The 55852-nt window shown below is 62.0% G+C and carries 54 protein-coding genes and 2 pseudogenes (2 of these 56 only partly in view); 30 read left to right on the forward strand and 26 right to left on the reverse strand.

What is annotated here, in order from left to right:
- The 5 genes and pseudogenes from AB4O16_RS05815 to AB4O16_RS05835 all read left to right on the forward strand — a co-directional run.
- On the forward strand, positions 1-981 hold the 3' portion of the coding sequence (locus AB4O16_RS05815; protein WP_160390090.1) for a methyl-accepting chemotaxis protein. It extends 516 nt beyond the left edge of the window; only the last 981 of its 1497 coding nucleotides appear in the window; its start codon lies beyond the left edge, outside the window; the stop codon is at positions 979-981.
- A gap of 243 nt (positions 982-1224) precedes the next feature.
- Complete coding sequence (locus tag AB4O16_RS05820; protein WP_460157266.1) at positions 1225-2418, forward strand: Fic family protein; 1194 nt, start codon at positions 1225-1227, stop codon at positions 2416-2418.
- Positions 2419-2547: 129 nt separating this feature from the next.
- The gene (locus AB4O16_RS05825) at positions 2548-2952 is read left to right on the forward strand and encodes an antitoxin Xre-like helix-turn-helix domain-containing protein (protein ID WP_160390088.1); all 405 of its coding nucleotides are present in this window, start codon (positions 2548-2550) and stop codon (positions 2950-2952) included.
- Complete coding sequence (locus tag AB4O16_RS05830; RefSeq protein ID WP_460157267.1) at positions 2946-3638, forward strand: RES family NAD+ phosphorylase; 693 nt, start codon at positions 2946-2948, stop codon at positions 3636-3638. Before AB4O16_RS05825 ends, AB4O16_RS05830 begins: the two co-directional genes overlap by 7 nt.
- Positions 3639-3874: 236 nt before the next feature.
- Positions 3875-4072: pseudogene (locus tag AB4O16_RS05835) on the forward strand (phage infection protein); the annotation flags it as partial.
- Positions 4073-4145: 73 nt separating this feature from the next.
- Here the strand turns inward: AB4O16_RS05835 and AB4O16_RS05840 are convergent.
- Positions 4146-4559, reverse strand: coding sequence for a cupin domain-containing protein (locus AB4O16_RS05840; RefSeq protein WP_460157268.1), 414 nt, complete (start codon positions 4557-4559; stop codon positions 4146-4148).
- Positions 4560-4603: 44 nt separating this feature from the next.
- Entirely contained in the window at positions 4604-5356 is a 753-nt protein-coding gene (locus AB4O16_RS05845; RefSeq protein ID WP_460157269.1) for an SDR family oxidoreductase, read from the reverse strand.
- 258 nt (positions 5357-5614) lie between these two features.
- Here AB4O16_RS05845 and AB4O16_RS05850 point away from each other — a divergent pair.
- The 11 genes and pseudogenes from AB4O16_RS05850 (at position 5615) to AB4O16_RS05900 (ending at position 16197) form a co-directional block, all read left to right on the forward strand.
- Positions 5615-7203, forward strand: a pseudogene (locus AB4O16_RS05850) (winged helix-turn-helix domain-containing tetratricopeptide repeat protein).
- Positions 7204-7497: 294 nt separating this feature from the next.
- A complete protein-coding gene (locus AB4O16_RS05855) occupies positions 7498-8871 on the forward strand; it encodes a glutamine synthetase family protein (RefSeq protein WP_460157270.1) in 1374 nt (457 codons plus the stop codon).
- Between the two features lie 7 nt (positions 8872-8878).
- Positions 8879-10270 (forward strand): aldehyde dehydrogenase family protein, encoded by a 1392-nt coding sequence (locus AB4O16_RS05860; protein WP_460157271.1) that lies wholly within the window; start codon positions 8879-8881, stop codon positions 10268-10270.
- A gap of 3 nt (positions 10271-10273) precedes the next feature.
- The gene (locus AB4O16_RS05865; RefSeq protein WP_460157272.1) at positions 10274-11434 is read left to right on the forward strand and encodes an iron-containing alcohol dehydrogenase; all 1161 of its coding nucleotides are present in this window, start codon (positions 10274-10276) and stop codon (positions 11432-11434) included.
- Positions 11435-11594: 160 nt separating this feature from the next.
- Positions 11595-13148 carry an amino acid permease gene (locus AB4O16_RS05870; protein WP_460158037.1) on the forward strand — a complete coding sequence of 518 codons (1554 nt, stop codon included), beginning with the start codon at positions 11595-11597 and terminating at the stop codon, positions 13146-13148.
- Positions 13149-13348: 200 nt separating this feature from the next.
- Complete coding sequence (locus tag AB4O16_RS05875) at positions 13349-13639, forward strand: DUF7693 family protein (protein WP_460157273.1); 291 nt, start codon at positions 13349-13351, stop codon at positions 13637-13639.
- A gap of 81 nt (positions 13640-13720) precedes the next feature.
- On the forward strand, positions 13721-14293 hold the full coding sequence (locus tag AB4O16_RS05880) for a chorismate mutase (protein ID WP_460157274.1): 573 nt from the start codon (positions 13721-13723) through the stop codon (positions 14291-14293).
- Positions 14294-14431: 138 nt separating this feature from the next.
- On the forward strand, positions 14432-14806 hold the full coding sequence (locus AB4O16_RS05885) for a hypothetical protein (RefSeq protein ID WP_160390077.1): 375 nt from the start codon (positions 14432-14434) through the stop codon (positions 14804-14806).
- Entirely contained in the window at positions 14803-15003 is a 201-nt protein-coding gene (locus AB4O16_RS05890) for a helix-turn-helix transcriptional regulator (RefSeq protein WP_007988375.1), read from the forward strand. The genes AB4O16_RS05885 and AB4O16_RS05890 overlap by 4 nt, the downstream gene beginning before the upstream one ends.
- Before the next feature lie 28 nt (positions 15004-15031).
- Positions 15032-15766, forward strand: coding sequence for an SGNH/GDSL hydrolase family protein (locus tag AB4O16_RS05895; RefSeq protein ID WP_460157275.1), 735 nt, complete (start codon positions 15032-15034; stop codon positions 15764-15766).
- 2 nt (positions 15767-15768) lie between these two features.
- Positions 15769-16197, forward strand: a complete 429-nt coding sequence (locus tag AB4O16_RS05900) for a nuclear transport factor 2 family protein (RefSeq protein ID WP_460157276.1) — start codon at positions 15769-15771, stop codon at positions 16195-16197.
- 160 nt (positions 16198-16357) lie between these two features.
- Here AB4O16_RS05900 and AB4O16_RS05905 read toward each other — a convergent pair whose 3' ends face one another.
- From AB4O16_RS05905 to AB4O16_RS05920, 4 genes are read right to left on the reverse strand one after another with little or no spacing between them, the layout of a single operon-like run.
- Positions 16358-17482: an agmatine deiminase family protein gene (locus tag AB4O16_RS05905; protein WP_460157277.1), complete on the reverse strand. Its 1125-nt coding sequence runs from the start codon at positions 17480-17482 to the stop codon at positions 16358-16360.
- A gap of 49 nt (positions 17483-17531) precedes the next feature.
- Entirely contained in the window at positions 17532-18632 is a 1101-nt protein-coding gene (locus tag AB4O16_RS05910; protein ID WP_160390073.1) for an extracellular solute-binding protein, read from the reverse strand.
- A 1-nt stretch (position 18633) separates the two neighbouring features.
- Positions 18634-19542 (reverse strand): N-carbamoylputrescine amidase, encoded by a 909-nt coding sequence (gene aguB / locus AB4O16_RS05915; RefSeq protein ID WP_460157278.1) that lies wholly within the window; start codon positions 19540-19542, stop codon positions 18634-18636.
- Between the two features lie 4 nt (positions 19543-19546).
- Positions 19547-20599: an agmatine deiminase family protein gene (locus tag AB4O16_RS05920; RefSeq protein WP_460157279.1), complete on the reverse strand. Its 1053-nt coding sequence runs from the start codon at positions 20597-20599 to the stop codon at positions 19547-19549.
- A gap of 134 nt (positions 20600-20733) precedes the next feature.
- Between AB4O16_RS05920 and AB4O16_RS05925 the strand changes: the two genes are divergently transcribed.
- The gene (locus AB4O16_RS05925) at positions 20734-21594 is read left to right on the forward strand and encodes a LysR family transcriptional regulator (protein WP_460157280.1); all 861 of its coding nucleotides are present in this window, start codon (positions 20734-20736) and stop codon (positions 21592-21594) included.
- On the opposite strand, the gene AB4O16_RS05930 is transcribed toward AB4O16_RS05925, so the two are convergent.
- On the reverse strand, positions 21595-21984 hold the full coding sequence (locus AB4O16_RS05930) for a c-type cytochrome (protein WP_460157281.1): 390 nt from the start codon (positions 21982-21984) through the stop codon (positions 21595-21597). It abuts the gene before it with no gap.
- Between the two features lie 197 nt (positions 21985-22181).
- The gene (locus tag AB4O16_RS05935) at positions 22182-23111 is read right to left on the reverse strand and encodes a Ppx/GppA phosphatase family protein (RefSeq protein WP_460157282.1); all 930 of its coding nucleotides are present in this window, start codon (positions 23109-23111) and stop codon (positions 22182-22184) included.
- A gap of 176 nt (positions 23112-23287) precedes the next feature.
- Between AB4O16_RS05935 and ppk2 the strand changes: the two genes are divergently transcribed.
- A complete protein-coding gene (gene ppk2, locus AB4O16_RS05940; protein ID WP_460157283.1) occupies positions 23288-24205 on the forward strand; it encodes a polyphosphate kinase 2 in 918 nt (305 codons plus the stop codon).
- A 164-nt stretch (positions 24206-24369) separates the two neighbouring features.
- Here ppk2 and AB4O16_RS05945 read toward each other — a convergent pair whose 3' ends face one another.
- Together AB4O16_RS05945 and AB4O16_RS05950 are read right to left on the reverse strand one after the other, a co-directional pair.
- Positions 24370-24708, reverse strand: a complete 339-nt coding sequence (locus tag AB4O16_RS05945) for a hypothetical protein (RefSeq protein WP_460157284.1) — start codon at positions 24706-24708, stop codon at positions 24370-24372.
- A 58-nt stretch (positions 24709-24766) separates the two neighbouring features.
- Entirely contained in the window at positions 24767-25429 is a 663-nt protein-coding gene (locus tag AB4O16_RS05950; RefSeq protein WP_460157285.1) for an ATPase, read from the reverse strand.
- A gap of 212 nt (positions 25430-25641) precedes the next feature.
- Between AB4O16_RS05950 and AB4O16_RS05955 the strand changes: the two genes are divergently transcribed.
- Positions 25642-25947, forward strand: a complete 306-nt coding sequence (locus AB4O16_RS05955) for an NIPSNAP family protein (protein WP_460157286.1) — start codon at positions 25642-25644, stop codon at positions 25945-25947.
- Positions 25948-25960: 13 nt separating this feature from the next.
- On the opposite strand, the gene AB4O16_RS05960 is transcribed toward AB4O16_RS05955, so the two are convergent.
- The 5 genes from AB4O16_RS05960 to speB all read right to left on the reverse strand — a co-directional run bounded on the left by AB4O16_RS05960 (position 25961) and on the right by speB (position 32741).
- Positions 25961-26419 carry a GNAT family N-acetyltransferase gene (locus AB4O16_RS05960; protein ID WP_460157287.1) on the reverse strand — a complete coding sequence of 153 codons (459 nt, stop codon included), beginning with the start codon at positions 26417-26419 and terminating at the stop codon, positions 25961-25963.
- 180 nt (positions 26420-26599) lie between these two features.
- Complete coding sequence (betA, locus tag AB4O16_RS05965) at positions 26600-28288, reverse strand: choline dehydrogenase (RefSeq protein WP_460157288.1); 1689 nt, start codon at positions 28286-28288, stop codon at positions 26600-26602.
- 2 nt (positions 28289-28290) lie between these two features.
- Positions 28291-29865 (reverse strand): purine-cytosine permease family protein, encoded by a 1575-nt coding sequence (locus AB4O16_RS05970; RefSeq protein WP_460157289.1) that lies wholly within the window; start codon positions 29863-29865, stop codon positions 28291-28293.
- Between the two features lie 312 nt (positions 29866-30177).
- The gene (locus AB4O16_RS05975; RefSeq protein WP_460157290.1) at positions 30178-31686 is read right to left on the reverse strand and encodes an aldehyde dehydrogenase family protein; all 1509 of its coding nucleotides are present in this window, start codon (positions 31684-31686) and stop codon (positions 30178-30180) included.
- A gap of 53 nt (positions 31687-31739) precedes the next feature.
- The gene (gene speB / locus AB4O16_RS05980; RefSeq protein WP_095943760.1) at positions 31740-32741 is read right to left on the reverse strand and encodes an agmatinase; all 1002 of its coding nucleotides are present in this window, start codon (positions 32739-32741) and stop codon (positions 31740-31742) included.
- A gap of 151 nt (positions 32742-32892) precedes the next feature.
- Here speB and AB4O16_RS05985 point away from each other — a divergent pair, with 151 nt between their 5' ends.
- From AB4O16_RS05985 to AB4O16_RS06015, 7 genes are all read left to right on the forward strand, one after another.
- Positions 32893-33807, forward strand: coding sequence for a LysR family transcriptional regulator (locus tag AB4O16_RS05985; protein ID WP_460157291.1), 915 nt, complete (start codon positions 32893-32895; stop codon positions 33805-33807).
- A 69-nt stretch (positions 33808-33876) separates the two neighbouring features.
- Entirely contained in the window at positions 33877-35385 is a 1509-nt protein-coding gene (locus AB4O16_RS05990; protein WP_460157292.1) for a sigma-54-dependent transcriptional regulator, read from the forward strand.
- A gap of 417 nt (positions 35386-35802) precedes the next feature.
- Positions 35803-36186 (forward strand): glycine cleavage system protein GcvH, encoded by a 384-nt coding sequence (gene gcvH, locus AB4O16_RS05995; protein WP_160390055.1) that lies wholly within the window; start codon positions 35803-35805, stop codon positions 36184-36186.
- Between the two features lie 29 nt (positions 36187-36215).
- Positions 36216-37472, forward strand: a complete 1257-nt coding sequence (glyA, locus tag AB4O16_RS06000; protein WP_460157293.1) for a serine hydroxymethyltransferase — start codon at positions 36216-36218, stop codon at positions 37470-37472.
- Between the two features lie 166 nt (positions 37473-37638).
- Positions 37639-38628 (forward strand): lipoyl synthase, encoded by a 990-nt coding sequence (lipA, locus tag AB4O16_RS06005; protein WP_460157294.1) that lies wholly within the window; start codon positions 37639-37641, stop codon positions 38626-38628.
- Between the two features lie 33 nt (positions 38629-38661).
- Positions 38662-39420: a M15 family metallopeptidase gene (locus AB4O16_RS06010; protein ID WP_460157295.1), complete on the forward strand. Its 759-nt coding sequence runs from the start codon at positions 38662-38664 to the stop codon at positions 39418-39420.
- Complete coding sequence (locus AB4O16_RS06015) at positions 39417-40133, forward strand: L,D-transpeptidase family protein (RefSeq protein ID WP_460157296.1); 717 nt, start codon at positions 39417-39419, stop codon at positions 40131-40133. Before AB4O16_RS06010 ends, AB4O16_RS06015 begins: the two co-directional genes overlap by 4 nt.
- 74 nt (positions 40134-40207) lie before the next feature.
- Here AB4O16_RS06015 and AB4O16_RS06020 read toward each other — a convergent pair whose 3' ends face one another.
- The 7 genes from AB4O16_RS06020 to AB4O16_RS06050 form a co-directional block, all read right to left on the reverse strand.
- Positions 40208-41596 carry a purine-cytosine permease family protein gene (locus AB4O16_RS06020; protein WP_460157297.1) on the reverse strand — a complete coding sequence of 463 codons (1389 nt, stop codon included), beginning with the start codon at positions 41594-41596 and terminating at the stop codon, positions 40208-40210.
- Positions 41597-41641: 45 nt separating this feature from the next.
- On the reverse strand, positions 41642-42382 hold the full coding sequence (locus AB4O16_RS06025) for a TorF family putative porin (RefSeq protein WP_460157298.1): 741 nt from the start codon (positions 42380-42382) through the stop codon (positions 41642-41644).
- A 110-nt stretch (positions 42383-42492) separates the two neighbouring features.
- On the reverse strand, positions 42493-44232 hold the full coding sequence (locus AB4O16_RS06030; RefSeq protein WP_160390048.1) for an amidohydrolase: 1740 nt from the start codon (positions 44230-44232) through the stop codon (positions 42493-42495).
- Positions 44233-44250: 18 nt separating this feature from the next.
- A complete protein-coding gene (locus tag AB4O16_RS06035) occupies positions 44251-46047 on the reverse strand; it encodes an amidohydrolase (RefSeq protein WP_160390099.1) in 1797 nt (598 codons plus the stop codon).
- Between the two features lie 201 nt (positions 46048-46248).
- Complete coding sequence (locus tag AB4O16_RS06040) at positions 46249-47271, reverse strand: helix-turn-helix transcriptional regulator (protein ID WP_460158038.1); 1023 nt, start codon at positions 47269-47271, stop codon at positions 46249-46251.
- Between the two features lie 101 nt (positions 47272-47372).
- A complete protein-coding gene (locus AB4O16_RS06045; RefSeq protein ID WP_460157299.1) occupies positions 47373-48200 on the reverse strand; it encodes a nitrilase family protein in 828 nt (275 codons plus the stop codon).
- On the reverse strand, positions 48197-49696 hold the full coding sequence (locus tag AB4O16_RS06050) for a purine-cytosine permease family protein (RefSeq protein WP_460157300.1): 1500 nt from the start codon (positions 49694-49696) through the stop codon (positions 48197-48199). Before AB4O16_RS06050 ends, AB4O16_RS06045 begins: the two co-directional genes overlap by 4 nt.
- A 199-nt stretch (positions 49697-49895) precedes the next feature.
- On the opposite strand from AB4O16_RS06050, the gene AB4O16_RS06055 reads away from it, so the two are divergent.
- Both AB4O16_RS06055 and AB4O16_RS06060 read left to right on the forward strand, forming a co-directional pair.
- Entirely contained in the window at positions 49896-50798 is a 903-nt protein-coding gene (locus AB4O16_RS06055) for a LysR family transcriptional regulator (protein WP_160390045.1), read from the forward strand.
- Between the two features lie 89 nt (positions 50799-50887).
- The gene (locus tag AB4O16_RS06060; RefSeq protein ID WP_460157301.1) at positions 50888-51559 is read left to right on the forward strand and encodes a TetR family transcriptional regulator C-terminal domain-containing protein; all 672 of its coding nucleotides are present in this window, start codon (positions 50888-50890) and stop codon (positions 51557-51559) included.
- Between the two features lie 123 nt (positions 51560-51682).
- Here AB4O16_RS06060 and AB4O16_RS06065 read toward each other — a convergent pair whose 3' ends face one another.
- Both AB4O16_RS06065 and ggt read right to left on the reverse strand, forming a co-directional pair.
- The gene (locus AB4O16_RS06065) at positions 51683-52216 is read right to left on the reverse strand and encodes a cysteine hydrolase family protein (RefSeq protein WP_460157302.1); all 534 of its coding nucleotides are present in this window, start codon (positions 52214-52216) and stop codon (positions 51683-51685) included.
- Between the two features lie 69 nt (positions 52217-52285).
- Positions 52286-54013 carry a gamma-glutamyltransferase gene (gene ggt / locus AB4O16_RS06070; protein WP_460157303.1) on the reverse strand — a complete coding sequence of 576 codons (1728 nt, stop codon included), beginning with the start codon at positions 54011-54013 and terminating at the stop codon, positions 52286-52288.
- Between the two features lie 136 nt (positions 54014-54149).
- Between ggt and AB4O16_RS06075 the strand changes: the two genes are divergently transcribed.
- Positions 54150-54662 carry a methylated-DNA--[protein]-cysteine S-methyltransferase gene (locus tag AB4O16_RS06075; RefSeq protein ID WP_160390041.1) on the forward strand — a complete coding sequence of 171 codons (513 nt, stop codon included), beginning with the start codon at positions 54150-54152 and terminating at the stop codon, positions 54660-54662.
- A gap of 23 nt (positions 54663-54685) precedes the next feature.
- Here the strand turns inward: AB4O16_RS06075 and AB4O16_RS06080 are convergent, their stop codons facing one another.
- The gene (locus AB4O16_RS06080; protein WP_460157304.1) at positions 54686-55123 is read right to left on the reverse strand and encodes a hemerythrin domain-containing protein; all 438 of its coding nucleotides are present in this window, start codon (positions 55121-55123) and stop codon (positions 54686-54688) included.
- 146 nt (positions 55124-55269) lie between these two features.
- Between AB4O16_RS06080 and AB4O16_RS06085 the strand changes: the two genes are divergently transcribed.
- On the forward strand, positions 55270-55695 hold the full coding sequence (locus AB4O16_RS06085) for a GNAT family N-acetyltransferase (protein ID WP_460157305.1): 426 nt from the start codon (positions 55270-55272) through the stop codon (positions 55693-55695).
- A gap of 130 nt (positions 55696-55825) precedes the next feature.
- Here AB4O16_RS06085 and AB4O16_RS06090 read toward each other — a convergent pair whose 3' ends face one another.
- Positions 55826-55852 carry the end of a hypothetical protein gene (locus AB4O16_RS06090; protein ID WP_460157306.1) on the reverse strand. The gene runs 324 nt beyond the window's last position, so the window shows 27 of its 351 coding nt (coding positions 325-351); the start codon falls outside the window, past its right edge — the gene reads right to left on this strand; it ends in the stop codon at positions 55826-55828.

The raw sequence follows: 55852 nt of genomic DNA on the forward strand, positions 1-55852 counted from the left end.
GTGGAGAGCCAGGACATGCTGGACAAGATGCTCGCCACTGCGTCGCAGTTCACCGTCGGTGCCGGCCAGGGTGACAAGGCGCGGGTGCATGTGTCGCTGGCGCAGCGTTTCGATCAGTTCCTCGGGCAGATCACTGCGTTGGTGGACGGCGTGGTGCGTGACTCTCAGGGTCTGGGTCAGTTGGGCCAGGAGTTGGCCAAGGCGAGCAATACGCTGGAGAAAGGCGCCAAACATCAGTTGACGGAAATCGCGCAGATGACCGGGTCGATGCAGCGCATGGGCGATGCGATGGAGCACATCGTGGTGCACGTCGAGCATGCCGTTGAACATGCCGGCCAGGCCAGCGTGCAGATCACCCGCGGGCAGGAAAGCGTGAACCGTGCGCAACAGGAAATCACTCAACTGGCCTCGCGCCTGCAAGGCACCAATGAAACCGTGCAGGCGCTGGCCGCGCAGGCGCAGCAGATCGGTACGGTGCTTGAAGTGATCAGCAGCATCGCCGAGCAGACCAACTTGCTGGCGCTCAACGCGGCGATCGAAGCGGCGCGCGCGGGCGAGCAAGGCCGGGGTTTTGCCGTGGTGGCCGATGAAGTGCGCAGCCTGGCGCAGCGCACGGCGGTGTCGACCAAGGAAATCAGGACCATCATCGAGGCCTTGCAGCAAGGCAGCCGCAAAGCCGTGGAGGCCATGCAGGACAGTCGCGAAGGTGTCGAGCGCTGCGTCGAGGACAGTCAGTTGGCGGCGGCGATGCTGCAGGCCATCGGCAGTGACATCTCGCACATCGATGAACTCAATGGGCGGATTGTCACCACGACCCGCGAACAGTCCTCGGCGAGTTTCGAGATTGTCGGGCGCCTGCAGTCGGTGCAGAGCATTGCGCAGAACACGGCGGATGATGTGGAGACGCTGGCGTCGAGCAGTCGTCAACTTCCGCCGATTGCCACGCGGCTGGATGCGTTGGGGCGGACGTTTCATCAATAATGCAGCCATAAGCACCGCAGCGGAGTAATTGACCACGAGCGTCTCTTGGACTCCCGATTCGTATTCGCTGGCGATTGGGATGCTGCACCCAGGTTTTATGCAAATAAAATTGTGAAATAAAATGTGAAGACGGATCAGCTAAAAACCTTCACAAATCCACATAAAACCCAACAAAATAAGGCTTGTTAAACGATTATCCATGTGAAATAAAATGTGAAGATAATTCTGAGCATACGAACTGCCATGTCCTTAGTCACATCGAAATCCTGGCTCGACCCGGTTCTCCCGGATTCATTGCCCCCATCGATCATTGATCTTGCGGATGCGTTGCCCAGAAAGACCCAGTTTCTAGCCGGGCGACTACCACCTGAAACCGCCGCACGACTCGGCCGCCTCCTGCAAATCACCAATACGTACTACTCGAACCTGATCGAAGGGCAATACACCGAGCCTGCCGACATGCAGAAAGCACAAACGGCGCCGGTCAAAGATCGTAAACGACTCAAAAGCCTGGCGGTTGAACAAATGGCGGTGCAAGCCTTGTTTGAGCGGACGTTACGCCAGCGAGGCCCCTTTGCGTGGGGCGACATGTTCGCACCCGAGTTCGTGAGCGCAGCGCATAACCGGCTTTTTCGGGGAGCCAGTGACGCAGAACGTACATTGTCAGATGGCTCAATAATGCAACCCGGAATACTTCGCTCGGTCACGGGTCAAAACGTGATCGTCGGCAATCATGATGCGCCGGACGCTTCAGCCGTCGAGGTGATGCTGCGTCACCTTCAGTCAGGGTTTGGTCGGCAGACAGACCCTCGCCGCCAGTTGATTTCTTCACTGGCCTACCACCATAGACTCGCCTGGGTTCACCCCTTTACCGACGGGAATGGTCGAGTCGCCCGACTGATCACACATTTGCAGTTGGTGCGCCTGGGACTGGAGCCAACCCTTTGGTCACTGTCACGCGGTCTTGCGAGACGGCACCAGGATTACTACAGCGCCCTGACCATGGCCGACCGTGCACGAGAAGGTGATTTGGACGGACGTGGTCAATTGTCCCAGCGACGTTATTTCGAATTCATCGAGTTCATGCTGCAAGTTTGTCACGACCAGGTCGACTACATGATTGCCGCAGTGGATCCATCTCGACTGCGAGAGCGCGTAATACGCGCGTTTCGCTACAACGAGAGACTACTGCAGCAAGGTATCCGTGCGGAAAGTGCGCCAGCGATCATCGCGCTAATCACCCAGGGCAGCTTGCCACGCAATGAAATCAAGACGTTCACCGGCCTGACGCCGCGCCCGGCAATCGACGAGTTATCCAGGCTTGTAAAGCTCGGTCTGGTAGAAAGCCGAACGCCAAAATCCAGAATCGTGACCCCCGGCCTGCCCGCCTGGTTTGCCCAGGATGTCTTTCCAGACCTGCATCGTCGGTTTCAGTGACCCATCAACTCAGCAAAAATCACAACTCTATTGCATTGGCAGGGGCAGGCCCACCCGTCGCACCAATATTGCTCTACAGACTCAAACTATCTACATTTGAATCTATAGATGCAATACAAGGACACGATCATGGCCGTCCCCCTGCAACCCCAATCCTTCACAAAAAACCAATGCGTCACCGGCCTGCGCGCCGCCGTGAGCATTCTGGAAAAGTGGAAGGCCACCAGCGACCAGGCCTGTCGCATCCTGCGTATTTCCCGCAGTACCTACACCCGCGCCCGGCAGCGTGACCCGGATTGGGCGGTGGCGCTGGATGCGGATCAGATGCAGCGCATCAGCTTTGTGTTGAACATTCACGCGACGTTGCGGCTGGTGTTCGACAACCCGGACAACGTGTACGGCTTTGCCTCGATGGCCAATGACAACGAGTTTTTCAACGGGCGTTCGCCGCTGGAAATCATGGCCCAGGGCGACATGATTTCGCTGTATGAAACCTTCCGCCGCATCGACATGCTGCGGGGTGCGTTATGGTGATGGCGAGTGAGCTGTCGGTGTTTGCAGGTGGGTCGTTGCAGGCTTATCGCCTAGTCAATTCGAAGTTTCCGCCCATTGCGTTGTTCGATGACGTGGCGGACGCGGATGAGTTCGAACTGTTGTTCGAGATTCAGGCCCTGACCAATCCGCGGTTGAAGAATGAAGTGGGTCAGCTGGAGTTGATTGCGCGCAGCGAAATTCCGTTCGGGATTGCCGGTTGTTCTTACGCCATCGCGCCGTTTACCCATGTCAATCCGGCGGGTTCGCGGTTCAGTGACGGCAGTTTCGGGGTGTTGTACCTGGCGGATTCGATGGAAGCGGCGCTGGCTGAGGTAAGGCATCACCAGGGTCTGTATTGGTCGAGGGTACCGAGCCTGAACTATGAGCGGTTTGTGTTTCGTGGGTTGGCTTGTGCGTTTGGCGATGCAGGGATGAAGGACGCCACCGCCCTGCCGCCGACCGATCCGGTGTATGCGCCGGACGATTACAGCCATTCCCGTGTGCTGGGGCGCGCGGTGCGGGACGCCGGTTGTCCGGGTTTGCGCTATCACTCGGTGCGGATGCCGGGCAGTTATTGTTGGGCTTTGATGACGCCGAGGCCTGTGTCTTCGATCATTCAAGCGGCCCATTACGAGATGGTCTGGAATGGGCAGATCACCAGTGTGAGTCAGATCAGTAAGGCTTGAGCCCCGTTGTCAGGCACATGAAAACCTGTGGGAGCGAGCTTGCTCGCGATAGCTGTGTGTCAATCGACACATATGTTGAATGTGAAACTGCCATCGCGAGCAAGCTCGCTCCCACAGGGATATGCGATCCATTGACCGCATCGATAGTCACCATCATTTCAATGAAGTTCTCTTAAAAAATCCCCGGCGTAACATCAGCTCCATACCAACCCATAAGCACCCCGGAGCACACCATCATGAAACGCCAAACCCTCCTCAGCATCGCTTTCTCGGTTTTCGCAGTTAACGCTTTCGCCGCTACCTCTGCCCAACCTGTGGTCGCTGAAGGCGGCTCGGATCGTCTGATTGAAAGCCGTGTGGCCGAAGGCGGTTCCGACAAACTCCTGCAGAACCGCGTAGCCGAAGGTGGTTCCGACCGTCTGATCGAAAGCCGCGCTGTCTGAATGCAGTGCTGTACCGCAGGACTCAACAAAAAGCCCGGCCTCAACAGCCGGGCTTTTTCGTGGCTCAGTGTTTGATCGGTGTCACCAGCACCTTTTCCTCGGTGTCGAGGACGAACACCGCCAACAGGCGTGCCGGTTGGGTGTCGCTGGCGTTGGCGCTGACCAGGTGCACGGAACCCGGCTCCTCTACGAAGTTTTCCCCGACGGTGTAGATCTTTTCCGGCTCGCCTTTGACTTTGATGCGAAACGAACCCTCCAACACCGTTGCATAGATGAAGGCCGTTTTCGGATGGGTATGGGCCGGTGATGCGGCACCCGGCCCATACTCGACGACCACGCCCCTCATGCTCTTGCCGGGGATGTTGGGAATCGGGCGGTCGAACACCACCGTCACCTTGCCGGGGGGCGGTTCGGCGGCCGATGCTGCGCTGATCGAGAGTGCTGCGAAGACTGCAGCCATTAGCAATCGGGTAATCATGGGACTTCTCCTGGATGCGTAGGGAAATGTGCGGGTGCGATCGGTTACTGCGCCGTCGACCGGGCCAGCCAGTCGTCGAAGCGGATCGCGCCCAGGCGTGCGTTCTTGCCGGTGACCAGCGATTGATCGTCGAGCACCGAGCCGAAGTAACGGGCATGCACATCCGGCACGACCTTGCGGCTGTCCCGGGTCGCTCGCAGATAGCGCCTGACCAGTTCGTCGATCGGCAGGGTTTCCGGGCCTCCGACTTCAACCGTGCCATTGACCGGCGCTGCCAGCACGACATCGGCCAGCGCCGCTACGACGTCGTCGGACGCTATCGGCTGGATCAGGGCCGGCGAAGCATGAATTTCCTCGCCGACGGCGAACGACTGGACAACGCCGCCGGCGAACTCGGAGAACTGCGTGGCACGCACAATGGTGTAGGGAACGCTGGATGCCTTGATAAGGGCTTCCTGCGCGACCTTGGCGCGGAAATAGCCGTTTTCGGGAAGCCGTTCGCTGCCGACAATCGACAGGGCAACGTGATGCCGGACTCCGGCGGCGGCTTCGGCGGCCAGCAGGTTACGGCTCGAGGTTTCAAAGAAATCGAGGACGGCCTGGTCCTCCCACGATGGCGCGTTCGCCACGTCGACCACCACGTCAGCGCCATCCATCGCTTCGGCCAGGCCTTCGCGGGTGATGCTGTTCACGCCGCTGCTGGGGCTGGCGGCGAGTGCGTCATGGCCGCGCTCGCGCAGGGTGTTCACAAGTTTCGATCCGATGAGGCCGGAGCCCCCGATGACGACGATCTTCATGACTGTTCTCCACTTTTCGACTGCACCATTGCGTCGGTGTAGAGAGATTGCCTGCGCACACCCGGCAAGTCCTTGCGCCGGGCTTGGGTTTGCCTTGGCGAACGCTTGGATTTTTGTCCAAGGCGACTGAGGTTCCTCCAACCGCCCTTGCCGCAGACTGTGCAGCGGATGTCGAGCTGCCTTATCATCTTCCCCTGCTACCAACCGCCAGCCGCCTGGAACACGGAGTTGAAGGCGCTTCGCCAGGGGATGCCCAACTTGCCATTCGCGTTTGAAGACTACGTGCTCGATCGGGAGCGCCGGGAGCTGACCCTGCGCGGGCAGGTCGTGGCCGTCGGACCGCAGGTCTTCGACCTGTTGCTGCTGTTCGTCAACAACCCCGATCGCGTCGTCGGCAAAGACGAATTGCTCAAGGCGGTATGGGGTGGCCGGATCGTTTCGGAATCGACGATCACCAGCCACATCAATGCAGTGCGCAAGGCCATCGGTGATAGCGGTGAGGAGCAGCGCCTGGTGCGCACTGTCGCCCGCAAGGGCTACCGCTTCGTCGGCCGGATCAACAACGACTCGAGCGGCGAAACGCGACAGCCTGACATCGACGAACGCGCAACCGCTGCCCCGAAGCCACCCCCTCCTCCCCGCTGGCGCTGCCGGACAAACCCTCGATCACAGTCCTGCCGTTCCAGAACCTGAGCGGCGACCCGGAGCAGGAATACTTCGCTGATGGCGTCGTGGAGGACATCATCGCCGCCCTGTCGCGTATCCGCTGGCTGTTCGTCATCGCGCGCAATTCGAGCTTCACCTACAAGGGCCAGGCGGTGGACGCGCAAGGCGTTGGCCTGGAGCTGGGCGTTCGCTACGTACTCGAAGGCAGCGTGCGCAAATGCGGGAACAAGGTGCGCATTACCGGGCAACTGATCGACGCGACGAGCGGGACGCACCTCTGGGCGGAGCGCTTCGAAGGCTTGCTCGACGATATCTTCGAACTGCAAGACCAAGTCACCGAAAGCGTCGTCGGCGCCATTGCGCCGCAACTGGAACGGGCAGAAATCGAACGCGCCAAGCGCAAGCCGACGGAAAGCCTGGACGCCTACGACTATTACCTGCGCGCCATGGCCAAATTGCACCGCGGCACCCGGGAAGCCATCGAGCAGGCGCTGCCGATGTTCTACCAGGCCATCGAACTCGATCCGGAGTTTGCCTCGGCCTACGGCATGGCCGCCTGGTGCCACTTCTGGCGCAAGCTCAATGGCTGGATGACCGATCGGCCTGCGGAAATCACCGAGGGCATACGGCTGGCGCGCCTGGCGGTGACCCTTGGTCGCGATGATGCGGTCGCCCTGACCCGCGGCGGGCATGCGCTGGCTCATCTCGCTGGCGAAGTCGACGCCGGCATCGCGCTGCTGGACCGCGCGCGCCTGCTCAACCCCAACCTGGCCCCTGCCTGGTTTCTCGGCGGTATCCTGCGGGCCTTGCACGGTGAAACGGACGCCGCCATCGAGAATTTGAACCATGCCGTGCGCCTGAGTCCGCTGGATCCGGAAATGTTCAGGATGCAGGTCGGGATGGCGCTCGCGCACTTCTTCGCCGGGCACTTCGATGCCGCTGCGGACTGGGCGGAAAAGGCCTTGGGCAACCTGCCGAGCCTGCTGGTCGCGGCGGCGCTGGTGGCGGCCAGTCATGCGCTCGGCGGTCGAATGGATAAAGCGGATGTGGCGATGCAGCGTCTGCAAAAAATCGATCCCTCTTTGCGCCTGGGCACCCTCAAGGACTGGCTGCCGATTCAACGGCCCGAGGATTTCGCCCGCTTCGTCGATGGACTGCGGTTGGCTGGCTTGCCGGAGTAAAGGCGACCCACCTTACCCTGTGGGAGCGAGCCTGCTCGCGATGGTCGCTAACGATTACGCGTGATGACTGGCTTAACGCGGTGCTCTTGCGTTCATCGCGAGCAAGCTCGCTCCTACAGGAACCAGGTCGTGCGTTGGCATTCACCTGGCAAAAATCACACATTGCAACAGTAGGCTAAGCTTTGAGCAACTCGTTGCTCATGATGCTCGGTTCTTTAGGTTTTGGGTGTTTCTGGAGAGCGTCTGCAACAGCGATCTCAGACTGGCCCAAACCTTTCACGCAGGATTGACGTGATGACCGAGCCCCTCCTCAGTTTTGATGCACTCAAACGCGCCGCGGCTGCCGGCGAAATCGATACCGTACTGGTCTGCATGGTCGACATGCAGGGACGCCTGGTCGGCAAGCGCTTCCAGGTCGAGTTTTTCATCGACAGCGGCCATGAAGAAACCCACTGCTGCAACTACCTGCTGGCCGACGACATCGACATGGAGCCGGTGCCAGGTTACGCGGCGGCCAGTTGGAGCAAGGGCTACGGCGATTTCGTGCTCAAGCCCGACATGTCCACCCTGCGGCGCGTGCCCTGGCTTGAATGCACGGCGTTGGTGCTGTGCGACGTGCTCGATCATCACCATCGCCAGGACCTGCCCCACAGCCCTCGGGCGATCCTGAAAAAGCAGGTCGAGCGTCTACGTGAACGCGGCTATACCGGCATGTTCGCCTCGGAGCTGGAGTTCTATCTGTTCGATGAGAGCTACGAGGCGATCCACAAGCGCAACTATCACAAACCGAAAACCGCCGGCCATTACATCGAGGACTACAACATCCTCCAGACCACCCGCGAAGAGCCGGTGCTGCGGGCGATCCGCAAGCACTTGCAGGCCTCGGGCATCCCCGTGGAAAACTCCAAGGGCGAATGGGGCCCCGGCCAGGAAGAGATCAACATCCGCTACGCCGACGCCATGACCATGGCCGACCACCACGTCATCATCAAGCACGCCTGCAAGGAGATCGCGCAGTTGCAGGGCAAGGCGATCACCTTCATGGCCAAGTGGCGCTACGACGCCGCCGGTTCCAGCAGTCACATCCATAATTCGCTGTGGGACAAGAACGCCAGGAAGCCGCTGTTCTTCGACGCGAAAGCCGAGTTCGGCATGTCGAAACTGATGCGTGCCTGGGTGGCCGGGCAGCTCAAGTACGCCAACGACATCACCTGTTTTCTCGCGCCCTATATCAACTCCTACAAGCGCTTCCAGGCCGGCACATTTGCCCCGACCCGGGCGGTCTGGAGCCGCGACAATCGCACCGCCGGCTTTCGCCTGTGTGCCGAAGGCAGCAAGGCGATCCGCATCGAATGCCGCATCGGCGGTGCCGACCTCAATCCCTATCTGGCCTTCGCTGCGCTGATCGCGGCGGGCCTGGCCGGTGTCGACGAAAAACTCGACCTCGTGCCGCCGTTCGAGGGTGACGCCTACCAGGATGAGCATCTGCCGGAAGTGTCCAAGACCCTGCGCGACGCGAGCGCCGCACTCAAGGCCTCCGCCATGTTGCGCGAGGCGTTCGGCGATGAGGTGGTCGACCATTACGTGCACACCGCCGAGTGGGAGCAGAAGGAGTACGACCGGCGAATCACCGACTGGGAATTGCAGCGTGGTTTCGAGCGCTATTGAGACGACCATGACAGAGAAGATTCAGCTCATCTCCCCGGTCGACGGCCGGGTGTACGCCGAACGCGAGGTGGCCGACGCCGCACAGGTCGAGCAGGCACTGGCGGCCGCTGCTACTGCACAGGCGTCATGGCAACGCCGCCCGCTGAGCGAACGCGCGGCGTTTTGCACTGCCGCGGTGGACGCGATGCTGTCGATGCAGGCCGACATCGTGCCGGAGCTGGCCTGGCAGATGGGCCGCCCGGTGCGTTATGGCGCCGGTGAACTGCGCGGTTTTGCCGAACGCGCCCGGCACATGATCGCCATCGCACCGCAGGCCCTGGCCGCTATAGAGCCGGAGCCCAAGGCGGGCTTTCGGCGCTATATCAAACGCGAACCGCTGGGCACGGTGCTGGTGGTCGCTCCGTGGAACTACCCCTATCTGACGGCGGTGAACACCATCATCCCGGCGCTGATGGCCGGCAACAGCGTGATCCTCAAGCACGCGTCGCAAACCCTGCTGGTGGGCGAGCGTTTCGCCGAGGCCATGCGCCGCGCAAAACTGCCCGAGGGGCTGTTCCAGAATCTGCTGCTCAACCATGTGTCGACCGGGTCGATCATTGCTGGCGGGCGCGTGCAGCAAGTAAATTTCACCGGTTCCGTGGAGGCTGGCAAAGTCCTGGAAAGCGCCGCCAGCGGACAATTTCTCGGCATGGGCCTGGAACTCGGCGGCAAAGACCCGGCCTATGTCCGCGCAGACGCCAACCTTGAACATGCGGTGGAAAATCTGGTCGACGGCAGTTTCTTCAATTCCGGACAGAGTTGCTGCGCCGTGGAACGCCTCTACGTCGACCGGAAAATCTTCCCGGCGTTTGTCGAGCGCTTCGCCGAACTGACCCGCCAGTACGTGCTGGGCAACCCGCTGGACGAAGCCACCACCCTCGGTCCGCTGGTGACACCGGGCGCCGCCTTCTTCGTGCGTGGCCAGATCGCCGAAGCGCTGGCCCAGGGCGCGACGGCGCTGATCGATGCGCAGGCATTTGCCGCCGACGTACCGGGTAGCGCCTACCTCGCGCCGCAGGTCCTGGTCGATGTCACCCATCAAATGTCGGTCATGCGCGACGAAAGCTTTGGCCCGGTGGTCGGCATCATGCCGGTGGCCAGCGATGAAGAAGCCATCGCCTTGATGAACGACAGTGAATTCGGGCTCAGCGCGTCCATCTGGACCCAAGACCTCGCCGCGGCCGAACGCCTGGGCAACGAGATCGCCACCGGCACGCTGTTCATGAACCGCTGCGATTACCTCGACCCGGCGCTGGCCTGGACCGGCGTGAAAAACAGCGGGCGCGGCGTCACCCTGTCGCCGTTGGGCTACGAGCACCTGACCCGGGCCAAATCCTTTCATCTGCGTCACGAGGTGTAGACCATGAACCTGACAGGAAACTGGAACTACCCCACGAGCGTTCGTTTCGGTGTCGGGCGCATCGCCGAGCTGGCCGACGCCTGTCGCAGCCAAGGTATCGAGCGGCCGCTGCTGGTGACCGACAGCGGCCTGGCGCGCGCGCCGATCACCACGGCGGCACTCGACGCACTGCGCGCCGCCGGTCTTGGCGTCGAATTGTTCTGTGACCTCAAGCCCAATCCGGTGGAAGCCAACCTGGCCGGCGGGCTCGACGCCTGGCGCGCCGGCAAGCACGATGGCGTGATCGCGTTCGGCGGCGGCAGTGGCCTGGACATGGGCAAGTTGATTGCCTTCATGAGCGGCCAGACCCGCCCGGTCTGGGACTTCGAGGACACCGGCGACTACTGGACCCGCGCCGACGACAGCCGCATCGCCCCGGTCATCGCCGTGCCGACCACCGCCGGGACGGGCTCGGAAGTCGGTCGTGCGGCAGTGATCATCGACGAGCGCACCCACACCAAGCGCATCATCTTCCACCCGAAAATGATGCCGCGCGTGGTGATCAGCGACCCGGCCCTCACCGTCGGCATGCCGGCGAAAATCACCGCCGGCACCGGCATGGATGCGTTATCCCATTGCCTGGAGGCGTACTGCGCCCCCGGCTTTCACCCCCTGGCCGATGGCATTGCCGTGGAAGGCATGCGCCTGGTCGCCAATGCTCTGGTGAAGGCGGTACACACGCCGTCGGACCTCGAGGCGCGCGCGCAAATGCTCGCGGCGGCGGCGATGGGCGCCACGGCCTTCCAGAAGGGCCTGGGCGGGATGCATGCGCTCGCCCATCCGATTGGCGCGCTGTACGACACCCATCACGGCATGACCAACGCCACCCTGATGCCCTACGTCCTGCAGTTCAACCGCTCGGCCATCGAGGAGCGCATCACTCGCCTGGCAGCATACTTGCGCTTGCCCTCACCCGGCTTCGACAGTTTCCTGGCCTTCGTCCTCAAGCTGCGCAAGGACATCGCCGTGCCGCACACCCTGTTCGAGTTGGGAGTGGACGATAAACAGGCCGACCTGGTGACAGACATGGCGGTCGTCGACCCCTCCGCCGGCGGCAACCCGCTACCCCTGACCCGGGACGGCGTGGCAAAGATTTTCGATGCGGCGTTTCACGGCCGTCTGTAGGAGCGAGCCTGCTCGCGATGAACGTCAGCGATGACACGGGCAACCTGACACCCCGCGCCATCCTCAAGTCCATCGCAAGCAGGCTCGCCCCCACAGAAACCCAAGGTCGAGCCTACGGCGGCTCAGTTCGACCTGTCCAAAAACCGAAGGGGTACACATGATGAACCCAGCAAGCCAGCCGGGCACCGAAACGCACGACGATGACGTCAAGGTGCTGCATAGCATGGGCTATGCCCAGCAACTCTCGCGACGCATGGGAGTTTTCTCCAACTTTGCCATTTCCTTTTCAATCATCTGCATCCTCTCCGGTGGCATCAACTCGCTGGCCCAGGGCACCTCGGGCGCGGGGGGTGCATCCATCGGGATCGGCTGGCCGATCGGCTGCCTGATCTCCGGGGTATTCGCCATGGCCATGGCGCAGATCTCCTCGGCCTACCCCACCGCCGGCGGCCTGTACCACTGGGGCTCGATCCTGGGCAACCGCTTCACTGGGTGGCTGACCGCTTGGTTCAACCTGCTGGGGCTGGTCACGGTGCTGGGCGCGATCAACGTCGGCACCTATTACTTCTTTTTCGGCGCCTTCGGACCGGCGCTGGGCATGGAGGACACGACCACGGTGCGAGTGATTTTCCTGGCGATCCTCACCGGCGTGCAGGCTTTGTGTAACCACTTGGGCATCGGTCTGACGGCCAGGCTCACCGACTTCTCCGGTTACCTGATCTTCGCCACGGCGCTGGCGCTGACCATCGTCTGCCTGATGTCGGCACCGAGTTATGAGTTCGCACGGTTGTGGACCTTCGGCAACTACTCCGGCGAGGCGGGCGGCAGCGTCTGGCCGCAGGTCTCCAACGGCTGGATCTTCATGCTCGGCCTGCTGTTGCCGATCTACACCATCACCGGCTATGACGCCTCGGCGCATACCTCCGAAGAAACCCGCAATGCGGCCATGTCGGTGCCGCGCGGCATGGTCATGTCGGTGGTCTGGTCGCTGCTGTTCGGCTGGCTGATGCTCAGCGCATTCGTGCTGATGTTGCCGAGCATGGACGAGGCGGCCAAGCAAGGCTGGAACGTGTTTTTCTGGGCCATGAACACCCAGGTCAACCCGACCTTGAAACTGGTGCTCTACGTGGCGATTTTCATCTCGCAGATACTCTGCGGCCTGGCCACGGTCACCTCGGTTTCGCGGATGATCTTCGCCTTCTCCCGGGACGGTGGCCTGCCCTGCTCCAAAGCCCTGGCTTCGGTCTCGCCAACCTTTCGCAGCCCGGTGGCGGCCATCTGGACCGGTGCCACCCTGGCCGTCCTGTTCGACTGGGGCTCGTCGGTGATCTCGGTCGGGGCAACGCCGGTCTACACGATCGTGGTGTCCTGCACGGTGATCTTCCTGTTCTTCTCCTTCGCCATCCCCATCGTGCTCGGCCTGTTCACCTATGGGACGTCGAAGTGGCCGACCATGGGGCCGTGGAACCTGGGACGCTTCTGGTACTCGGTGTTCGCCGTGCTCTCGATCCTGTCGATGATCATCATCTTCGTCATCGGCATCCAGCCACCGAACGATTGGGCGTTGTACATCACCATCGGCTTCCTGGTCCTGACGGCCATCGTCTGGTTCGGCTTTGAAGCCCGGCGCTTCCAGGGGCCGCCGGTGGGCGACATGATCGTCAGGCGCCAGGCTGAAATCGCCGCGGCGGAAGAGGCGTTGAACCGAAAATAGAGCAAGCAATGGGTAACCTGTAGGAGCGAGCTTGCTCGCGATGGACTTAAGAGCGCCGCGTTTAGCCATTAAACACGCGTTATCGTTAACGTCCATCGCGAGCAGGCTCGCTCCTACAGTGTCCCGGCGCTGATCAGTCGGGTTTTTTTGCACGCTGATGAATTATCCTGTGCCTCCCCGATTTCACCCCGGAGACACCTGTGCCCGCCCTCACCGCCCGCGAGGTTTACCAGCAGTTGCGCGACATCGCCCAGGGCATTCGCACCTTCAAGCGAGTCGACGGCGCCAGCGAGTCCGGTCATGTCCAGGTCGACATCGACGGCTGGCGCCTGACGCTCGAGGTCGACGCCGGCCACTTGCGCCACTGTCTGCGCGGCCAATGCCCCGATGGCCGCGAGTATGCGTTCGACAGCGGGCAACGCTTCGGCACCGATCCGGTGAGTTTGCTCAGCACCTGGGAACTGGCGCAGATTGAACGGCTGCTGGGCTGAATCCTTCGCAACCTATCGTTCCCTGGCCGCACTTGTGATACACAAGCCGGAGTGATTTCTGCGTCCAAGGAGATTTCGTCCATGCCCCGTTCCCCACGCCTGCCGCACTGGCTGGCCTGTACCCTGCTCGGCTTGTTCGCTGGCGGCGCCCAGGCCGGCACCACGCCCCCGGCGCCCGATGCCTTGCAACCGCTGCTGGCGACGATGAATGAGCGTTTGTACATCAGTGAGCTGGTGGCGCTGACCAAGTGGGACAGCGGCAAGCCGATCCAGGACAACGCCCGGGAGGCGCAAGTCATCGCCAACGCGCGCAAGCAGGCGACCCAGCGCCAGCTCGACCCCGATGATGTTGCCAACCTGATCGCCGCCCAGATCGAAGCCAGCAAACTGGTGCAGTACGGCCGGCTCGCGCAATGGCAAGCAGCGCACAAGGCACCGGATACGCCACGGCCGGACCTCAACAACCAGATCAGGCCGAAACTCGACACCCTGCAAAACCTGCTGCTCAAGCAGTACGCCGCGTTCCTGCCCTACCGCAAAGACCCGAACTGCCCGCAATGGCTGGCCGCCGAACGCTCCGCGCTGATCAAGGATTACCTGCATGGCCAGGCGATGATTCGGGCGACGGGGGAGCTGTGTGTTGTGGGTCGATGACAGCGAAATGATCCTGATGCAGAGCCCGGCCCGGTCAGCCGGGCTTTTTCATGGGCGGGTCCAGCAATGTAAAACACCCTTTACATCGGTGAAATGCCGGGCGATTATGTAAAGGGTCTTTTACATCAGGAGAATGCGATGAAACGCTATTACATGGAAATGGGCGCAGCGACGGCGCTGTACTCGGTATTGCTGGTTTTGTCGGTCATCCTGCTCAAGGATCAGCAAGAGATGGCCATGGCGCTGAAGGTCATCATCACGCTGCTGCCGGTGATTCCTGCGGGGCTGATGTGTTGGGCGGTGGTGCGCAATATGCGCACGCTGGACGAAATGCATTTGCGTATTCAGTACGAGGCGCTCGGTTTTGCCTTTGCCGCTTCGGCATTGCTGACCTTCACTTATGGTTTTCTGGAGAATGTCGGTTTTCCACACGTGTCCTGGGTCTGTGTGTGGCCAGTGATGGGCCTGATGTGGATGGTCGGGCTCAGACTTGCCAAGCGACGCTACCAATGAAAAACCGGCTCAAGGAACTGCGCGCCGAACGCAAGTGGTCGCAGGTCGATCTGGCGGCGTTGTTGAATGTTTCGCGGCAGACCATCAATGCCATCGAAAATGGCCGCTATGATCCCAGCCTGCCCTTGGCGTTTCAGATTGCCCGGGCGTTTGCGCTGCCTATCGAGAGCATTTTCGATGACGAGTTCGCCGGCTGATCACCCTCTTTCAATCAGGCAACTGCCCATGAGCCATACGGAAACCCTCGCCAAAATCCTCCTCGGCCCGGTCTTGCTTGCGCAAGGCCTGTACACCCGGCGGATGACGCCAAAATTGCCGGAGGCCGAAGGTGAACGCCAGGGCAATGCCGGCAGCGGCGAGGTTCTGCGCTTGTTGATTGTCGGCGACAGCGCCGCGGCGGGTGTGGGTGCGGCGACTCAAGGTGAAGCCCTGAGCGGTCGGCTGGTCGAGCGCCTGGCCGATGATTATCAGGTGTCGTGGAAACTCTGGGCGCGCTCCGGTCTGGATTCCCAAGGGTTGCTGGAGCTGCTCGAACAGCATCCCCCGGAGCCGTTCGATGTGGCGCTGTTGTCGATCGGCGTCAACGATGTCACCAGCTCACTCACCCTGGATCAGTGGCTCGCCCGGCAACGGCGCTTGATGGCGCTGTTGTGCGACAGGTTTGCGGTGAGGCAGATTGTCGTGTCGCCGCTGCCGCCCATGCATCTGTTCCCCGCATTGCCGCAGCCGCTGCGCTGGTTTCTGGGGTTCAGGGCGCGTGCGTTCAACGCACATCTTGCAGACCTGGCCACAGGCGTGGATGAATGCACGATGCTGTCCACCCCGCTGGCGCCCCAGCCGGGCCTGATGGCCAGCGATGGTTTTCATCCGGGGCCGCTGCTTTACCGGCAATGGGCCGACGATGCCGCCAGGGTGATCGACCAGGGTTTTCGCACCACAACAATAAAAAACAGGAGTTGAACATGTCCGACCTGAACCTGAATCACAACGTCGCCGCGTCGCTGGAGCAGTGGCACACGATGATCGGCAACCGCGACTTGAGCGGCCTGCCCGCCCTGCTCGATCCGCAGGCGGTGTTCCGTTCGCCGATGGCGCACACGCCGTATCCGGGGGCGCCGGTGGTATCGATGATCCTCAACACGGTCATGAACGTGTTCGAGGACTTTGCCTATCACCGCGAGCTGGCGACGGCGGATGGTTTGAACGTGATTCTCGAATTCAGCGCCAAAGTCGGCGAGAAAGAGCTCAAGGGCATCGACATGATCCGCTTCAACGAACAGGGCAGGATTGTCGAGTTTGAAGTGATGGTGCGGCCGCTCAGTGGCTTGCAGGCGTTGGGTGAGGAGATGGGGCGGCGGCTCGGAGCTTACCTGAAGGCCAGCAAGGCCTGATTTATCTGACTCACCAAAAATCCCCTGTAGGAGCGAGCCTGCTCGCGATGGTCGTTAACGAATACGCGGGGTATCTGGATAACCGCGGCGCTCTTGAGTCCATCGCGAGCGAGCTCGCTCCTACAGGTACAGGTACAGGTTCTGCGTACACCTGAAGCCATCACACCAGCGGCTGATGACTGGTCACGCAGTGAATCCCGCCGCCGCCCGCGGAGATCGCGTCGATGTTGAGCTGCACCACTTCGCGGTCCGGGTAGAGTTCGGACAGCAGGTCGAAGGCCTTGGCATCCGCTTCCTTGTCGCCGAACTCAGGGGCGATGATCGCGCCATTGATCACGAAGTAGTTGATGTAGCCAGCGGCGAAGTCCGGGTTGTCCTTGCTGAACCGGCTGTTGCGCGGGTTGAGCGGCGGCGACACGGTATGCACCTGCAATTTGCGGCCATCGGCATCCGTGGCGTTTTCGAGGATCTGCAAATGAGCGCGAGTGACCTTGTAGTCGTAGGACTCGGGGTCATTGTCGAGGTTGGCGATGACCACGCCGGGCTTGACGAAGCGCGCATAGAAGTCGACATGGGCGTCGGTGATGTCCTTGCCCTTGATCCCCGGCAGCCAGATGATTTTGCGCAGCCCCAGCCGTTCTTTCAGTTCGGCCTCGACATCGGCCTTGCTCCAGTCCGGATTGCGGTTGCGGTTGATCCAGCTGCTTTCGGTCATGATCCCGGTGCCGTGGCCGTCCACTTCGATGGCACCGCCCTCGCCCACCAGCTCACTGCGCTGGTGGTGCGCCTTGGCATTTTCGGCGACGAACTCCGCCAACTGTGCATCCTCTTCGTGCTGCTGTTTGTTGCCCCAGCCGTTGAAGTTGAAGTCCACGGCGCCGAGACCGCCGTTGCCATCGACGACAAAATTGGCGCCGGTGTCGCGCATCCAGATGTCATCCAGCTCGGTGATCACGAAGGTGGTGTTGTCGCTGCCGCATTTGGCTTCGGCCAGGCGCCGCTCGCTCTGGCGACAGAACACGGTGACCGGCTCGTATTGGGCGATGCTGCGGGCGATCCGCCCAAGGGCCTCTTGCACGTGGGGCGTGAAGTCCTCCCAGATCGCGGCCTGTGCGCCGAAGGCGATGAAGGCCCGCTGGTGTTTGTCACCCTCATCGGGCATGTACCAGTTTTCTTTGCCGGCCGCGCGCACCGGCAGGGAAGCAAAGCCCAATCCCATGGACGCCACTGCGCCCAGTCCGGCGATGACCGATGCCTGCTTGATGAATGTTCGACGTGTCGGCATATGTTTTCCTGAAATCCGGGGGTTGGCCGGCCCGCGGGCCGACCGGTGATCAATTGACCGTAGCGGTCTTGAACTTGGTCCAGGTGCGCATGCGTGCCCGCATGTCGGCCTGGGGAATGTCCTTGCCGGGAATCAGCCGCGCGTAGGTGGCTTCATCGAGGTAGATGTCCGGGTTGTTGCGCATCGCCGCATCGACGTCCGGCCGCGCCTTGGCGTTGGAGGTCGGGTAGCCGGTGAAGTTGCTGATCGCCGCCATGTTTTCCGGGCGCATGACGAAGTTGATGAAAGCGTAGGCGTATTCCGGGTGACGGGCGTCGACGGGAATGGCCATGGTGTCCATCCACACCGTGGTGCCTTCGCGGGGGATGCGGTAGTGGAAGGTGGTTTTCTTGCCGGCGCTGTCGGCCGTGCGCTGCGCCTGGGTCATGTCGCCGCTGTAGCCCAGGGACATGCACAGGTTGCCGTTGACCAGGTCGGTCACCGGTTGCGACTGGAACTTGCGAACGTACGGCCGCATCTTCATCAGCAACTCACTGGCTGCCGCCAGGTCTTGCGGTTTGGCGCTGCGTGGATCGCGGCCCAGGTAATTGAGCACCACCGCCAACACTTCGTCCGGCGAGTCGATCATCGAGATGCCGCAGTCGGCGAACTTCGCCGCCAGCTCCGGCTTGAACAGCATGTCCAGGCTGTTGACCGGTGCGTCCGGCGCACGCTGGGCGATCTGCTCGGCATTGTAGGTCAGGCCGATGGTGCCCCAGGTATACGGCACCGTGGCTTTGCTCGAATGCTCATAGTGCGAGCGCAGCTTCTGCAAACCGGGCTCGACGTCGTTCAGGGCGGTGATTTTCGACTGGTCAAGCGGTTGCAGGCTGCCGGCGCGCATCAGGCGTTCGGCCACGGTGTCACCGGGGAAGATCAGGTCGTATCCGCTGCCACCAGCGAGCATTTTTGCCTCAAGGGTTTCGCTGCCGTCCATGACGTCATAGATCACCTTGATCCCGGTTTCGGCCGTGAACTTGCTCAGGGTGTCCTCGGCAAAATAATCGGCCCAGTTGTACAGCCGCAGGGTTTTCTCCTCGGCGTGCAGCACAGGCACTGCACAGCTCAACGCCAGGCCCATGGCCAGGCACAGCTTGTTGATCGTGTTCATGTCACACCCCTTGGGTTGCCCAGCGTGAATGGATCTGACGACCGTCCTGGGTCAGCAAGGCGCCGTACATGTCCGGACGGCGATCGCGGTAGATGCCCCAGGTCAGGCGGTCTTCGCGCATGGCCGCCAGGTCCAGGCTGTGCACCAGCACGCCGGTGCTGTCGCGGTCGGCTTCGGCGAGCAACTTGCCTTTGTGATTACAGATGAACGACGAACCGTAGAAGCTCATTTGCAGGGTCGGATCGGTGGTCGCCGCTTCCCGGCCGACACGGTTGGCCGCCACCACCGGCAGCAGGTTGGCGGCCGCGTGGCCGCGCATGGTCATCTGCCAGTGATCCCGCGAGTCGAGGGAGGCACAGCCGGGCTCGGAGCCGATGGCGGTCGGGAACAGCAGCACATCGGCGCCCATCAAGGCCAGGCAGCGCGCGGTTTCCGGGAACCACTGGTCCCAGCAGATGCCCAGGCCGATGCGCCCGAACGCGGTGTCCCAGACTCGGAAACCGCTGTCGCCGGGGCTGAAGTATTCCTTTTCCTGGTAGCCGATGGCGTTGGGGATGTGGGTCTTGCGATACACGCCCAACAGGCGCCCGTCGGCGTCGGCCACGCTCAACGAATTGAAGTAGGCATTGCCGGCCTTCTCGTACCAGCTCAGCGGCAACACCACGCCGAGTTCCTTGGCCAGCGCGGCGAAGCGCTTGAGCACGTGGCTGTCGCGATACTCCTCGGCCAGCGCCAGGTGTTTGTGGTGTTGCTCGATGCAGAAATACGGCGTGGCGAACAGTTCCTGCAACAGGATCACCTGCGCGCCCTTGGCTGCGGCCTCGCGGACCAGTTGCTCGGCCTGGTCGAGGTTGTGTTTGAGGTCCCAGGTGCACGGCATCTGGGTGGTGGCGATAGTCAGCAGCGTCATGGCATCAACCCCGCACCGGCCAGGCCGGCTGCTGCTGGGTGATGCAATGCACACCGCCGCCGCCATGGGCCAGATGGTTGATCCGCACCGGCACCACTTCGCGCCCGGGGAATACCTGCGCCAGCACTTCGGCCGCGACCTTGTCGGCATCGATGCCATAGGCCGGCATGATGATCGCGCCGTTGGCAATGTAGAAATTGGTGTAGGAGGCGCAGAACACTTCGGCCTCGGTGTCCACCGCATCGCTGGCCTCATAAAGCTCGATCAGCTCGAACTTGCGGCCCTGTGCATCGGTGGCCAGTTCCAGGGCGCGACGGTTCTCGCGGGCCACTTCGGCGTACACCGATTGCTTGTCGTGGGTGGCGTCCACCAGCAACACGCCGGGGCGGGCAAAGGCGCACACGCCGTCGACGTGGCCGTCGGTCATGTCGCCGGTCACGTAGTCCGGATCGCCCGGCAGCCAAATGGTTTTCTTCACGCCCAGCAGACGGGTGAAGATCTCTTCGATCTCGGCCTTGGTCACGCCCGGGTTACGGTTGGGGTTGAGCAATACCGATTCGGTGGTGATCAACGTGCCCTCGCCGTCCACATGAATGGCGCCGCCCTCGTTGCTCAGCGCCGTGCCGAAGCACTCCAGGCCCAGGTGGTTGAGCGCACGGCGGGCCAGGCTTTCGTCCAGATCGTGGGCCGACTTGCCGCCCCACGCATTGAAGCGCCAGCTCACACCGGCCAGGCCCTGCTGCGGATGGCAGACGAAGCTCGGGCCGGAGTCGCGGCACCAGCTGTCGTTGACCGCCAGTTCGATCAACTCGACGTTCGGCCCGCACCAGGCTTTGGCGCTGGCGACGGCTGATGGATCGACCACCAGTTTCACCGGTTCGAAGCGGGCGATGGCGTTGACCACGCGGGCAAAGTCCTCTTGAACCTGCGCCAGCGTCACCCGCCAGCCGGATTCCCAAAGGGTCTTGTTATGCGGCCAGACCATCCAGGTGGCGGCATGGGTGACCCACTCGGCCGGCATCATCCAACCACTGTCTTGAATAACGTTCTGCTGCATGACAAATACCTCTGAGTTAAGTCATTGTGTTCAATGAAAACGCCCTTGGCGGTCTTGGCATGCATGCTACGGCTGGTAAAACGGGCAAACAAACGATGGATTTTGCAGGCAACTGATTAGAGGAGCTTATCAATATGCTCAAACACTGGCCGCCCCTGAGCACCCTGCGCGGCTTCGAAGCCGCCGCCCGGCTGGGCAGTTTTCACAAGGCCGCCGAAGAGTTGCACCTCACCCAGTCGGCGATCAGCCAGCAGATTCGCAGCCTTGAGGCGTACCTGGAACAACCGCTGTTCCATCGCAGCGGGCGCAGCGTCAGCCTGACCGATGCCGGGCACGATCTGCTGAGCACCACCCAGGCGCTGTTGCAGCAACTGGCGGTAGGGATTCGCCGGTTGGGGCAATACCAGAAGCCCAATCAACTGGTGCTCAACACTACCCCGGCCTTTGCCCGGCACTGGCTGTTGCCGCGCCTGGGGGATTTCCGGCGCCAGCATCCGCAGGTCGACCTGTGGATTTTCAGCACCGATGAAGTGCCGGACATGGCCAGCCAGACCATCGACCTGGCGGTGCGCGACGACATCAGTTCCCAGGCCGAATGCAGCTTCAAGGTGCTGCACGCCGACCGCCTCTACCCGGCGTGCCACCCGAGCCTGATGGCCGTACCGGCAGAACAACGCACCACCCTGCATGGCGAGCGGGAAATGGACTGGAGCCACTTGGCGGTGGAGTCGGGGATTGATGTGGGGCAGATGGATCAGGGGCTGAATTTTTCCGATCCGGGTTTACTGCTGGACGCGGCCTGCATGGGGCTCGGCATTGCGCTGGTCAGCCAGTTGCTGAGTCGACAGGCGCGGGCCAACGGGCTGTTGCAGCCGATGGTGGAGCAAACCATCCGCGGTCCGAACTGGGCGCTGCTGACCCATCGTGACAGCGAGAACATCCCGATGGCGCGGGCCTTCACCGGGTGGCTGGCCGACAATCTGGCGGCTGCTTGATTACTGCGCCGGGAAGGTTTGCAGATAGGCCAACAGGTCTTCGATCTTCTCCGGATCGCTGAGGCCCCAGAAAATCATGCGGGTGCCGGGGACGACTTTCTTTGGCGCTTCGAGATAGGCGATCAGGGTGTCGCGGTCCCAGACCAGATTGGCGGATTTCATCGCATCGGAATACACGTAGTCCGTGGTGACGGCGGAGTGGCGACCGATCACGCCATTGAGTTGCGGACCAAAGAAGGCCCGGGCCGATTCGCCGATCTGGTGGCAACCGCTGCACAGGCGCTTGAAGACTTTCTCCCCTGCCTGGGCATCGCCTGCAGCCAGGGTGGGCATGCTGAACAGGCCAGCGCTGAGCGCCAGGACGAGGGGCAGTGCGGCGATTTTCTTCATGTTGCGTTTCCAGTCTGCGAATGCTCGCTATTGGAACATGACAGCTGAAGATCTCCCAAGAGCTCAGGTGAGCACGGTTCACTGTGGGAGCGGGCTTGCCCGCGAAAGCGCTAGTCCATTCACCTACGATGTTGAATGTGCTGGCCTCTTCGCGGGCAAGCCCGCTCCCACAGGATTCTGTGTACTGAGTTACGGTTTCAGTGTTTGCTCATCAACCCATGCAGCACACCGAACCGCAGACCCGGTTCCGACGCAATCATGTGCGTGATGCCGAACACCTTGAACGCCGCGAGCATCAACACCAGGCCGCCGGGCAAAATGCTTAGGCGATGGGTGGGCAGGCCCGCCAACTTGAAATGCTTCACATGTTTGACTTCCAGCAGGCGCAACGACAGGCGCAACAGGCCGCCGTAGGTGATGCCGCTCTGGTCATCATCATTCAAGCCGTTGGCCTTGAGCACCTTGGCCAGCATCCGCGCCGTCCCGGAAGAGCCGATCGCCTGCTGCCAGCCCATGGCGCGATAGCGGCGGGCAATGCGTTCGAACTGCACCGTGGCCGCGCGCTCGGCCTCCAGCAACGCTTGGGCCACGATCCGCCCACCATGGAAGTAATGCGCGCCGAAGGTGCCGCTGCCGATGGCAATGCTTTCGGTGACCAGCAACTGGTCGCCACGACCGATGATCATCTCCGTGGAGCCACCGCCGATATCCACCACCAGCCGCGTGTTTTGCGCCGGCAAGGTGTGGGCCACGCCGGCGTAGACCAGTTGCGCCTCTTCGTGACCGGAAATGACGTCGATGCGAAAACCCAGATGCCGCTCGGCACTGGCCAGGAACAGCGGCGCGTTGTCTGCTTCACGCACCGCACTGGTGGCCACCGCCCGTACGCGCCTGGCCTCGAAACCGCGCAATTTCTTGCCGAACCGCGCCAGCGCCTGCCAGCCCCGGTCCAGCGCCAACTCATCAAGCGCCCCGCCCTGCAGGCCTTCGGCCAGACGCACGGGCTCACGCAGGGTTTTCACTTCCTGGATGACCATCTGCTGGTTGCGTCTCACCGACTGACCAATCATCAGGCGAAACGCATTGGAACCCAGGTCGATGGCGGCAAACAGCGGGGCGTCTTTCATTGGGGGTTCCTTGCACCTTCATCTGCCGGCGGACTGGCGGCCGTCGGGCACTCAAGACGGATTGCGAGGATCTTGCCATGGCTTCGATGACACCCAGATGACACCAGTGGCCATCACCAATTCGTAACAAACTGTGACCAGGATCGGCTGTGCCACCCACGACCCGAGTGCTCACCATGCTTTCCCATCAGGACACCTTGATCCAGCGCATCCACCGCGAGCTGCTCGATATCAGTGACGAAGAGCTGGAACTGGAATTATCGGAAGACGGACACAACCTGGACGCCCTGTTCGATGAACACATCGAGGATGGCAGCGAGAAAGAGGCCCGGCGCCGCTACTTCGCCGAACTGTTTCGCCTGCAAGGCGAACTGGTGAAATTGCAGAGTTGGGTGGTCAAGACCGGGCACAAGGTGGTGATCCTGTTCGAAGGCCGCGATGCCGCCGGCAAGGGCGGCGTGATCAAGCGCATCACCCAGCGCCTCAACCCCCGGGTTTGCCGGGTGGCCGCCCTGCCCGCGCCCAATGACCGCGAACGCACGCAGTGGTATTTCCAGCGCTATGTTTCGCACTTGCCCGCCGCCGGGGAAATCGTCCTGTTCGACCGCAGCTGGTACAACCGTGCCGGCGTGGAAAAGGTCATGGGGTTCTGCAATGACGACCAGTACGAAGAGTTCTTCCGCACCGTGCCGGAATTCGAGCGCATGCTCGCCCGTTCCGGCATACAGCTGATCAAGTACTGGTTCTCGATTTCCGACCAGGAACAGAACCTGCGCTTTCTCAGCCGCATTCACGACCCGCTCAAGCAGTGGAAACTCAGCCCCATGGACCTGGAGTCGCGCCGCCGCTGGGAGGCGTACACCAAGGCCAAGGAAATCATGCTCGAGCGCACCCACATCGCCGAAGCGCCATGGTGGGTGGTGCAGGCCGACGACAAGAAGAAGGCCCGCCTCAACTGCATCCATCACCTGCTCAGCCAGATGCCTTATGAAGAAGTCGAACTGCCGATGATCGAACTGCCCCAGCGCGAGCGCCAGAAAGACTACTCACGGGGACCTGTACCGCAGGAAATCATCGTGCCGGAGGTTTACTGACTCAACACAATTAGTCGGCAGTCAGCGAATTAACGGCATCCTGATGAATGGCCATCAAGCCGTCATCGAATCGTCATGAAGCGGGCGCCATACTCCAGTCATCCAATGCGTGCTTGAACTTTCTGCTGCCTCTCCCGGCGGCTTTTTTTTGCCTGAAATCCGGCTTACAGACACTCCTGCGCCGCACGCTCGAACGTCGACGGCACGAACGCCGAGGCCAGCAGCTTGCGCTCGTACAGGAACACCTTGCCGCCGTTCGAGGCCTTGTAGGTTTCCAGTACGTTGTCCGCCGCCACTTTGCTGGGTACGACAATCCGGTAGCTGCGCTGGGTCTGCGACACCGTGGGCGCCAGCGCATCGTGCTGCAATTTCGGCACCACGCAATGGGTGTATTCCTCGGGCGACTTGCTGGTCTGCAAGGTCATCGTCGGGTCGTTCGGCGTGGCACAACCGGCCAGCAGCAGCGAAGCGATTGCCAGAGTCGGGGTGAAAAAAGTGCGCATCAATCAGGTCCTGGAATAAATCGTTGGATTGCCCGCCGCTCAGTGGACGTCGGGCCAGTTAATTCGTTGTTGCAGTCAATCCGGCCGTTACCAACACCTTCAGCGACGCATCGAACTGTTTCAGCGCGGTCAGTTGCAGGTCGCGTTGCTGTTCGATTTGCGCGGCAATCTCGGGGGCGGCCTTGTCATGCACCCACACCGACGGCAGTTGTTTTTCCACCGCGCCTTCGGCCTTGCCGATGTATTGCAGGTTGGCGTCGTAGAACCGCGCGGCGAAACGCGCTTCGACCCGGTCGTTACGCTGGGTCAGCAACTGGTTGTGGGTATCGAGCATTACCACTACATCGGGATGCGCCTGCACCAGCGCTTCGAGGTTGTCGTAGACCGTCACCGACAGAAAAGTCTTGTGCAGCGAGCTCATCAGCCAGTCGATGGCCAGGTCCGGATCGGAGCTGTGGACGAATGCCTGGCGAATCCGTGCATCCAGTGCATTCTTCGCACCGTTCAGCGCGACCGAGTGGTATTGCTCAAGGTATTGCAGGTTCTCCACGGTGTTTTCGCTGTAGAGCACCCCGACCGTCTGCCCGTATTGCAATCCGCCCTGGCTCGCCGTGATGGGCGGCAGATGGCAGGCGCGTGCGTCCTCGGCGTAGGCCGATGCGGTGGATGCAACACTGCCCAGCAACAAGGCAATCACAGCCAGTCGGGTCAAGATTTTCATCGCGCAGGTTCCTTGAGCAGCGTGTTCAATGCAGGCGATTTTCCGCCTTTGCGCAGAAAACAGAACTTGCGATGCTTGATGGTGACTATTGACTGAACCAATAGTGCATCTGGCGCAAACTTACCGGTCGATGTCGAACAAGCGGCTGTGCCGGGCGCCCACGGTTCATTACAGTGGCGTCTGCACTCAAAACCCGATCAAGGAATGGAACAATGGTGACCTGCTACCTGAAATACGTGCTCGATCCCTACCAGCTCGAAGCCTTCGAGCACTACGGCAAGTTGTGGATTCCCCTGGTGGAAAAATTAGGCGGCCAGCACCACGGCTACTTTTTGCCGTCCGAAGGCGCCAACAACATCGCCCTGGCGCTGTTCACTTTCCCGAGCCTGGCGGCGTACGAGCATTATCGGCAGCAGTCGATGAACGATCCGCAGTGCATCGCGGCGTTCAAGTACGCCGAGGAGAAGAAATTCATCCTCAGCTATGAGCGTTCGTTCATGCGGCCGGTGTTTGGCTGACAGGATCGCTGACTCAGTCTTTTTTCAGATCCAGGCAGTAGGTGTAGTAACCGGGGTCGCGCACCCAGCCCAGGGATTCATACAGGTGCTGGGCGGTGAGGTTGTCGGTGGCGGTTTCCAGGGTCATGCCCTTGCCGCCGGCCAGCCTGGCAAAATCCCGGGCGGTGTTCATCAGCAGCGTGCCGACGCCTTTGCCCCGGGCGGCGGGTGTGGTGAACAGGTCACCGAGCAGCCAGGTGCGGTGGGCGTCGATCGAGGAAAAGGTCGGGAACAGCTGGACGAAGCCGAGGTCTTCACCGTCGTTGTCCCGGGCAAGAAAAATCACCGATTCGTCCCGGGCGATGCGCTCGGCGATGAAGGCGCGTGATTGCGCAAGGTTCGACGGCTGCTCGTAGAACATCCGGTAGGCGTCAAACAAAGGGGCGATCTGGTCGATGTGCGATGCGTCGGCGCGCAGGGCCTGAATAGCCATGAGGGTGCTCCATTGCGGTCTCAAGGAATTACAGACTAGCAATGACGAAGGACCAGCGACGGATAATTTGTCCCGACGAAGATCAACTGTAGGAGCCGGCTTGCTGGCGATCCAGTCGGCGCGGTGTGTCAGGTGGACCGCTTTCGCTGGCAAGCCAGCTCCTACAGGGTTTTGTGTGGATCAAACCCGCACGTTACGCCCCGGCAGCGAAGTCCGCTGGCTGCTCTCCCAGCCCTCGACCAACCCCACCGGCACATCCGCAGACGGCAACATCTGCACGCCACGCACCAGATCGGAGGCGCGCTCGGCGAGCATGATGGTCGGCGCATTGAGGTTGCCGTTCGGCTCGGTCGGGAACACCGACGAATCGATCACCCGCAGACCGGCGATGCCGCGCACGCGCAATTCGGAATCGACCACCGCCATGTCATCCTCGCCCATGCGGCACGAACCGCACGGATGGTAGGTGCTTTCCAGGTTGTCACGGACGAAGGCGTCGAGGTCCTCATCGCTGGTCACCTGCGCGCCCGGGGCGATTTCGCCGTCGCGGAAGCGGTCCATGGCTTTCTGGCCGATGATTTCGCGGGTCAGGCGAATGCAGCGACGGAAACCTTCGCGGTCCTCTTCACGCTCCAGGTAGTTGAAGCGGATCTCCGGATGCTCGTACGGGTCGGCCGAGCGCACGCGCACGTAACCACGGCTTTTCGGTTTGTTCGGCCCGGTCAGCACCATGAAGCCGTGGCCCTTGATCGGCTTGTTGCCGTCGTAGCGCATCGCTGCCGGCAGGAAGTGGAACTGGATGTCCGGCCAGCGCAGTCCCTTCTCGGAACGGATGAAACCACCGGCCTCGAAGTGGTTGGTAGCGCCCAGGCCATCCTTGAACAGCAGCCAGCGCAGACCGATCATCAACTTGCTCAGCGGGTCCATCTTGTTGTTGAGGGTCACCGGTTCCTTGCAGCCGAACTGGATGTACACCTCGGCGTGATCCTGCAGGTTCTCCCCTACCCCCGGCAGGTCGTGACGTACGCCGATCCCCGCCTTGCGCAGCACGTCCGCCGGGCCGATGCCCGAGCGTTGCAGCAGGTGCGGCGAACCGATCGGCCCGGACGAAATCAGCACTTCGCGGTTGCAATGCACCTGGTGGGTCTGGCCGCCGTGGTCATAGATGACCCCGACCGCACGCTTGCCTTCGAGGATGACCTGGCGCGTCATCGCATGGGTGATTACCGTCAGGTTCGGACGGCCCATGGCCGGGCGCAGGTACGCATTGGCCGTTGAGCAACGCACACCGTTTTTCACGGTCATGTGCATGGCGCCGAAACCTTCCTGCATGTAGCCGTTGCAGTCTTCGGTCTTGATGTAGCCCGCTTCCGCGCCGGCTTCGACCCAGGCGCCGTACAGCGGGTTTTTCATGTGGTTGCCGTTGGTGGTGTGCAGCGGTCCGGTCTGCCCGCGATAGCTGTCACCGCCCGACTCGTAGCTCTCGGCGCGCTTGAAGTACGGCAGGCAATTCTTGTAGCCCCAACCCTCGGCACCGAGGGATTCCCACTCGTCGAAGTCCAGTGCGTGGCCACGGATGTACACCAGGCCGTTGATCGACGACGAGCCGCCCAGCACCTTGCCCCGTGGGCAGTGGATGCGTCGGCCGTTGAGGTGGGTCTCCGGCTCGGTTTCGTAGCGCCAGTTGTATTTCTTGGTGTTCATCGGGATCGAGAATGCGCTCGGCATCTGGATCACTACGCTCTTGTCACTGCCGCCGAATTCCAGGACCAGCACCGAGGTGGCCGGGTCTTCGCTCAGGCGGTTGGCCAACACACAACCTGCCGAGCCTGCGCCAATGATGATGTAGTCGTATTTTTGCGTAATCATGGTCATCTCCCGACCGTCGATTCAGTGAATACCGGCTGTGGCTGCTGTTTGTGGGTCAGCGTGTCGCCGGTGGTGTATTGCGGCGAGTTTTTCTCGATCTGCTGGATCACCACTTCTTCGCGCTTGAGGTCGATCGAGCGGCTCAGCCAGTAGTACGCCAGGCCCGAGACGATCAGCCCGACCAGCCAGGCGATGTCGATGCTGCCCAGCGCCTTGGCGAGCGGGCCGACATACACCTCGCGCTGTTCAACGCCGTCGAAGATGTAGAAGAACGGGATCATCGAGATAAAGCCGATGGCATAGGCGGCGATGCCGCGCAGGCCCCAGCTGCCGTAGATGTTGCCGTGGGGCATGAAGAAGTGCGGGATGGCGTAGCGGCCCTTGCGCACGAAGAAGTAGTCGGTGAGGTTGACCGAAGTCCAGGGCACCAGGAAGTACAGCATCACCACCAGGTAGATCCCCAGCACCGACAGGCCTTTGCCGGAACTCTGGATGCTCAGGGCAACGCCCAGTTGCAGCAGGATCACAAACGCGATGGCGAGGATGCGAGCCCTGCGGGTTGGCTCGATGTGCTTGATCGAGTCGACGCAGGTCAGCGTGGTCAGCTTGGCGCTGTAGATGTTCATCGCGATCACCGGCAGGAACGCCAGGATGGTGACCACCACCACCGCCGTGCCCATCAGCGGCGACACGGTATTGCCGACCTGCCCCAGAGCCACCAGCACGTCAGTGGAGTGCAGGTGATCGGCCAGCCAGCCACCCACGGAAATCATCCACGCGCCGGACAACGAGGCACCGAGGAACACCACGGCGATCAGCTTGCCGCTGGAGGTGTTTTTCGGCAGATAGCGCGAGTAGTCCGACACGTACGGGGCGTAGGCGATGTTGTAGCTGGCGGCGGCCGCAAACTGCGCGATGAAACCGGTCCAGTTGAAACCCAGTGGCTCGCGGGCCACTTCGCCTTCGGCGAGTGCCGGTAGCACCGCATCCGGCACCCAGCCCATCACCACCGCGACGGTCACCAGGCCATACAGCGGCAACGACAGGTACAGCGCCCACTTGAAGCTGCGGTGCATCCAGTCATGGCCGAGAATCGCCAGCACCGCCGCCGGTATGGTCACCGCCACCGCGATCACCGCGGGGTTGAAACCGAACAGCGTGTGCAGCCCCTGCATCATCAGCACCAGGTTGACGATGTTGAAGCCGGCGAACACGAACAGCGTCGCCAGCAGCACCAGGATCACCCCGCGATAACCGAACTGCGCACGGGACTGGATCATCTGCGGCAGGCCAAGATGCGGGCCCTGGGAGCCGTGAAATGCCATGAACAGCGTGCCGAACATGATGCCCAGCGTACCGGCCAGGGTGGTCCACAGCGCGGTCAGGCCGACGCTCGGGCCGACGAAGCCGATGGTCATGGTGAAGAAGGTGAAATTGCCGAGAAACCAGAACGGGCCCTGGCTCGACAGTTTGTCGGTGCGCTCGCTCTCGGGGATGAAGTCGATCGAATGCGCCTCGACGACGGATTTTTCGTCGAGGCTGGACACGCTCGTGGCGGACTTGGCGTTAGTGTTCATGATGGACTCTTATTGTTGGAAGATCATGACGAGATAACCGCGTTCTTTCCCTGTGGGAGCGAGCCTGCTCGCGAAAAACGTTAACGATGACGAGGGCTGCCTGAATGTGCGCGGCGCTCGGACGTCTTTCGCGAGCAAGCTCGCTCCTACAAGGGGTGAGCTCACGCGTGCCTACCTGGCGTTGTTGCTGGAACCGAAAACCTGTGGGAGCGAGCTTGCTCGCGATAGCGGAGGGTCAGGCAACACAGATGTTGAATGTGCAACCGTCATCGCGGGCAAGCCCGCTCCCACAGGGGTTGTGCCAGCCTTGACTCAAGGTAAGGTGATCCACACCGCCTTGGTCTCGAGCAGGTAATCGAGCTGCTCGGCGCCCAGGTCCTTGCCGAATCCGGACTGCTTGTAGCCACCGAACGGCATCGACGGGTCGAGGGTGCCGTGGGCGTTGACGTAGACCGAGCCTGCTTTCAGACGCGGAATCAGGCTGTGCACCTTGCCCAGGTCGTTGGAATACAGGGCCGCCGCCAAGCCGTAGGGCGAGTCGTTGGCCAGGGCCAGTGCGTCCTCTTCATCGTCGAACGCTGCGGTGACCAGCACCGGGCCGAAGATCTCTTCCTGGACGATGCGCATGTCGTTGCGGCAGTTGGCGAAGATGGTCGGCTCGACGAAGAAGCCAGGGCCATCGACCGGTTGGCCGCCGTAGACCAGTTCGGCGCCTTCAGCCTTGCCGGTTTCGATGTACTCGGTCACGCGCTGCTTTTGCAGGGCCGAAACCAGCGGGCCGATGAAGCAGTCTGGATCCAGGCCCGGGGCGATTTTCAGGGTGCGCGTGTAGGCGATCAGCTCACGCAGGAATTCGTCGTAGACGCTGCTATGAATATAGGCCCGTGTACCGGCGTCGCATACCTGCCCGGAGTTGAAAAACACGCCGTTGGCGACCGCTTGGGCGGCGGCCGGGATGTCGGCGTCGGCGCAGACGATGACCGGTGATTTGCCACCGAGTTCGAGGGTCAGGCGCTTCATGTCATCCAGCGCTGCGCGGCCGACCGTCTGGCCGACCGGGGTCGAACCGGTGAAGGTCAGTTTGTCGATGCCCGGGTGGGTGGCCATGGCCGCACCGACCACGCTGCCGCGCCCGGTGACGATGTTGATCACGCCGTCGGGAATGCCCGCTTCCTGCACCAGTTCAGCGAAGCGCAGGGCCGACAGCGAAGTCAGTTCGGCGGGCTTGACCACCACGGTGCAACCGGTGGCCAGCGCCGCACCGAGCTTCCAGGCCATGGTTTGCAGCGGGAAGTTCCACGGCACGATGGCGCCGACGACGCCGACCGCTTCCTTGCGGGTATAGGCCAGGTAGTTGCCCGGCAGCGACGGTTCGACGGTACGGCCATGGAGCTTGGTGGCCCAGCCGGCGAAGTACCGCAGGGTGTCGACGGTGCCCTGGATGTCCACGTCCTTGGCGAAGGCCACGGATTTGCCCATGTCGATCGATTCGATTTCCGCCAGCTCGGCAGCGTTCTGTTCGATCAGGTCGGCCAGGCGTTGCATCATGCGCTCGCGCTCGGCCGGCTTGGCCTGACGCCAGGCGCCGCCGTCGAACTGGGCGCGGGCGGCTTGCACGGCGCGGTCCAGGTCATCGGTGGTGCCCATGGGAATACGGGTGATCAGGCCTTCGGTCGAGGGTTCGATCACATCGGAGGTCTGGCCGTCGCTGGCTTCGACCCAGGCGCCGCCGATGAACATTTTCTGGACCTTGCTGAGGAAGGTCTGGGTGGCTTCGCTGACGCCGAATTTCTGCAGGTAACTTTTGACGATCGTGTCCATTTTTGTTCTCTCTGCCCGGCAGTCAGAGCCTGCCGGGTCACTGGTTTCGATGATCAGGCTGATGCGGCTTCGCTCTCGGCGGCTGCCCGCACCTTGCCACGCTCGTGGAAGATGAAACCGATGCTGTTGAGCAGCAGTTGCGCGGCCAGGATCGAGGTCATGCCGGTCGGGTCGTACACCGGCGCCACTTCCACCAAGTCCATGCCGACGATGTTGCCCTTGCTGCGCTTGGCCAGGGCCTGGATGATTTCCAGCACTTCGTAGTAGAGGAAGCCGCCGTGGCTCGGGGTGCCGGTGCCGGGGGCGATGGACGGGTCGAAACCGTCGATGTCGATGGTGATGTAGTAGTTGATGTTCTGCGGGATCAGCGCCAGCACACCCTCGACGCCGAGGCGACGCACGTCGCGCACCGAGAGGATTTTCGAGCCGGCTTCGTGGGCCGCTTCGTAGTCGTCGCGGTTGGACGACGACACGTTGCGGATGCCCATCTGGGTCATGCCGACGATGTGGTTCATTTCGGACGCGCGGCGCAGCGGGTTGCCGTGGCCGTAGCGAACACCGTGGCGTTCGTCGACGAAATCCAGGTGCGCATCGAAGTGGATGATGTGGATCGGGCCGCGGCCTTCGAAGGCCTTGATCACTGGCGCGTGTACCGAGTGGTCACCGCCGAGCACCACCGGCATCACGCCGGCATCGAGGATCTTGCGTACGGCGTATTCGGTGTTCTTGTTACTGGTGACCATGTCGGTGTGGACGATGTCGGCATCACCGACGTCGACCATGCGCACGTCCGATGCGGTGAGGTACATCACGTCATCTTCGTGGTCGTAGGCGCCGGCGTGGCCGAAGGAAAACAGCGTCGATGCTTCACGAATCCCGCGTGGTCCGAAGCGTGCGCCGGAGCGCCACTGGGTGCCCATGTCGTTGGGCACGCCGAGCACCGCGACGTCGGCATCCAGTGCATCCCAATCGGTGCACACCGGGGATTTGCCAAAGGTGCAATGACCCACGAATGGCAGGTTCAGGCGACCGGATTCATAACCGTTGTTCGACATTTCTAGCCTCTCCACTTCTTGTTATCGGCTTGACGGACTGCAAGGCGACCGCCGTTGGAAAGACTATGGGCGCAGGTTTTCGTGGAAAAAATGCTAAACATCAGATACTCATATCGGCATTCCCGATGCATCCACATGCCGGAGGTGCCAGATGATCCAGCTGCACGATGTCGACCTGAAACTGCTCAGGGTGTTTGCCACGATTGTCCGTTGCGGGGGCTTCTCGGCCGCGCAGGCGGCGCTGAATGCCGGGCAGTCGACCATCAGCGAACAGATGACCCACCTGGAAACCCGCCTCGGGGTCAAACTCTGCCAGCGCGGGCGCAGCGGCTTTCGCCTGACCGAACAGGGCGTGGCGATTCACGAAGCCACCCAGCGCCTGCTGTCGGCGGTGGAGAATTTCTGCATGGACGCCGACGTGCTGAAGCAGCACATCAGCGGCAAGCTCAACCTGGGGATCATCGACACCACGATCACCGACCCCGACTCGCCGATCCCGCGCACCACCCAGCGCTTCGTCTCCCGAGGCCATGACGTACACCTGAACGTGTACGTCGGCACCCCGGCGGAACTCGAAGAGCGGGTGCTCGACGGTCGTTTGCACCTGGCCATCGGGCACTTCCCGATCCATCTGCCGGGCCTGTTGCAAGCGCCGCTGTACCAGGAAGCCCTTGGCTTGTATTGCGGGCGCCGCCACCCGTTGTACGGCAGCCAGGCTGAAGGCGAGGAACTGCTCGAAGAAGTCGCTGCCGGGCGGATCGTGGTGCGCGGCTACATGCAGCAATACGACCTCGAACACCTGGGCGTCAGCAAGGCCGCCGCCACCGTGGACAACATCGAAGCCACCGCGATCCTGATCATTTCCGGCGCCTACCTGGGATTTCTGCCCGAGCATTTCGCCGCCCAATGGATCAAGAGCGGTGAGATGCACCAGTTGGCACCCGCGAGCCTGCGCCTGAAATCGCCGTTCGACGTGATCACCCGGCGCGGCACCGCACCGCCGCCGATCCTCCAGGCGTTCCTCGAGGACCTGGCCGCCAGCGCCCGCAAAACCGGCACGCCGTGAGGTGACACTCGCCAAATTGAAATTTTGCCGGGCATACTGATTTTAGTTCGCCAACCTTGCAGGCCTGTCATGCGCATCCACGTCACCTTCATCGACCGCGTCGGAATCACCCAGGAAGTGCTGGCCCTGCTCGGTGGACGCAGTTTCAACCTGGACGCCGTGGAGATGGTGCCGCCAAACGTCTACATCGACGCGCCGACCCTCGGTACCGAGGTGCTGGAGGAGTTGCGCGAAGCGCTTTTCGGCGTACACGGCGTGCAAGCGGTGACCATGGTCGACATCCTTCCGGGGCAACGTCGGCGCCTGCAACTGGACGCGCTGCTGGCCGCCAGTTCCGACCCGGTGCTGGCGGTGGATGACCGTGGCCATGTGCTGCTGGCCAACCCGGCGCTGATTGCCCTGTGCGGGCGCGAACCGGCCGGTGAATCGCTGACCGCACTGTTCGACGATGCCGACTTGCAGCGCACCTTGATCGCTCAGCATTTCCGCCTGCCGATGCACGAGGTCAGCCTGGGCGGCCAGACCTTGCTGCTCGACGCGATGCCGATCACCGACGCTGGCGCCCTGCTCACCCTGTACCAACCCAATCGCATTGGCGAACGCCTGTCGGCGCTGCACCATGACCATGCCGAAGGCTTCGATGCGCTGCTCGGCGAATCGCCGCCGATCCGCGCGCTCAAGGCCCGCGCCCAACGGGTGGCGGCCCTCGATGCGCCGTTGTTGATCCAGGGTGAGACCGGCACCGGCAAGGAGTTGGTGGCCCGCGCCTGCCATGCCATCAGCCCACGCCACGACGCGCCGTTCCTGGCCCTGAACTGCGCGGCACTGCCGGAGAGCCTCGCCGAAAGCGAGCTGTTCGGCTACGCCCCCGGCGCCTTCACCGGCGCGCAACGGGGCGGCAAGCTCGGCCTGCTGGAACTGGCGGACCAGGGCACGGTGTTCCTCGATGAAGTGGGGGAAATGTCGCCCTATCTGCAGGCCAAGTTGCTGCGCTTCTTGAGCGATGGTTGCTTCCGTCGGGTCGGTGGCGACAAAGAGGTCCGAGTCAATGTGCGGGTGCTCAGCGCCACTCACCGCGACCTGGAAAAAATGGTCGCCGAGGGGCGTTTCCGTGAAGACCTGTTCTACCGCCTCAACGTGCTCAACCTGCAGGTGCCGCCGCTGCGCGAGCGCGGGCACGACATCCTGCTGATGGCCAACCACTTCATGCAACAAGCCTGCGCGCAGATCCAGCGACCGCCGTGTCGTTTGGCACCGAGCACCTTCGACGCCCTGCTCGGCAACCGCTGGCCGGGCAACGTTCGGCAACTGCAAAACGTGATCTTCCGCGCGGCGGCGATTTGCGAAAATCCGCTGGTGGACATCGACGACCTCGACATTGCGCGCACGGCGGTGGAGCGGCAGAACGACGGCGAAGTCGGCAGCCTGGAAGAGGCGGTTGGCGACTTTGAGAAGAACCTGCTGGAGCAGTTGTATCGCAGTTATCCGTCCAGTCGGTTGCTGGCGGCAAGGCTGCAGACTTCCCATAGCGCGATTGCGATTCGGTTGCGCAAGTATGGGATTCCCGGCAAACCCTGATCCCTTTTGGGGGATCACTATCCCACAACAAACACTGGAACCTGTGGGAGCGGGCTTGCTCCGGGCGGCGTTCCGACGATGACGGTGGACCAGCCAACATCAAAGTTGAATGTCAGTCAGCTATCGCGGGCAAGCCCGCTCCCACAGGACTTGCGTCGTCGCTGAATCAATGTCTGCAAATCGATACAGCGTAGCGAAATCAAGACAAAACCTTTCCCACCCCGCAATTACGGCGTCTGCGCCCACAGCCCTGCCTGCCTGTATTGATTTCAATACAAATAAAATCGCTCGCACCTAATAAAATAACTTCAAGCCATTGATTTAAAACAACTAATAAACATTGGCACCACCCTTGCTATCACTCCTCCAACCCCGCTCGTCGCCCCGCCACGAGCCTTAAAACAATAAGGAGTTGATATGAGCGAATTGCGTTTCACCGTCGATCACGAATGGTTGCGCCTTGAGAGCAATGGCCTGGTCACCGTCGGCATCACGGCGTTTGCCCAACAGGCGCTGGGGGATGTGGTGTTCGTTCAGGTGCCTGAACTCGGTGCCTTCGATGCAGGCGCTGAAGTGTCGGTGCTGGAATCGGTGAAGGCCGCCAGCAGTATCGGCATGCCGCTGGACGGTGAAGTGGTCGAGATCAACGGGGCGCTCGAGAGCACCCCGGAACTGGTCAACGAAGACCCGTTGGGCGAAGGCTGGTTCTTTCGCTTCAAACCGGTCGACATCGAAGCGCTGAGCGATCTACTGGATCAAGACGCCTATGAGCGCCTGACCGCCGAACACGCCGACGCCTGAAGCCCCCGAATTCAAAAAAGGACCACACCATGTTCAGCAAGCACGACCAGATCAAAGGCTACGACGACGAACTGCTGGCGGCGATGAACGCCGAGGATGCGCGGCAGGAACACCATATCGAACTGATCGCCTCGGAAAACTACACCAGCCAACGGGTGATGGAGGCACAAGGCAGCGGCCTGACCAACAAGTACGCCGAAGGGTACCCCGGCAAGCGTTACTACGGCGGCTGCGAGCACGTCGACGTGGTCGAGCAACTGGCCATCGACCGCGCCAAGCAACTGTTCGGCGCCGACTACGCCAACGTCCAGCCGCACTCCGGCAGCCAGGCCAACGCGGCGGTTTACCTGGCCCTGCTTCAGGCCGGCGACACTGTGCTGGGCATGAGCCTGGCCCACGGCGGTCACTTGACCCACGGCGCCAAGGTGAGTTTTTCCGGCAAGCTGTACAACGCCGTGCAGTACGGCATCGACACCCGCACCGGCCTGATCGACTACGACGAAGTCGAGCGCCTGGCCGTCGAGCACAAGCCGAAGATGATCATCGCCGGGTTCTCGGCCTATTCGAAGACCCTGGACTTCCCGCGCTTCCGCCAGATCGCCGACAAGGTCGGTGCCTATTTCTTCGTCGACATGGCCCACGTCGCCGGGCTGGTGGCCACGGGTCTGTACCCCAATCCCCTGCCCTACGCCGACGTGGTCACCACGACTACGCACAAGACCCTGCGCGGTCCGCGTGGCGGTTTGATTCTGGCCAAGGCCAACCCGGAGCTGGAGAAGAAGCTCAACGCCGCGGTATTCCCCGGTGGTCAGGGCGGCCCGCTGATGCACGTGATCGCCGCCAAGGCCGTGTGCTTCAAGGAAGCGCTGGAACCGGCGTTCAAGACTTATCAGGCACAGGTGATCCGCAACGCCCAGGCCATGGCGCAGGTGTTTATCGAGCGCGGTTATGACGTGGTGTCCGGCGGCACCGACAACCACCTGTTCCTGGTCAGCCTGATCCGCCAGGGCCTGACCGGCAAGGACGCCGACGCCGCCCTCGGCCGCGCCGGCATCACCGTGAACAAGAACGCGGTGCCCAATGACCCGCAATCGCCGTTCGTGACCTCCGGCCTGCGCATTGGTACGCCGGCGATCACCAGCCGTGGCTTCAAGGAAGCGCAAAGCATCGCGTTGGCGGGATGGATCTGCGACATCCTCGATCACCTCGGCGATGCCGATATCGAGGCCAATGTCGCCCGCCAGGCCGCCGCCCTGTGCGCGGACTTCCCGGTCTACCGCGACTGAGCAAACACGACAAAACCCTATGGAAAAAACCCTGTGGGAGCGAGCTTGCTCGCGATGGGGCCATTACATTCAGCATTGATGTTGAATGAAAGTCCGCCATCGCGAGCAAGCTCGCTCCCACAGGGTCTCCCACAGGTTCAGTACCCTGCTGCACAAGGAAATCACCATGAATGCCATTGTCGATTCAACCGGCAAGATCCCGGCCAAAATAGAAATCGGCACCAAACTGCGCGGCGCGGAAAAGGTCGCGCGGATTCCGGTGAAGATCATTCCCACGGATGAATTCCCGCGCAAACCCGACTGGATTCGTGTGCGTATGCCGATCTCTCCCGAGGTCGACCGGATCAAGCAACTGTTGCGCAAGCACAAGCTGCACAGCGTCTGCGAAGAAGCCTCGTGCCCCAACCTCGGTGAATGTTTCTCCGGTGGCACCGCGACCTTCATGATCATGGGCGACATCTGCACCCGGCGCTGCCCGTTCTGCGATGTCGGCCATGGCCGGCCCAAACCGCTGGACGCCAACGAGCCGATGAACCTCGCCGTGGCCATCGCCGAACTGCGCCTGAAGTACGTGGTGATCACCTCGGTGGACCGCGACGATTTGCGCGATGGCGGCGCTCAACACTTTGTCGATTGCCTGCGGGAGATCCGCAAGCTGTCCCCCGGCATTCAACTGGAAACCCTGGTGCCGGATTATCGCGGACGCATGGACGTGGCCCTGGCGATCACCGCCAATGAGCCGCCGGATGTGTTCAACCACAACCTGGAAACCGTACCGCGTCTGTACAAGGCTGCGCGGCCGGGTTCGGACTTCGAGTGGTCGCTGGACCTGCTGCAGAAATTCAAACTCGCGGTGCCCGGCGTACCGACCAAATCCGGCCTGATGCTCGGTCTTGGCGAAACCGACGAGGAAGTCATCGAGGTCATGCAGCGCATGCGCGAGCACGACATCGACATGCTGACCCTCGGCCAATACCTGCAACCCTCGCGCAGTCACTTGCCGGTGCAGCGCTTCGTGCATCCGGACACCTTTGCCTGGTTCGCCGAGGAAGGCACGCGCATGGGCTTCAAGAACGTGGCGTCCGGGCCGCTGGTGCGTTCGTCCTATCACGCTGATCAACAACTTCATGGAGGTACCGGCGGTTTCAAGCCATGATGGAATGACTGGTCATGCATGGAGCCGTTCCCGATGTCGCGTTCACCCTGTCTGTTGTTGCTGTGCCTGAGCCTTGCCACGCCGTGCATGGCCGATGAACCGAAGCCCGGGCACATGGTGTATGTGCGCAACGTCGACCCGGGCATCGAACAGGACATCCGCTACGCCAGCGCGCACAACTTCACCGGGCATCCGCTCGACGGCTACCAGGCGGCGGAGTGCCTGCTGTCGGAGGACGCTGCAAAGGCATTGGCCCGAGTGCAAAGCTCGCTGAAAGCCGAAGGCTACGGCTTGAAGGTATTCGATTGTTATCGCCCGACCCGCGCGGTAGCGGACATGGGTCGCTTCGCCACCGAACCTGGTGACCCACTGAAGACTGAGTTCTATCCACGGGTCGACAAGCAGGACTTCTGGCGCCTGGGCTATGTGGCCCGGGTGTCCAACCACTCCCGGGGCAACACCGTCGACCTGACCCTGACCGGCCCCGACACCCTGCCCGCCGACACCTGGACACCGTCAGCCACGCCTGGGGATTGCACCGCCCCTTACGGCCAGCGCTGGCACGACGGCGCGCTCGACATGGGCACCGGTTTCGATTGCTTCGATGAGCGGGCGCACACCGATTCGACGCTGATCAACACCACGGCCAAAGCCCATCGCCAGCGCCTGACCAGTGCCATGGCCAAGGAAGGCTTCGTGGGTTATTCGGCCGAGTGGTGGCACTTCACCTACGGCGGGAATCCGCCGAAGCCGGACGTCATGGACTTCCCCATCACGCCTCTGCAGCCATGAAGCCTCTGATCAGAACCCTGTTGGCGCTGCTTTTTCCGCTATTCGCGATGGCCCAGGGACTCGACGACAGCGATCAACTGATCGTGGTCACCAGCAAAAACTGGGATGACATCCAGGGCACTGCCCAGCGCTATGAACGGCACGGGCGGACCTTGCAGAAATTCGAAGCGCCCTTTGCAGTGGTGCTCGGCAAGAACGGCATGGGCTGGGGCAAGGGGCTACTCGATACCGGGCAACCTGAAGGACCGGTCAAACAGGAAGGCGACGGCAAGGCGCCGGCCGGAATGTTCAAGCTGGGCGCGGCGTTCGGCTATGCGCCTTCGGCCGAGACCCGCCAGCCTTATCTACCGCTGACGCAGACCATCGAATGCGTGGATGACAGCCAATCCACGCGTTACAACGAACTGGTCGATGGCGCGGTCGTCGACAAAGACTGGAGCAGTTCCGAACGGATGCGTCGCTCGGATGAGCTGTACCGACAGGGCATCTTCATCCAGCACAACACCCCGGCCTCGCCCGCTGCCGGTTCGTGCATTTTCTTCCACATCTGGCGTGGGCCCACGGCGCCGACCCGAGGTTGTACGGCCATGGACCCGGCGGATATCGCGCGGTTGTTCGATTGGCTGGATCCGGGAAAATCCCCGGTGCTGGTGCAACTGCCGCAAGCGCAGTACGAGCAGTTGCGTGAGCGGTGGAAACTGCCTGAGCGCTAACCCTGTGGCGAGGGGGCTTGCCCCCTCGCCACAAAAGCCCCTTGCCACAAAAGCCCATCGCCACAAATGCGGGGTTAACCCCGCTCAACCACCACCGCACTCATCGACGGCCTGGCCAGCGCGTAATAGATCACCCCCGGCACCAGCAGCCCGACGATCCAGGAAATATCCACGCCGCCCAACTGCGCAACCATCGGCCCGGAGTAGAAATGGGTGTCGACAAAAGGTAGCTGGATCAACACGCCGATCACATAGACGCTGATCCCCAGCACGTTCCAGCGACCGTAGCGGCCGTTCGGGTCGGACAGCGCCGGAACGTCGTAACGCTCCTTGTTGATGAAGTAGTAGTCCACCAGGTTGATCGCGCTCCACGGGGTGAAGAACGTCAGCAAAAACAGGATGAAGTACTTGAACGAGTTGAGGAACGAGTACTGCCCCAGCAACGCCAGCGTGGTGGACGCCGCGACGATCAGCAGCACAAACAACATGCGCTGGCGGGCGGTGATTTCCAGGCGACGGCGAAAGCCGCTGATGATGGTGGCGATGCACATGAAGCTGCCGTAGGCGTTGAGGGTGGACACCGTGACCTTGCCGAACACGATGCTCAGGTACAGCAAGGACGCGATCACCCCGCTGCTGCCCAGGCCGACAATGGTCGCCACTTCATGCCCACGGAAATTCGCTCCGGCCAATGCGGCGGCAAACACCCCCAGCACCATCGAAGCCTGGGCCCCCAGCACTGTGCCGAGACCGACGGCGGCGAAGGTTTTCCACGACGAAGTCTTGCTCGGCAGGTAACGCGAGTAGTCCGCCACATAAGGACCGAAAGCGATCTGCCAGGACGCCGAGAGCGACACCGCCAACAGGAATGTGCTCCAGCTGAAATGACGGTTATCGAGCAGCAGGCCGATGTCGTTGAGGGTCATCAACCGGGTGAACAGGTAGGCGAAGGCGATGATGCCCAGCACGCTGGCCACCCGTCCGACCAGGTGAATCACCCGATAACCGAAGATCGTCAGGAACGCGATGCTCGCCGCGAAAATCAGGATGCCGGTGCTGTCGCTGACACTGATCAACTGCGCGATCGCTTGCCCCGACAACACCGCGCCGGTGGCGCTGAAACCCAGGTACATCAGGCACACAAGGACAATCGGGATCGCCGCGCCATACACCCCGAACTGCACGCGACTGGAGATCATCTGCGGCAAGCCGAGCTTCGGCCCTTGCGCCGCGTGCAGCGCCACCACGGCGCCGCCCAATACCTGCCCGATCAACAAGCCGATCAGCGACCAGAACACATCGCCGCCCAGTACCACGGCGAGGGCGCCGGTGACGATGGCGGTGATTTGCAGGTTGGCGCCGAGCCACAGGGTGAACTGGCTGTAGAGACTGCCGTGTCGCTCAGCCTCGGGAATGAAATCGATCGAGCGGGTCTCGACCAGGGGACTGCGTTGCGCACTCATGACGGTGTTTCCTTTGAGGAACTGTTTTTGTTGTCGAGGTTGAACTTAGAAGGCCTTGGTGGCGCTGGCTACAACGGTCGCCGAGCACAGGTCGTCATAGCCGTACCAACTGCTGCACTCGCTTTTCGACAAGTCGGTGTCGACGTAGCTCAGGCCCCAGGTCACGCCGACGAAGTCGCGGGTCAGCTTGGCTTCCCATTCGTAGTAAGACTCACGGTTATCGCCACTGGCGGACCAGAACGCGGGGTCATTCACATCGTTGCGGCCAAAGCGCAGGTCGAGGCCGACTTCGGCCGGCAGATTGATTTTGTAGCCCAGGTAGGTGTAGAGGGTGTCCTGGTCCTCGCCGAAGAAGTTCGGCGTGTCCTTGGAGTAATAGGCACCCAGTTTCACGCCGTACAGGTCGAGAACGGCGTACGCCTCGCTGAGGTTGAATTCGGAATTCTTCGGGTAGTCGTACTTGATGTAGCCCAGGTCCAGGCTGATCGCGTCCGTCGCCTGCCAGTAATAACCCGCGTAGTACTCAAGCTCCTGCCGGGTATCGAAGCCGCCGCCGAAATCCACGTTGGAGGTCCAGGCGCCGATGTACAGGCCACTGCTGTGCAGCAGCGTTGCGCCGCCCTGCACCGCCGGATCGCCGAGAGTTTGCGAGATGCCCCGGGTGCGGTAGTCGCTGACGACGCCCAGGGTCATGTCCAGGCTGAAGTCATCGTTGAGGGCCAGGGCGTGGCTGGTCAGGGGGGCCAGTGCCAGCGCGGCGAGGGTCAATGCTGAAAGTGCGTTCATACAGTTCTCTTGTTGTTATGGCGTACGGAGGAATTTCAGGCATGGCGATGCCGTGCCCCTCGCGTTACGAGGGGCTGGCAGTTTTGTGCATGTGTCGGGTTTTGCGCAGGTCAGGACGCGGGGGCGTACACCTGCTTGCCGGCGAAGAAGGTGTTCAGGACTTTGGTTTCGAACAGGTCGTCATCGCTGACCTTGAACACATCGCGGTCGAGGATGATCAGGTCAGCCTGCTTGCCCGGTGCCAGCGAACCGATCTGCTTGTCCAGGCGCAGGGTTTTCGCGGCGTTGAGGGTGTAGGCGTAGAACATGGTCTGGCGGTCGATGCTTTCCTTGGCATTGAGTACGCCCAACGGACCTTTGCGCGTACTGGCCTGGGCAATGGCGTTGAACGGATTCGGACTGGACACCGGCCAGTCGCTGCCACCGGCAATCGTCGCGCCGGCGTTATGCAGGGACCGCGCGGGATACTGGTAACCGTAGGCAAAGGCGCTGATGTAAGGCTTGACCAGTTCGACGGTGTAGGACTCACCGGTGGCCCACAGCAATTGCATCGAGGCGATCACGCCCAGCTCCTTGAAGCGTGGAAACTCCTTGGGATTGACCAGTTGCAGGTGCGCGACGCTGTGGGGTACAGGCGTCGGGCTGAGCTTGCGCGCATACGCCACGCCATTGAGCGCTTCACGTACCGCGCGGTCGCCGACGGCATGCATGTGCACGATCCAGCCGCGTTTTTCCGCCGCCACCACCAGCTCACCGAAGTGCGCCGGGTCGGTCAGCAGTTGCCCGTCCTTGTGGCTGTTCTTGTACGGCACGATGACCGCAGCGGTCTGCCCCGGGTATTCGAGAATGCCGTCGACGAACACCTTGATGCCGGGGAACGTCAGGTTCGGCACGCCCTCGAACTGCTTCATCACCGTGGCGATCACCTCCAGGTCGGCAGGTTTGCTCTTCGGGTTGGTGACCATCAACGCTGCAACGTGGGCACTGAGTTCGCCGTTCTGCGCCAGTTCCTTGTACAGCGGCAGCACGCCGACACTTTCCGCGGTGGCATGGAAATCGAACAGCGAATCTTCACTGCCGCCGTTCGCCGCCGCGTCCATCCAGGCGGTGACGCCGTATTGATTGTTGACTCTCACCGCCTCACGCGCGGCCTTGAGCATGGCCTCCGGGCTGGGCGCCGGAATACCGTTGCGCACCACGTCCCAGCGGGATTCGGCAAAGTAGCCGTTAGGGGTGAAGTCCGCTTCATGGCCGATGTAGCCGCGTTCTTTCTCCGGCAGGCTCTTGACCAACGCCGCGTCGATGTTCAGACGCTTGAGCATCGCGTTGTTGGCCCAACCGGTGTGGCCATCGATGCCACTGAAGACGATCGGCTGATCGGCCCAGCGGCCCTGGTTGAACACCTTGCCCAGTTCACGGCTTTTTTCCCAGTAAGCCGAGCTGACCCCGGCCACGCTGATCACATCACCGGCCCGGGCACGCCCGGCCTTGTCCTCTTCGATCAGCCATTGCTCGAGTTCCGGCAAGGGTTTGACCTCGTCCAGCAGGTTGGCCTTCATGCTGTCGAACGCGCCCACCACCGGATGGCTGTGGGTGTCGATCATGCCTGGCATCAGCACCTTGCCCGCCAGGTCGATGCGCTGGGTCTTGGCATCGGCCAGGGCATTTATTTCGGCATCGCTGCCCACTTTAAGAATCTTGCCGTCTTGCACCGCAACAGCCTGCACCAGCGCCTGGCCGGGTTCGGCGGTAAAGACCTTGCCGTTGAACAACACCAGGTCGGCGGCGGCCATCGCCTGCACCGAAGACAAGGCCAGCGCGGCGGCCAACAGGTTTGGAATCAATCGCATCGGAACGCTCTCTGGTTTTTATTGGGCGGAACGGGAAGTAACAGTCTGGGAAACCACGTTTGGCGCAAGCCCGAGGAACGGCGCCTTGGCCCACACGACTTTGCCGCCGACCAGCGTCAGCAGTACGTCGTTGCGGGCCAGTTCCTCCTCGGGCACCTGCATGAAGTTCTTGTCGAGCACGATCAGGTCAGCGAACTTGCCGACTTCGACCGAGCCCAGCACCGCCTCCAGCTTCAGCTGTTCGGCGGCGCTCAGGGTGATGCTGCGCAGCACTTCGGCTCGCGACAGGGCCGGATCGGCGTTGAGACGCCCGGCATATTTGGGCCCATAGCTGTGCGGATTGGTCGGGTCGCCGGAACGGGTGACACCGACTTTCAGCGCCAGGAACTCGTCAAGGGGATCGACCGGCCAATCGCTGCCGAACGCCACTCGGCCGCCGGCATGGGCGATGCTGCCGGAAGGCTCCATGCGCTCGAATCGCTCGGCACCGAGGTGATCGCTGGTACCGTCGATGGTGGACGGGGCCTGCTGCGCCCACTGGAACGACATGGTGGCGGTGACGTCCAGCGCCTTGAAACGTGCGTAATCGACAGGGTCGACTGACTCGGCGTGCGCGATGGCCGGGCGGAAATCCGTACCGGGCAGTTCTTTGCGCACATAGGCGACGCTGTCCAGTGCATCGCGCACCGCGCGCTCGCCGGTGGCGTGCAGGTGCGGATCGAGACCGGCCTTGACAGCTTGCAGCACCAGCGGGTTGAGCACCTGCGGCGGGAAGTACAGCTCGCCCAGGTTCTTGCCCGGCGTCCACTGCGGCGCCTTGTCGGTGCCGCTGTTGTGCAGGTACGGGGTCAACATGGCGCCGGTGTCCGCCGGGGCATTGATGATGCCGTCCATGAACAGTTTGACGTGGCGCATGCTCACGCCCGGCGCGACCTTCACGTCGCCCTGGTCGTAGGTGCTGGCCAGGGCCTTGGCCTCGGCGATGGTTTTCACCGGGTCGGCAGCCGCGGCGGCCGGGTCCAGCTTGATCGCGAGCAAGGCCCGGGCGCTCAGTTCGCCGGACTTTTGCAGGCTGGTGAAGGCCTTGCCGTTTTCCGGCCCCGCCAGCGCATCGAAGAAACTGGTGATGCCTTGCTGGCGCATGGCGTCGAGGGCCGCGCGCATCTGGTTGAGTTTTTCCGCGTCGGTCGCCGGCGGCACCACGGCGGCCAGCGATTCGGCGGCGCCGTCTTCACAGATACCGTTCGGGTTGCCGGCGCTGTCGCGGCGGTATTTGCCGTCTTCGGGGTCGACGGTGTTCTTGTTGATGCCGGCCAGTTCCAGGCCGCGGGAGTTGGTCAGCACGGTGTGGAAGTCGGTGGAGCGCACCTGGATCGGACGCTTGGTCTTGAGCGCGTCCAGGGTCGATTTGTCGGCATCGCCGTCGAGCCCGGTCATGCCCATGCGGTCCCAGCTGCCGACTTCCAGCCATACGTCCGGGCCCTTGTCCTTTTCAGCATCGAGGCAGGCCTGGATGCTTGCCTGAAACTGCGCGCGGGTCATGGTCTGGTATTTCAGATCGCACAAGGTCATGGCGCGACCGCCATCCCCCGGGTGCATGTGCGCATCGACGAAGCCCGGCATCAGCATGCGCCCGGCCAGGTCGATCAGTTGTGTCTGCTTGCCGATGTAGCCGTCGACCCCGGCATCGCTGCCGACGTAGACGATCTTGCCGCCCGAAATGGCGATGGCCTGCTGCACGGAATTCTGGCCATCGACCGTGTACACGTAGCCATTGCGCATGACCGTGTCGGCGGGTGTCGCCGCCAACGCCATGGCGGAAAATGTCGTGGTCGCCGCCATGGCGACAAAAAGCCTGGAAAGTCTCAAATGCCTCACCCCTGTTCTTATTGTTTTGAAGCGGCCCGAAGCGACTGCGCCAGCCCCTGATAGACAGGGCCTACCCTATAGGGCGCAGCGTTCGAATGGACCTCTGCAAATGAGGAGGGGTAAGGCAAATAATTGAAACGACTGGGATTAATCCCGGCGCACGGGCTCCGTCAGCGCGCCCGGCGAACGCAGGACAGAGCCCAGTTCCACCTTGCTTTTCACCCCGAGCTGCAAGTAGCAATTGCGCAGGTAGGTGCGCACGGTAGACGGGCTCAAGGCGAGCATCCGGGCGATCTCCTTGTAGGAGTGGCCGGCGGCGAACAGCATCGCCGCCGTGCGCTCCCGAGGGGCCAGGCCGTCGCCGCCCGAGGGTGCTTCGAGGGACAGGATGACGTGTTCGGCGTTGGGGCTCAGGGTCAGGGCGCAGCGGCCCAGACGGATCACGCAGGGAGCCTTGGACAATTGCGCGATCACCTCCGGTGGCAGCGTGGAACCGCCCCAGCCGGGCAGTTCGCGCTGGATGGCGACGCACAACCTGGCCCCCACATAGAGCAGACTGCCGTCCATGCGCGCGACGCCAAAATCACTCGCGGCGTTTTCGCTGTCGAAGCGAATCATGTCCTGCACCTGGAACCGCCACAGCTGGAACAGGTGATCGCAGAACGCCAGGAACAGCTCGGCTTCGTTCTCCTCGAACGCCTGCTCAGCCTCCCCCCGGTAGAGGCAGACGAAAAACATCAGGCCGCTTTCGGGCAATTCGTAGGTGATGCTCATCAAGTGATAGAGATCGTAGCGCCGGGCGAAATCGTTGACTGCCTCGCAAGGGTCGGTGAAACCCTTGTCGCGCACCACTTCACCGGGATGATTGAGCGTGGCGTAGGAGAACTGATCGTTGGCCGCCACTGGATGCCAGTCGGCGGCAAAGGACTCAGGAAGATTGATGCTGCCATGCATCCAGCTTTGCATGGGCACCTCAGGACCTGGTGCAGACATTTCGCCCCACCAGGCAGAGGCGAAGGGCACCAATTGACCGAATGCCTGCAGACCATCGACGATGAACCGCGACGCCCCGCTCTCGCGCGCCAGCCGCCCCAGGTGCAATACGCAATGATTGAACGCCTTCAGCGTGGCCAGCGAGCTGTTGTCGTCGAGTTTGCTTCCCTCCTCCATCATGGCGATCCCGTTCACTGCATGGTCTGTTGCCGGGACGATGCCATAGCGCCGGGAAGGGCGTCCAGTTCGCCGTGACATCAGCAGTTACAAACAACCACTCAACCGTATAACTGCGGCCTGCGGTCGAGATGCAGGTCATTGCGCGCGCTGATGCGTTTGTTGCGCGCCTCGGCGAGGTTCAGCGTGGCCAGCAACATCTGCTCGCCGCCCTGCTCCGCCGGCCCGGCCAGCGGGTAGCCGTCGGCATCGACGATGACCGAACCCTGCACCCAGCCGACACCGCGCTCATGGCCATAGCGGTCACAGGCGGCGATGAACATGCGGTTGACCGAGGCATTGGCCTGCACCCGCAGCACTTCGGCCGGGCGCTCGGTTTGTGGCCGCGGGCCATCGGGCCAGTTGACCGGCGCGCACAGCAGATCGGCCCCGGCCAGCGCCGGAAGACGCACCCACTCGGGGAACTCCAGGTCGTAGCAAATCAGCATGCCGAGCCGTCCATGCAGCGTTTCGACCACGGGCGGCGGCGCATCGCCGGGCGTGAAGATGTCCTTCTCGGCGTCCCACAGATGCGCCTTGCGGTACACCGCGCGCAGGCCATTGGCGTCGATCATCGCCGCGCTGTTGGCCAGCTCGTCACCGGGCAGGCGCTCGCAGAAACCGCCGACTATCACCAGGTTCAACTCACGGGCCAGGGCCTGCCACAGTTGCAAGGTCGGACCGTCAGCGGTTTCCGCCAGGCTCAGCGCTTCAGAGCGGTCGGCAAACAGATAGCCGCTCTGCACCAGTTCGGGCAACACCACGACCTGCGCGCCCTGCAAGGCCACCTGGCGAATCGCGCGTTCGGTGAGCGTGCGGTTGTAGGCCAGGTCGCCGATTTTCGGTGCCAGTTGGCAACAGGCGACCACGGTATTTTTAACGCTGCTCAACGTCCTGCCTCCGCAGATGAATGGGTCATGGCGACGATGTCGCTTTCGCTCAGCGCATCGATCACCCGGCGTTCGGCGGCCAGATCGATCGAGCGACTGAGCAGGTAATAGGTCAGCCCCGCCACCACCAGGCCCACCAGCCAGGCGATGTCTACGCCTTCGAGCACTCGCGCCAGCGGCCCGACGAACACCTCTTTGCCGGCGGCGGCATCGAAGATGTAGAAGAACGGCACCATCGCGGCGAAGCCGATCAGGTACGAAACGATGCCGCGAAATTGCCAGGCGCCATAGATGCCCTTCGGCGTGAAGAAATGCGGGATCGCATAACGGCCCTTGCGCACGAAGAAGTAGTCCACCAGGTTGACGGCGGTCCACGGCACGAGGAAGTACAGCAACAGCACCAGGAAGGTGTTCAACAGCGCGATGCCGTCACCTTTGATCGACAGCACGCAGGTCAACAAGATGGCGCTGATCACACTGATCGACAGCACCCGGGCGCGGGGCGTCGGGGTGATTTTCTTGATCGAGTCGACACCGGTCAGCAGCGTCAGCATGGCGCTGTAGGTATTGAGCGCGATGATCGGCAGGAAACCCGCCACCGAGACGATCACCAGCAGATTGCCCAGCCCCGGCACCATCGAGGAGCCGACCTGGTTCAACGCCACCAGCGCATCCGCCGCCTTCAGCTCCTGGGCCAGCCAGGCGCCGAGGCCGATCATCCAGCTTCCGGACAACGAAGCGCCGATAAACACCGCCGCGATCAGTTTCGCCCGACTGGTGTTTTTCGGCAGGTAACGGGAATAGTCGGACACGTAGGGTGCATAGGAAATGTTGTAGCTGGCGCCGATGGCGAACAGCGTGGCGAAGGCCACCCAGTTGAAGCCCAGGTCGGTAGCCGGGGTGACGCCTTCGGAACCTGCGCCGAACATCAGGGCGATGGTCACCAGGGCGTACAGCGGCAAGGTCGCCAGCAGGGCCCACTTGAAGGCCTTGTGCATCAGGTCGTGGCCGTAGATCGACAACAGCGCGCCAACCAGCACCACGGACACGGCGACGATGGTCGGGTCGATGCCGAACACATGCTCAAGGCCGTTCATGATCAGCGAGATGTTGACCACGTTGAAGCCGACGAACACAAACATCGTCGCCATCAATGCGAGGATCACCCCGCGATAGCCGAACTGGGCGCGGGACTGGATCATCTGCGGCAGGCCCATTTCCGGGCCCTGGGAGCCATGGAACGCCATGAAGATGGTGCCGAACATGATACCCAGCGCACCGGCCAGCATGGTCCACAGCGCCGACAAGCCCAGGCTCGGGCCGACAAAGCCGATGGAAATGGTGAAGAAGTGGAAATTGCCGAGGAACCAGAACGGGCCCTGGCTGCTGAGTTTGGCGTGGCGTTCGTTTTCCGGAATGTAATCGATGGAGTGGCCTTCGATGGCCAACCCGCCGCTCGCCTCGGTGGCGTGCGCAGACACTGGGGAACCTGACATACGATTGTTCCTATGCTGTTGTTTGTTGTTTTTGTGGGCACAGCGCTCGCTACGACGTCCGGATCGGGTGAAACTCCATAAAAAGCTGACGATGACGCTGGTTTCACGGCAATGTAGGGCGTGAGTCCGGGCAATAAAATATCGCAGGCACACTGTTCACATAGATCGGCATCTATGTAAGCGAGAATCGGGAGCCCCCATGCTGGGAACTGTAACGGAGCTGGATCTGCGTCTGATCCGGGTATTTCTGACCGTCGTCGAAGCGGGCGGTATCTCGGCGGCGCAAACCGCCCTCAACACCACGCAACCCACCATCAGCGCACAACTGGCGACGCTGGAAGCCCGGGTCGGTTTCCGTCTGTGCGAACGCGGGCGCGGCGGGTTTTCGGTAACGCCCAAAGGCACGCAGTTCATCGACGCGGCTCGGCGCTTGCTGGCCGCGGCCGAGGGTTTTCGGGTCGAGGTGCAGCACATCAATCGCAAAGTCTCGGGCAGCATCAACATCGGCCTGCTGGGGCAAATCGATCCGGTGGCGAACAAGAAAATCGGCCAGGCCATTGCTCGTTTGCGGGCGCGGCACGAGGGGCTGTACTTCCATTTCACCGAACTGTCGTCGTCGCTGCTGGAAGAAAAAATCATCAACGGCCATATCGACCTGGCCATCGGTTACTTCTGGCACCGCTTGCCCAACATCGATTACTTCCCGCTGTTCCCGGAAACCCAGATTGCCTATTGCGCGCCTTCGCATCCGCTGTTCGACCAGGTCGGCGCGCTGACCCGCGAAGATGTCAGCGGGTTCGACTGGGTCTGGCCGAGCCATCCGCTGCCGGAAATGCCGGCGCCCACGTCGATCGAGCGCCTGACCGTACTCACCGACAGCATGGACGGCGCGGCCCTGCTGATCCTGTCCGGCCAGCACCTGGGGTTTCTGCCGCAGCACTACGCGACCCGGCATGAACAGCTGGGCCAGTTGCACCCGCTGAACCCGGAGCTGCTGCGTTATGAGGTTCGTTTTCATGCGGCGGTGCGGCATTCGTCGCGTCAGAAGGATCTGGTGAGTGCGTTCCTGAACGAACTGATCGAGATTTTCGGACCGGCGTAGGCCAGTCATCACCGAGCGCTGCGTTCAACGCTGGCTCAACCGCTATATAGTTTTGTATATTGCGATACTTGTTTTTCACAGATCGCCCCATGAGCCGTATTCGCCAGCACAATCTGCACCTCATTCTGGAGGCCGCCAGCGCCGAGTTCGCCGCCAAAGGCTTCGACGGCACGCAAACCCGCGACATCGCATTGCGTGCCGGGGTGCCAAAAGCCAATCTGTATTACTACTTCCAGACCAAGGAGAACCTCTACGCCCAGGTGCTGCTCGGCTTCGTCCAGCCGTTGCTGGATGCGTCAGCGGTGCTGCGCGAGAGCGACGACCCGGTAGCAGGGTTGCAGGCCTACATCAGCGCCCGTATCCGCATCGCCCGGGAGCATCCGCACATTGCCAAGGTGTTCAGCGGCGAGTTGCTGCTGGGGGGCAAACAGTTGCCCGAGGAATGCCGCGACCTGCTGTACGCCGAGGCCCGGCGCAATGTCGAATGCCTGCGCGGCTGGATCGATCGGGGCCTGATCACCCCCGTCGACCCGCAGCACCTGATGCTGTTCATCTGGTCGGCGACCCGGACCTATACCAACCTGGGTTGGCAGATGGCGCGCATCACCGGATGCGAGACGCCACAGGATGAGGATTACGCCAATGCGGCGGCGACCATTACCCGGCTGGTGCTGGGCGGCGTGGTGCCGCCTGCGGTGGGGGGTCCGAAATTGATGCTGGCTGTAAGGACGCCATCGCGGGCAAGCCCGCTCCCACAGTAATCCCGGTCGTTCGCGGATTTTGCATACACCCACCAACCCCTGTGGGAGCGGGCTTGCCCTCGATGGCGGTAGGTCAGCCGATATCAATGTTGAATGTGCTCCCACAGGGGGGATGTGCTGGTTTCAGAAGTGGATGTCCTTGGCCGGCTCTACGTCGATCCGAGCCACGGACCCGGTCAGGTGCGCCAGGTCCTTGTTGTGCTCGGCGATGATGTCTTCGGCGGTCAGGTTGCCGTTGTCGACGGTGGAATGCGCGTCGCCCGCCAGCACCACGTCGTAGCCCAGTTTCAGGGCCTGGCGCACGGTGGCGTTGACGCAATAGTCGGTCTGCAGGCCGCAGATCACCAGGCGTTCGAAGTCCTCTTTCGGCAACAGTTTTTGCAGGTTGGTCTGGTAGAACGAATCCCCGGTGGTCTTGCCCACGCGATGATCCTTGGGTGAAGTTTCCAGCCCTTCGGCCAGTTGCCAGCCGGCAGCGCCATGCGCCAGCGGACTGCCCGCTTCTTCATGCTGGATCAGCACCACGGGCACTCCCGCCTTGCGCGCCCGGGCAGAAAGATCATTGATGGTGTTGATGACCCGTCCAATCTCGAAGCATTCGTACTCCCCGGAGCACAAAGCCTGCTGGACGTCGATGATTAACAATGCTGCGGTCATGATTTCCTTCCTTGATTTGTCGATGGATCAGGGGACGAACATAAGCCCGTCCCCCGCCGGACACAACCCTCAATAACCCAGCGACAACCCGGTATTGCGCCGTGGGTCGTTCGCCCCGTAGAAGCGGTTTTTGCCGACCGGCTTGCCACCCAGGGATGGCGCGCCGACCAGGATCGCCGCCAGGTGGTTGGCGTCCTGGGGACCGGCGAACTTGTGGCCCCAGCTTTCGAGGATTTTCACCGTGTCCGGGCTGGTGGTGAAGGCCTCCAGGTTGGTTTCCTCCGGCAGCCATTGCTGATGGAACCGTGGCGCATCCACCGCTTCCTGGATGTTCATGCCGTAGTCGATCACGTTGAGCATGGTCAGCAAGGTTGCGGTGATGATGCGGCTGCCACCCGGAGTACCGACCACCATCACCACTTTGCCGTCCTTGGTGACGATGGTCGGGCTCATGGACGACAGCGGCGCCTTGCCGGGGGCGATGGCATTGGCCTCGCCCTGCACCAGGCCGTACATGTTCGGCACGCCGATTTTCGAGGTGAAGTCGTCCATTTCATCGTTGAGGATGACCCCGGTCTTGCTCGCCATCACGCCGGCGCCGAACCAGTCGTTGAGGGTGTAGGTGACCGATACCGCGTTGCCCCATTTGTCGACGATGGAGTAATGCGTGGTGTTGTTGCCTTCATGGGGCGCCACGCCTGGCTTGAGCTCACTGGATACGGCGGCTTTTTGCGGATTGATCGCGTCGCGCAGCTTGGTCGCGTAGTTTTTATCCAGCAGGTGGGCAATCGGGTTCTTCACGAAATCCGGGTCGCCCAGGTAGCTGTTGCGGTCCACGTAGGCGTGGCGCATCGCCTCGATCTGATAATGCATGCCCTGGGCCGAGTGGTAGCCCAGATCCTTCATCGGATAGCCTTCGAGGATGTTCATGATCTCGCAGATCACCACGCCACCGGAGCTCGGAGGCGGTGCCGAGACCACGTGGTAGCCACGGTAGTCACACTCGATGGGCGCCAGTTCGCGGGTCTTGTATTTGTCGAGGTCAGCCTGGGTGATGATGCCCTTGTTGGCCTGGCTGGAGGTGACGATGGCATCGGCCACCCAACCTTTATAGAAACCGTCGGCGCCCTTCTCGGAGATTTCCCGAAGGGTCTTGCTCAGGTCCTTTTGCACCAGCTTCTGGCCGACCTGCATCGGCTCGCCGTTGCTGAGGAAGATCGAGCCGGAATCCTTGATGTCCTTCTTGAACACGTCGGTGGCGTAGTCCAGCAGATCGACATCACCCTGCTCCAGCACGAAACCGTCTTCGGCCAGCTTGATCGCCGGGGCAATGATTTCCTTGCGCGGCTTGGTGCCGTACTTGGACAGCGCCAGTTCCATGCCCGAAACAGTGCCGGGTACACCCACGGCCAGGTGGCCACGGGTACTCAGATCGGGAACGACGTTGCCCTCCTTGTCCAGGTACATGTTGGCGGTGGCGGCCAGCGGCGCTTTTTCGCGGAAGTCGAGGAAGGTCTTGCGCCCGTCCGCCAGTTGAATGGTCATGAAACCGCCGCCGCCGAGGTTGCCGGCCGCGGGATAGACCACCGCCAGCGCATAGCCGACCGCGACCGCCGCATCCACGGCGTTGCCGCCGTTCTTGAGCACATCCACGCCGACATGGCTGGCCAGGTGCTGGGCCGTCACCACCATGCCGTTTTCGCCCGTCGCCGGGGCCACGGAGGCGGCATGGGCAGTCAGACAGCTGAGCGCCAATGCGGTCGCAATCAGCGATTTGGCAAAAGGTTCGTACTTCATGAGTCGGTCTCTTCTTGTTATTGAACAGGGGAACGCATCAAAAGCAGTAGGCAAGTATGGTCGGGAATACGTATTGCGCCTCCCCGTCGAGACAGTATCCTTAACGCTTGTTCAGCAATTTCCCGCGAGCCATGGCATGACTTATACCTGCATCACCGTGGCATCCCCGGTCGGCCAGTTGAAGCTGGTGGCGAACGGTTCGCGACTGGCGGCCATCCTCTGGGAAAACGACAAACCCGGACGGGTGCGCCTCGGCCCGATGAGCGAGGCGCCGGACAATCCGATCCTGGTGCGCACGGCTGCGCAGTTGCGCGAATATTTTTCCGGCACCCGGGATCGTTTCGACCTGGAGCTGGATTTTGCCGGCACACCATTTCAGCAGAAGGTCTGGGCGGCGCTGCTGACCATCCCGTTCGGCGAGACCCGCAGCTACAGCCAGATCGCCGAGCAGATCGGCAACCCGGCGGCGGTCAGGGCGGTGGGCGCGGCGAACGGCAAGAATCCGATTTCGATCGTGGCGCCGTGTCACCGGGTGATCGGTATGTCAGGCCAGTTGACCGGGTTTGCCGGGGGGTTGGAGGCCAAGGAGCTGCTGCTCACACTGGAGGGTTGGCAAAGGCCCGGCACGGCACGCCTGCCAGGCTTTTGATGGTGTTCCAGCAGGGTTGCCCCTCAGGCAAGCTGCGCCTTGTACTCCTTCTCATATTGCCCGGCCAGCGTCTCTTTCTGCTTGTCGTCGAGCAGTTTGCCGGCCATCTGGAAGAACTTCTGCTCCTCTTCCTCGAGGTGGTGATGCACCTTTTCCGAGAGCTTCTTCGCGGTCGCCAGCCAGGCCGGGCTGGACATCTCGGTGCCGTCCAGTTCCTCCATCATTTCGTCCATTTCGTGATGTTCGGAGATGGCATGGCGGCTGAGGTCGACACCGTTGTCGAACTCCATCAGAGGGATGTAGAAGTGCCGCTCTTCGGCCGTTTCATGAGCCTGCAGCTCGGACTTGAGTTGCTTGTACGCCTCGACCCGCTCAGGCGTATCGCCGCTGGTATGGATCAGCGCCTTGGCGTAAGTCCGTTGGCGTTCATGGCTTTCGCGCAAGGCTTCAAAGATGTTCACAGGGCGTTGTCCTCATCAGCTGCGTTCCGGAGTGACGCGTCTTAAGCAATGACAGCCGCGCGTTGGCCACGGTTCAACTTTTCCGGGGATGGAACATTCGCTGCGACCGGGATAGGCTTCGGCTTCAATGCCATAGGGATATAGCCATGAACCTGCGTATCGAACTGACGCAAAACCCCACGGAAGAACAACGCCAGGCCATCCTCAGGCCATTGCGCGCGTACAACGGCTCGAAGGCCGAAGGTAACGTGCCCGAGCACGTCGCCTTGCTGGTGCGCGACGACAACGACGAGATCCTCGGCGGCCTGCATGGCCGGTTGTTTTACCAGTGGCTGTACATCGATTTGCTGGTGGTGCCGGAGCAGGCGCGGGGACAGGGGCTGGGTTCGAAGCTGATGCAGATGGCCGAGGACCTGGCGCGGGAACGGCGCTGCGTCGGGCTGTGGCTCGACACCTTTGAATTCCAGGCGCCGGAGTTCTACAAGAAGTGCGGGTACAGCGAGATCGGGCACATTGCCGACTATCCGCCGGGGCACAAGCACTTCTTTTTTCAGAAGCGCCTGAATTACTGACCAGCACACAAACCAATGTGGGAGCGAGCCTGCTCGCGAAAGCGGTATATCAGCCAACATTGATAGCGACTGACACTACGTCTTCGCGAGCAGGCTCGCTCCCACAGGGGTAATGCAACAAGCCCTCAGATCACAGGCAAGTCGCCAGCGCCGCCAG

Source organism: Pseudomonas sp. S2_H10 (genome assembly GCF_054668285.1).

What these genes read in the sequence shown, in the direction of transcription:
- AB4O16_RS05820 (WP_460157266.1), top strand. Translation starts at nt 1,225, where the DNA reads ATGTCCTTAGTCACATCGAAATCCTGGCTCGACCCGGTTCTCCCGGAT.
- AB4O16_RS05825 (WP_160390088.1), top strand. Translation starts at nt 2,548, where the DNA reads ATGGCCGTCCCCCTGCAACCCCAATCCTTCACAAAAAACCAATGCGTC.
- AB4O16_RS05830 (WP_460157267.1), top strand. Translation starts at nt 2,946, where the DNA reads ATGGTGATGGCGAGTGAGCTGTCGGTGTTTGCAGGTGGGTCGTTGCAG.
- AB4O16_RS05840 (WP_460157268.1), bottom strand. Translation starts at nt 4,559, where the DNA reads ATGATTACCCGATTGCTAATGGCTGCAGTCTTCGCAGCACTCTCGATC.
- AB4O16_RS05845 (WP_460157269.1), bottom strand. Translation starts at nt 5,356, where the DNA reads ATGAAGATCGTCGTCATCGGGGGCTCCGGCCTCATCGGATCGAAACTT.
- AB4O16_RS05855 (WP_460157270.1), top strand. Translation starts at nt 7,498, where the DNA reads ATGACCGAGCCCCTCCTCAGTTTTGATGCACTCAAACGCGCCGCGGCT.
- AB4O16_RS05860 (WP_460157271.1), top strand. Translation starts at nt 8,879, where the DNA reads ATGACAGAGAAGATTCAGCTCATCTCCCCGGTCGACGGCCGGGTGTAC.
- AB4O16_RS05865 (WP_460157272.1), top strand. Translation starts at nt 10,274, where the DNA reads ATGAACCTGACAGGAAACTGGAACTACCCCACGAGCGTTCGTTTCGGT.
- AB4O16_RS05870 (WP_460158037.1), top strand. Translation starts at nt 11,595, where the DNA reads ATGAACCCAGCAAGCCAGCCGGGCACCGAAACGCACGACGATGACGTC.
- AB4O16_RS05880 (WP_460157274.1), top strand. Translation starts at nt 13,721, where the DNA reads ATGCCCCGTTCCCCACGCCTGCCGCACTGGCTGGCCTGTACCCTGCTC.
- AB4O16_RS05885 (WP_160390077.1), top strand. Translation starts at nt 14,432, where the DNA reads ATGAAACGCTATTACATGGAAATGGGCGCAGCGACGGCGCTGTACTCG.
- AB4O16_RS05890 (WP_007988375.1), top strand. Translation starts at nt 14,803, where the DNA reads ATGAAAAACCGGCTCAAGGAACTGCGCGCCGAACGCAAGTGGTCGCAG.
- AB4O16_RS05895 (WP_460157275.1), top strand. Translation starts at nt 15,032, where the DNA reads ATGAGCCATACGGAAACCCTCGCCAAAATCCTCCTCGGCCCGGTCTTG.
- AB4O16_RS05900 (WP_460157276.1), top strand. Translation starts at nt 15,769, where the DNA reads ATGTCCGACCTGAACCTGAATCACAACGTCGCCGCGTCGCTGGAGCAG.
- AB4O16_RS05905 (WP_460157277.1), bottom strand. Translation starts at nt 17,482, where the DNA reads ATGCCGACACGTCGAACATTCATCAAGCAGGCATCGGTCATCGCCGGA.
- AB4O16_RS05910 (WP_160390073.1), bottom strand. Translation starts at nt 18,632, where the DNA reads ATGAACACGATCAACAAGCTGTGCCTGGCCATGGGCCTGGCGTTGAGC.
- aguB (WP_460157278.1), bottom strand. Translation starts at nt 19,542, where the DNA reads ATGACGCTGCTGACTATCGCCACCACCCAGATGCCGTGCACCTGGGAC.
- AB4O16_RS05920 (WP_460157279.1), bottom strand. Translation starts at nt 20,599, where the DNA reads ATGCAGCAGAACGTTATTCAAGACAGTGGTTGGATGATGCCGGCCGAG.
- AB4O16_RS05925 (WP_460157280.1), top strand. Translation starts at nt 20,734, where the DNA reads ATGCTCAAACACTGGCCGCCCCTGAGCACCCTGCGCGGCTTCGAAGCC.
- AB4O16_RS05930 (WP_460157281.1), bottom strand. Translation starts at nt 21,984, where the DNA reads ATGAAGAAAATCGCCGCACTGCCCCTCGTCCTGGCGCTCAGCGCTGGC.
- AB4O16_RS05935 (WP_460157282.1), bottom strand. Translation starts at nt 23,111, where the DNA reads ATGAAAGACGCCCCGCTGTTTGCCGCCATCGACCTGGGTTCCAATGCG.
- ppk2 (WP_460157283.1), top strand. Translation starts at nt 23,288, where the DNA reads ATGCTTTCCCATCAGGACACCTTGATCCAGCGCATCCACCGCGAGCTG.
- AB4O16_RS05945 (WP_460157284.1), bottom strand. Translation starts at nt 24,708, where the DNA reads ATGCGCACTTTTTTCACCCCGACTCTGGCAATCGCTTCGCTGCTGCTG.
- AB4O16_RS05950 (WP_460157285.1), bottom strand. Translation starts at nt 25,429, where the DNA reads ATGAAAATCTTGACCCGACTGGCTGTGATTGCCTTGTTGCTGGGCAGT.
- AB4O16_RS05955 (WP_460157286.1), top strand. Translation starts at nt 25,642, where the DNA reads ATGGTGACCTGCTACCTGAAATACGTGCTCGATCCCTACCAGCTCGAA.
- AB4O16_RS05960 (WP_460157287.1), bottom strand. Translation starts at nt 26,419, where the DNA reads ATGGCTATTCAGGCCCTGCGCGCCGACGCATCGCACATCGACCAGATC.
- betA (WP_460157288.1), bottom strand. Translation starts at nt 28,288, where the DNA reads ATGATTACGCAAAAATACGACTACATCATCATTGGCGCAGGCTCGGCA.
- AB4O16_RS05970 (WP_460157289.1), bottom strand. Translation starts at nt 29,865, where the DNA reads ATGAACACTAACGCCAAGTCCGCCACGAGCGTGTCCAGCCTCGACGAA.
- AB4O16_RS05975 (WP_460157290.1), bottom strand. Translation starts at nt 31,686, where the DNA reads ATGGACACGATCGTCAAAAGTTACCTGCAGAAATTCGGCGTCAGCGAA.
- speB (WP_095943760.1), bottom strand. Translation starts at nt 32,741, where the DNA reads ATGTCGAACAACGGTTATGAATCCGGTCGCCTGAACCTGCCATTCGTG.
- AB4O16_RS05985 (WP_460157291.1), top strand. Translation starts at nt 32,893, where the DNA reads ATGATCCAGCTGCACGATGTCGACCTGAAACTGCTCAGGGTGTTTGCC.
- AB4O16_RS05990 (WP_460157292.1), top strand. Translation starts at nt 33,877, where the DNA reads ATGCGCATCCACGTCACCTTCATCGACCGCGTCGGAATCACCCAGGAA.
- gcvH (WP_160390055.1), top strand. Translation starts at nt 35,803, where the DNA reads ATGAGCGAATTGCGTTTCACCGTCGATCACGAATGGTTGCGCCTTGAG.
- glyA (WP_460157293.1), top strand. Translation starts at nt 36,216, where the DNA reads ATGTTCAGCAAGCACGACCAGATCAAAGGCTACGACGACGAACTGCTG.
- lipA (WP_460157294.1), top strand. Translation starts at nt 37,639, where the DNA reads ATGAATGCCATTGTCGATTCAACCGGCAAGATCCCGGCCAAAATAGAA.
- AB4O16_RS06010 (WP_460157295.1), top strand. Translation starts at nt 38,662, where the DNA reads ATGTCGCGTTCACCCTGTCTGTTGTTGCTGTGCCTGAGCCTTGCCACG.
- AB4O16_RS06015 (WP_460157296.1), top strand. Translation starts at nt 39,417, where the DNA reads ATGAAGCCTCTGATCAGAACCCTGTTGGCGCTGCTTTTTCCGCTATTC.
- AB4O16_RS06020 (WP_460157297.1), bottom strand. Translation starts at nt 41,596, where the DNA reads ATGAGTGCGCAACGCAGTCCCCTGGTCGAGACCCGCTCGATCGATTTC.
- AB4O16_RS06025 (WP_460157298.1), bottom strand. Translation starts at nt 42,382, where the DNA reads ATGAACGCACTTTCAGCATTGACCCTCGCCGCGCTGGCACTGGCCCCC.
- AB4O16_RS06030 (WP_160390048.1), bottom strand. Translation starts at nt 44,232, where the DNA reads ATGCGATTGATTCCAAACCTGTTGGCCGCCGCGCTGGCCTTGTCTTCG.
- AB4O16_RS06035 (WP_160390099.1), bottom strand. Translation starts at nt 46,047, where the DNA reads ATGGCGTTGGCGGCGACACCCGCCGACACGGTCATGCGCAATGGCTAC.
- AB4O16_RS06040 (WP_460158038.1), bottom strand. Translation starts at nt 47,271, where the DNA reads ATGGAGGAGGGAAGCAAACTCGACGACAACAGCTCGCTGGCCACGCTG.
- AB4O16_RS06050 (WP_460157300.1), bottom strand. Translation starts at nt 49,696, where the DNA reads ATGTCAGGTTCCCCAGTGTCTGCGCACGCCACCGAGGCGAGCGGCGGG.
- AB4O16_RS06055 (WP_160390045.1), top strand. Translation starts at nt 49,896, where the DNA reads ATGCTGGGAACTGTAACGGAGCTGGATCTGCGTCTGATCCGGGTATTT.
- AB4O16_RS06060 (WP_460157301.1), top strand. Translation starts at nt 50,888, where the DNA reads ATGAGCCGTATTCGCCAGCACAATCTGCACCTCATTCTGGAGGCCGCC.
- AB4O16_RS06065 (WP_460157302.1), bottom strand. Translation starts at nt 52,216, where the DNA reads ATGACCGCAGCATTGTTAATCATCGACGTCCAGCAGGCTTTGTGCTCC.
- ggt (WP_460157303.1), bottom strand. Translation starts at nt 54,013, where the DNA reads ATGAAGTACGAACCTTTTGCCAAATCGCTGATTGCGACCGCATTGGCG.
- AB4O16_RS06075 (WP_160390041.1), top strand. Translation starts at nt 54,150, where the DNA reads ATGACTTATACCTGCATCACCGTGGCATCCCCGGTCGGCCAGTTGAAG.
- AB4O16_RS06085 (WP_460157305.1), top strand. Translation starts at nt 55,270, where the DNA reads ATGAACCTGCGTATCGAACTGACGCAAAACCCCACGGAAGAACAACGC.